The 56,339-nt window shown below is 46.7% G+C and carries 60 protein-coding genes (2 of these 60 only partly in view); 28 read left to right on the top strand and 32 right to left on the bottom strand.

Annotated features, from left to right (window positions below; translation table 11 throughout):
* The 8 genes from J0L70_RS07450 to bioF all read left to right on the top strand — a co-directional run.
* On the top strand, positions 1-120 hold the final stretch of the coding sequence (locus tag J0L70_RS07450; protein WP_287453839.1) for a PIN domain-containing protein. The gene continues 366 nt to the left of window position 1, outside the view; the window shows 120 of its 486 coding nt (coding positions 367-486); the start codon falls outside the window, past its left edge; its stop codon occupies positions 118-120.
* A gap of 111 nt (positions 121-231) precedes the next feature.
* On the top strand, positions 232-501 hold the full coding sequence (locus J0L70_RS07445; protein ID WP_287453838.1) for a UPF0175 family protein: 270 nt from the start codon (positions 232-234) through the stop codon (positions 499-501).
* Positions 502-510: 9 nt separating this feature from the next.
* Positions 511-1,020 carry a PIN domain-containing protein gene (locus tag J0L70_RS07440; protein ID WP_287453837.1) on the top strand — a complete coding sequence of 170 codons (510 nt, stop codon included), beginning with the start codon at positions 511-513 and terminating at the stop codon, positions 1,018-1,020.
* Positions 1,021-1,141: 121 nt separating this feature from the next.
* Positions 1,142-1,987 (top strand): alpha/beta hydrolase, encoded by an 846-nt coding sequence (locus tag J0L70_RS07435; protein ID WP_287453836.1) that lies wholly within the window; start codon positions 1,142-1,144, stop codon positions 1,985-1,987.
* Positions 1,984-2,553: a DUF4231 domain-containing protein gene (locus tag J0L70_RS07430; RefSeq protein ID WP_017289663.1), complete on the top strand. Its 570-nt coding sequence runs from the start codon at positions 1,984-1,986 to the stop codon at positions 2,551-2,553. The genes J0L70_RS07435 and J0L70_RS07430 overlap by 4 nt, the downstream gene beginning before the upstream one ends.
* Positions 2,554-2,576: 23 nt before the next feature.
* Positions 2,577-2,927 carry a DUF1823 family protein gene (locus J0L70_RS07425; RefSeq protein ID WP_353736622.1) on the top strand — a complete coding sequence of 117 codons (351 nt, stop codon included), beginning with the start codon at positions 2,577-2,579 and terminating at the stop codon, positions 2,925-2,927.
* Between the two features lie 11 nt (positions 2,928-2,938).
* Positions 2,939-3,154 carry a hypothetical protein gene (locus tag J0L70_RS07420; protein WP_268181528.1) on the top strand — a complete coding sequence of 72 codons (216 nt, stop codon included), beginning with the start codon at positions 2,939-2,941 and terminating at the stop codon, positions 3,152-3,154.
* Positions 3,144-4,307, top strand: a complete 1,164-nt coding sequence (bioF, locus tag J0L70_RS07415; RefSeq protein WP_287453834.1) for an 8-amino-7-oxononanoate synthase — start codon at positions 3,144-3,146, stop codon at positions 4,305-4,307. The genes J0L70_RS07420 and bioF overlap by 11 nt, the downstream gene beginning before the upstream one ends.
* 12 nt (positions 4,308-4,319) lie before the next feature.
* Here bioF and J0L70_RS07410 read toward each other — a convergent pair whose 3' ends face one another.
* The 6 genes from J0L70_RS07410 to J0L70_RS07385 form a co-directional block, all read right to left on the bottom strand.
* Complete coding sequence (locus J0L70_RS07410; RefSeq protein WP_287453833.1) at positions 4,320-6,530, bottom strand: patatin-like phospholipase family protein; 2,211 nt, start codon at positions 6,528-6,530, stop codon at positions 4,320-4,322.
* Between the two features lie 183 nt (positions 6,531-6,713).
* A complete protein-coding gene (locus J0L70_RS07405) occupies positions 6,714-7,517 on the bottom strand; it encodes a TPM domain-containing protein (protein WP_190652702.1) in 804 nt (267 codons plus the stop codon).
* 158 nt (positions 7,518-7,675) lie between these two features.
* Positions 7,676-8,239, bottom strand: coding sequence for a DUF948 domain-containing protein (locus tag J0L70_RS07400; RefSeq protein ID WP_017289656.1), 564 nt, complete (start codon positions 8,237-8,239; stop codon positions 7,676-7,678).
* 17 nt (positions 8,240-8,256) lie between these two features.
* Positions 8,257-8,607 carry a YtxH domain-containing protein gene (locus tag J0L70_RS07395; protein WP_017289655.1) on the bottom strand — a complete coding sequence of 117 codons (351 nt, stop codon included), beginning with the start codon at positions 8,605-8,607 and terminating at the stop codon, positions 8,257-8,259.
* An 82-nt stretch (positions 8,608-8,689) separates the two neighbouring features.
* Positions 8,690-9,052: a hypothetical protein gene (locus tag J0L70_RS07390; protein ID WP_190652700.1), complete on the bottom strand. Its 363-nt coding sequence runs from the start codon at positions 9,050-9,052 to the stop codon at positions 8,690-8,692.
* Between the two features lie 42 nt (positions 9,053-9,094).
* Positions 9,095-10,687, bottom strand: coding sequence for a serine/threonine-protein kinase (locus J0L70_RS07385; RefSeq protein WP_017289653.1), 1,593 nt, complete (start codon positions 10,685-10,687; stop codon positions 9,095-9,097).
* A 191-nt stretch (positions 10,688-10,878) separates the two neighbouring features.
* Here J0L70_RS07385 and pheT point away from each other — a divergent pair, with 191 nt between their 5' ends.
* Both pheT and J0L70_RS07375 read left to right on the top strand, forming a co-directional pair.
* A complete protein-coding gene (pheT, locus tag J0L70_RS07380) occupies positions 10,879-13,311 on the top strand; it encodes a phenylalanine--tRNA ligase subunit beta (RefSeq protein WP_287453830.1) in 2,433 nt (810 codons plus the stop codon).
* A gap of 10 nt (positions 13,312-13,321) precedes the next feature.
* Entirely contained in the window at positions 13,322-13,591 is a 270-nt protein-coding gene (locus tag J0L70_RS07375; RefSeq protein ID WP_190652698.1) for a YciI family protein, read from the top strand.
* Between the two features lie 53 nt (positions 13,592-13,644).
* On the opposite strand, the gene J0L70_RS07370 is transcribed toward J0L70_RS07375, so the two are convergent.
* Positions 13,645-13,818 (bottom strand): hypothetical protein, encoded by a 174-nt coding sequence (locus J0L70_RS07370; protein WP_268181538.1) that lies wholly within the window; start codon positions 13,816-13,818, stop codon positions 13,645-13,647.
* Positions 13,819-14,141: 323 nt separating this feature from the next.
* On the opposite strand from J0L70_RS07370, the gene J0L70_RS07365 reads away from it, so the two are divergent.
* From J0L70_RS07365 to J0L70_RS07355, 3 genes are all read left to right on the top strand, one after another.
* A complete protein-coding gene (locus J0L70_RS07365) occupies positions 14,142-16,103 on the top strand; it encodes a CHASE2 domain-containing protein (protein ID WP_287453827.1) in 1,962 nt (653 codons plus the stop codon).
* 87 nt (positions 16,104-16,190) lie between these two features.
* Positions 16,191-16,961, top strand: a complete 771-nt coding sequence (locus J0L70_RS07360) for a DUF928 domain-containing protein (RefSeq protein ID WP_287453825.1) — start codon at positions 16,191-16,193, stop codon at positions 16,959-16,961.
* Between the two features lie 88 nt (positions 16,962-17,049).
* The gene (locus tag J0L70_RS07355; protein WP_287453824.1) at positions 17,050-19,707 is read left to right on the top strand and encodes a CHAT domain-containing tetratricopeptide repeat protein; all 2,658 of its coding nucleotides are present in this window, start codon (positions 17,050-17,052) and stop codon (positions 19,705-19,707) included.
* A 148-nt stretch (positions 19,708-19,855) separates the two neighbouring features.
* Here the strand turns inward: J0L70_RS07355 and J0L70_RS07350 are convergent, their stop codons facing one another.
* From J0L70_RS07350 to J0L70_RS07310, 9 genes are all read right to left on the bottom strand, one after another.
* Positions 19,856-20,806, bottom strand: coding sequence for a F0F1 ATP synthase subunit gamma (locus J0L70_RS07350; protein ID WP_287453823.1), 951 nt, complete (start codon positions 20,804-20,806; stop codon positions 19,856-19,858).
* A 217-nt stretch (positions 20,807-21,023) separates the two neighbouring features.
* Positions 21,024-22,541 (bottom strand): F0F1 ATP synthase subunit alpha, encoded by a 1,518-nt coding sequence (atpA, locus tag J0L70_RS07345; RefSeq protein ID WP_287453821.1) that lies wholly within the window; start codon positions 22,539-22,541, stop codon positions 21,024-21,026.
* A 47-nt stretch (positions 22,542-22,588) separates the two neighbouring features.
* Positions 22,589-23,146 (bottom strand): ATP synthase F1 subunit delta, encoded by a 558-nt coding sequence (gene atpH / locus J0L70_RS07340; RefSeq protein ID WP_287453819.1) that lies wholly within the window; start codon positions 23,144-23,146, stop codon positions 22,589-22,591.
* Between the two features lie 3 nt (positions 23,147-23,149).
* A complete protein-coding gene (locus J0L70_RS07335) occupies positions 23,150-23,701 on the bottom strand; it encodes a F0F1 ATP synthase subunit B (RefSeq protein ID WP_268181556.1) in 552 nt (183 codons plus the stop codon).
* Between the two features lie 86 nt (positions 23,702-23,787).
* On the bottom strand, positions 23,788-24,210 hold the full coding sequence (locus J0L70_RS07330; protein ID WP_017289642.1) for a F0F1 ATP synthase subunit B': 423 nt from the start codon (positions 24,208-24,210) through the stop codon (positions 23,788-23,790).
* Between the two features lie 80 nt (positions 24,211-24,290).
* Positions 24,291-24,536 carry an ATP synthase F0 subunit C gene (gene atpE, locus J0L70_RS07325; RefSeq protein ID WP_017289641.1) on the bottom strand — a complete coding sequence of 82 codons (246 nt, stop codon included), beginning with the start codon at positions 24,534-24,536 and terminating at the stop codon, positions 24,291-24,293.
* Positions 24,537-24,589: 53 nt separating this feature from the next.
* Complete coding sequence (gene atpB / locus J0L70_RS07320) at positions 24,590-25,339, bottom strand: F0F1 ATP synthase subunit A (protein WP_017289640.1); 750 nt, start codon at positions 25,337-25,339, stop codon at positions 24,590-24,592.
* Between the two features lie 63 nt (positions 25,340-25,402).
* A complete protein-coding gene (locus J0L70_RS07315) occupies positions 25,403-25,813 on the bottom strand; it encodes an ATP synthase subunit I (protein WP_017289639.1) in 411 nt (136 codons plus the stop codon).
* Between the two features lie 311 nt (positions 25,814-26,124).
* Positions 26,125-27,306: a class I SAM-dependent methyltransferase gene (locus J0L70_RS07310; protein WP_190650500.1), complete on the bottom strand. Its 1,182-nt coding sequence runs from the start codon at positions 27,304-27,306 to the stop codon at positions 26,125-26,127.
* Positions 27,307-27,441: 135 nt separating this feature from the next.
* Between J0L70_RS07310 and J0L70_RS07305 the strand changes: the two genes are divergently transcribed.
* Positions 27,442-27,765, top strand: a complete 324-nt coding sequence (locus J0L70_RS07305) for a phasin family protein (protein WP_017289637.1) — start codon at positions 27,442-27,444, stop codon at positions 27,763-27,765.
* A gap of 43 nt (positions 27,766-27,808) precedes the next feature.
* Positions 27,809-28,342, top strand: coding sequence for an FKBP-type peptidyl-prolyl cis-trans isomerase (locus J0L70_RS07300; RefSeq protein ID WP_017289636.1), 534 nt, complete (start codon positions 27,809-27,811; stop codon positions 28,340-28,342).
* Between the two features lie 142 nt (positions 28,343-28,484).
* Here J0L70_RS07300 and J0L70_RS07295 read toward each other — a convergent pair whose 3' ends face one another.
* Positions 28,485-29,267 (bottom strand): RNA polymerase sigma factor SigF, encoded by a 783-nt coding sequence (locus J0L70_RS07295; RefSeq protein ID WP_026148812.1) that lies wholly within the window; start codon positions 29,265-29,267, stop codon positions 28,485-28,487.
* A gap of 314 nt (positions 29,268-29,581) precedes the next feature.
* Between J0L70_RS07295 and J0L70_RS07290 the strand changes: the two genes are divergently transcribed.
* Both J0L70_RS07290 and J0L70_RS07285 read left to right on the top strand, forming a co-directional pair.
* The gene (locus tag J0L70_RS07290) at positions 29,582-30,037 is read left to right on the top strand and encodes a hypothetical protein (RefSeq protein WP_017289634.1); all 456 of its coding nucleotides are present in this window, start codon (positions 29,582-29,584) and stop codon (positions 30,035-30,037) included.
* 100 nt (positions 30,038-30,137) lie between these two features.
* A complete protein-coding gene (locus J0L70_RS07285) occupies positions 30,138-31,877 on the top strand; it encodes a hypothetical protein (RefSeq protein WP_287453802.1) in 1,740 nt (579 codons plus the stop codon).
* A 176-nt stretch (positions 31,878-32,053) separates the two neighbouring features.
* Here the strand turns inward: J0L70_RS07285 and J0L70_RS07280 are convergent, their stop codons facing one another.
* The 6 genes from J0L70_RS07280 to J0L70_RS07255 all read right to left on the bottom strand — a co-directional run bounded on the left by J0L70_RS07280 (position 32,054) and on the right by J0L70_RS07255 (position 37,111).
* Entirely contained in the window at positions 32,054-32,266 is a 213-nt protein-coding gene (locus J0L70_RS07280) for a hypothetical protein (protein WP_287453801.1), read from the bottom strand.
* Between the two features lie 13 nt (positions 32,267-32,279).
* Positions 32,280-32,726 (bottom strand): nucleotidyltransferase domain-containing protein, encoded by a 447-nt coding sequence (locus J0L70_RS07275; protein ID WP_190650506.1) that lies wholly within the window; start codon positions 32,724-32,726, stop codon positions 32,280-32,282.
* Positions 32,680-32,880 carry a hypothetical protein gene (locus J0L70_RS07270; RefSeq protein ID WP_197693430.1) on the bottom strand — a complete coding sequence of 67 codons (201 nt, stop codon included), beginning with the start codon at positions 32,878-32,880 and terminating at the stop codon, positions 32,680-32,682. The genes J0L70_RS07275 and J0L70_RS07270 overlap by 47 nt, the downstream gene beginning before the upstream one ends.
* 113 nt (positions 32,881-32,993) lie before the next feature.
* Positions 32,994-34,898 carry a molecular chaperone DnaK gene (gene dnaK, locus J0L70_RS07265; RefSeq protein WP_190650508.1) on the bottom strand — a complete coding sequence of 635 codons (1,905 nt, stop codon included), beginning with the start codon at positions 34,896-34,898 and terminating at the stop codon, positions 32,994-32,996.
* 313 nt (positions 34,899-35,211) lie between these two features.
* Complete coding sequence (locus tag J0L70_RS07260) at positions 35,212-35,670, bottom strand: Hsp20/alpha crystallin family protein (RefSeq protein WP_287453800.1); 459 nt, start codon at positions 35,668-35,670, stop codon at positions 35,212-35,214.
* 160 nt (positions 35,671-35,830) lie between these two features.
* Complete coding sequence (locus J0L70_RS07255) at positions 35,831-37,111, bottom strand: D-alanyl-D-alanine carboxypeptidase (protein WP_287453799.1); 1,281 nt, start codon at positions 37,109-37,111, stop codon at positions 35,831-35,833.
* Between the two features lie 46 nt (positions 37,112-37,157).
* On the opposite strand from J0L70_RS07255, the gene J0L70_RS07250 reads away from it, so the two are divergent.
* A complete protein-coding gene (locus J0L70_RS07250) occupies positions 37,158-37,805 on the top strand; it encodes a cofactor assembly of complex C subunit B (RefSeq protein ID WP_287453798.1) in 648 nt (215 codons plus the stop codon).
* A gap of 7 nt (positions 37,806-37,812) precedes the next feature.
* On the opposite strand, the gene J0L70_RS07245 is transcribed toward J0L70_RS07250, so the two are convergent.
* Positions 37,813-38,934, bottom strand: coding sequence for a cysteine desulfurase family protein (locus tag J0L70_RS07245; protein ID WP_287453797.1), 1,122 nt, complete (start codon positions 38,932-38,934; stop codon positions 37,813-37,815).
* A gap of 18 nt (positions 38,935-38,952) precedes the next feature.
* Between J0L70_RS07245 and J0L70_RS07240 the strand changes: the two genes are divergently transcribed.
* Genes J0L70_RS07240 through J0L70_RS07230 form a run of 3 tightly spaced genes read left to right on the top strand, consistent with a single transcriptional unit; the run spans position 38,953 to position 40,271 of the window.
* A complete protein-coding gene (locus tag J0L70_RS07240; protein WP_287453796.1) occupies positions 38,953-39,264 on the top strand; it encodes a hypothetical protein in 312 nt (103 codons plus the stop codon).
* A gap of 6 nt (positions 39,265-39,270) precedes the next feature.
* Positions 39,271-39,681 (top strand): hypothetical protein, encoded by a 411-nt coding sequence (locus J0L70_RS07235; protein WP_287453795.1) that lies wholly within the window; start codon positions 39,271-39,273, stop codon positions 39,679-39,681.
* Positions 39,678-40,271 (top strand): Uma2 family endonuclease, encoded by a 594-nt coding sequence (locus J0L70_RS07230; RefSeq protein ID WP_287453794.1) that lies wholly within the window; start codon positions 39,678-39,680, stop codon positions 40,269-40,271. The genes J0L70_RS07235 and J0L70_RS07230 overlap by 4 nt, the downstream gene beginning before the upstream one ends.
* A 1-nt stretch (position 40,272) precedes the next feature.
* Here J0L70_RS07230 and J0L70_RS07225 read toward each other — a convergent pair whose 3' ends face one another.
* Positions 40,273-41,568: a TIR domain-containing protein gene (locus J0L70_RS07225; protein ID WP_287453793.1), complete on the bottom strand. Its 1,296-nt coding sequence runs from the start codon at positions 41,566-41,568 to the stop codon at positions 40,273-40,275.
* Positions 41,569-41,748: 180 nt separating this feature from the next.
* Here J0L70_RS07225 and folK point away from each other — a divergent pair, with 180 nt between their 5' ends.
* From folK to J0L70_RS07200, 5 genes are read left to right on the top strand one after another with little or no spacing between them, the layout of a single operon-like run.
* Complete coding sequence (folK, locus tag J0L70_RS07220; protein ID WP_287453792.1) at positions 41,749-42,219, top strand: 2-amino-4-hydroxy-6-hydroxymethyldihydropteridine diphosphokinase; 471 nt, start codon at positions 41,749-41,751, stop codon at positions 42,217-42,219.
* Between the two features lie 30 nt (positions 42,220-42,249).
* Positions 42,250-42,804 carry an NUDIX hydrolase gene (locus J0L70_RS07215; RefSeq protein ID WP_017289617.1) on the top strand — a complete coding sequence of 185 codons (555 nt, stop codon included), beginning with the start codon at positions 42,250-42,252 and terminating at the stop codon, positions 42,802-42,804.
* Positions 42,805-42,807: 3 nt separating this feature from the next.
* Positions 42,808-44,244 carry an FAD-binding domain-containing protein gene (locus J0L70_RS07210; protein ID WP_287453791.1) on the top strand — a complete coding sequence of 479 codons (1,437 nt, stop codon included), beginning with the start codon at positions 42,808-42,810 and terminating at the stop codon, positions 44,242-44,244.
* A gap of 47 nt (positions 44,245-44,291) precedes the next feature.
* Positions 44,292-44,624 (top strand): rhodanese-like domain-containing protein, encoded by a 333-nt coding sequence (locus tag J0L70_RS07205; protein WP_017289615.1) that lies wholly within the window; start codon positions 44,292-44,294, stop codon positions 44,622-44,624.
* Between the two features lie 18 nt (positions 44,625-44,642).
* A complete protein-coding gene (locus J0L70_RS07200) occupies positions 44,643-45,125 on the top strand; it encodes an anthrone oxygenase family protein (RefSeq protein ID WP_287453790.1) in 483 nt (160 codons plus the stop codon).
* Here J0L70_RS07200 and J0L70_RS07195 read toward each other — a convergent pair.
* Positions 45,122-45,877 carry a S8 family serine peptidase gene (locus J0L70_RS07195; RefSeq protein ID WP_287453788.1) on the bottom strand — a complete coding sequence of 252 codons (756 nt, stop codon included), beginning with the start codon at positions 45,875-45,877 and terminating at the stop codon, positions 45,122-45,124. The genes J0L70_RS07200 and J0L70_RS07195 overlap by 4 nt on opposite strands.
* Before the next feature lie 167 nt (positions 45,878-46,044).
* Here J0L70_RS07195 and J0L70_RS07190 point away from each other — a divergent pair, with 167 nt between their 5' ends.
* Both J0L70_RS07190 and J0L70_RS07185 read left to right on the top strand, forming a co-directional pair.
* Positions 46,045-47,655, top strand: coding sequence for a hypothetical protein (locus J0L70_RS07190; RefSeq protein ID WP_287453787.1), 1,611 nt, complete (start codon positions 46,045-46,047; stop codon positions 47,653-47,655).
* A gap of 69 nt (positions 47,656-47,724) precedes the next feature.
* On the top strand, positions 47,725-51,315 hold the full coding sequence (locus J0L70_RS07185) for a hypothetical protein (RefSeq protein ID WP_287453785.1): 3,591 nt from the start codon (positions 47,725-47,727) through the stop codon (positions 51,313-51,315).
* A 228-nt stretch (positions 51,316-51,543) separates the two neighbouring features.
* On the opposite strand, the gene gpmI is transcribed toward J0L70_RS07185, so the two are convergent.
* From gpmI to J0L70_RS07155, 6 genes are all read right to left on the bottom strand, one after another.
* Positions 51,544-53,160, bottom strand: a complete 1,617-nt coding sequence (gpmI, locus tag J0L70_RS07180) for a 2,3-bisphosphoglycerate-independent phosphoglycerate mutase (protein ID WP_316428113.1) — start codon at positions 53,158-53,160, stop codon at positions 51,544-51,546.
* Between the two features lie 232 nt (positions 53,161-53,392).
* Entirely contained in the window at positions 53,393-55,111 is a 1,719-nt protein-coding gene (locus tag J0L70_RS07175; RefSeq protein WP_017289609.1) for an ABC-F family ATP-binding cassette domain-containing protein, read from the bottom strand.
* A 64-nt stretch (positions 55,112-55,175) separates the two neighbouring features.
* On the bottom strand, positions 55,176-55,523 hold the full coding sequence (locus tag J0L70_RS07170) for a DUF952 domain-containing protein (protein ID WP_287453784.1): 348 nt from the start codon (positions 55,521-55,523) through the stop codon (positions 55,176-55,178).
* Positions 55,505-55,654 (bottom strand): QAALIT motif small membrane protein, encoded by a 150-nt coding sequence (locus J0L70_RS07165; protein ID WP_017289607.1) that lies wholly within the window; start codon positions 55,652-55,654, stop codon positions 55,505-55,507. The genes J0L70_RS07170 and J0L70_RS07165 overlap by 19 nt, the downstream gene beginning before the upstream one ends.
* A 130-nt stretch (positions 55,655-55,784) precedes the next feature.
* Positions 55,785-55,976, bottom strand: a complete 192-nt coding sequence (locus tag J0L70_RS07160; protein ID WP_017289606.1) for a hypothetical protein — start codon at positions 55,974-55,976, stop codon at positions 55,785-55,787.
* A gap of 185 nt (positions 55,977-56,161) precedes the next feature.
* Positions 56,162-56,339: the end of an ATP-binding protein gene (locus tag J0L70_RS07155; RefSeq protein ID WP_017289605.1), read on the bottom strand. Its footprint extends 266 nt past the window's final position; 178 of the gene's 444 nt are visible here — the last part of the coding sequence; the start codon falls outside the window, past its right edge; the stop codon is at positions 56,162-56,164.

The raw sequence follows: 56,339 nt of genomic DNA, 5'->3' as shown, positions 1-56,339 counted from the left end.
GCCAGAGAGCAAAGAATCATCAGTGAAGTCTCTCCCTTGCTAAACGGATTAATCGACCAGGGAACCTGGATAAGCCCTGCGTTTTATCAACAAGTGCTACAAATGGCAGGCGAAGAATAGCAAAGAGTAAAACCATCACGATCGCCCAAGGCATCCGCAAAGTCGCCGAAGAGATTCGGCAACACAGAACCGCAAGTTAAAATCAAACTATCCTCTTTCTCTACTCGATCCATGCAAATCACGATCGACATTCCCGACGAATACATCCAACAGCTCGAACCAAACTTAGAAGCTCTGCCTCAGCAAGTTCTCGAAACCCTTGTTGTAGAGGCTTACAAAGATCAACGCCTCACCCATGCAGAGGTCGGGCGCATCCTCAAACTCGATCGATTTCAAGTTGATGCCTTTCTCAAGCAAAATCAAGCCTATCTTCATTACACGATCGATGACTTCAATCAAGACTTACAAACACTTCAGAAAGTCCTTGGGGAACAAAGCTAGGACATATAAATGATTGTTGTCTCCGATACCTCACCAATTCTTTATCTGCTTCTCATCGATCAGTTAGACCTCCTGCCACGTCTCTATCAACGCATTATTATTCCTGATGTTGTTCAAGCTGAAATGCAAAATCCAGGTGCACCACTTGAACTACAAAACTGGATTTCTGCTCCTCCAAATTGGCTAGAAATCCATTCTGTTTCAAACAGCGCTAGCTCCGCTCCAACGAATGTTCGCACGCTCTTACAGCGACTCGATCCTGGGGAACAAGCAGCAATTCTTCTTGCTCAGACTTTAAACGCTGATTTGCTAATTGTGGACGATCTTGATGCCCGTCAAACTGCTCAAAATCTGGGCATCAACATTACTGGAATGTTAGGAATTCTGGGCGAAGCAGCAAAACGCAACTGGATTACCTTATCAGAAACTCTAGAACGGCTCTTACAAGAAACAAATTTTCGTGCCTCTCCAAAACTCATTCAAGTCCTGCTCGATCAGTTCTCTAATTCTCAAGGTTAGAACAATTACGATCGCTCTCAGTGACACGCTGGAACAAAACTTGAAATACGATCGAGATTCAACCAATCGCAAAAATAAACTCTAGAATCGTTGAGCGGTGAACTCTCAAGGCTAGATGTCAATGGAATTCCATCCAAAGCTACTGTGGAAGATTTTAGCGATCGCATTGCGAATTTATGCGATCGTCTGTTTCGTCTTGTTTCTGATTCAATCTCGATTCATCTTCTTTCCAACTCGCACCATTTACCAAACTCCTGCCGAGCTAGGCTTATCTGCCGAAGAAGTTTGGATTCCTGTGAAAAACTGGTTTGGAAAACCGGAGCGAATTCATGCTTGGTGGGTACAAGGCAGCAAACCGAATTTAGGAACCGTGCTGTACTTTCACGGCAACGGCGGCACATTAGGCGGCATTGACCAAATGGATCGCATTCATCAACTGGGATTCTCGGTACTTGTGATTAGCTATCGCGGCTACGGCAAAAGCGAAGGCGGATTTCCCTCAGAATCACAAGTGTATGCCGATGCAGAAGCCGCTTGGAATTATTTAACTCAGACGCGCAATATTCCACCCAAGCAAATCACAATTTATGGATACTCGATCGGCGGTGCAGTCGCCATTGATCTCGCCACAAAACATCCCGAAGCCAGAGCATTAGTCACCCAAAGCACATTCACTTCTATGCAGGATATGGCAGAAAGAAATCCTTATTTTCGCGTCTTTCCCTTAGAGATCATTTTGACTCAGCGATTTAACTCGATCGACAAAGTACGATCGCTGAAAATCCCTGCCTTTTTCATTCATGGCGATGCCGATGAGCTTGTTCCACCTGCGATGAGTCAAGCTTTGTATAACGCAACTCCGACAGAGAAACAATTATTATTTATTCCAGGTGCAAAACATAACGACGCTGAATTTACAATTGAACACTTAGAGACGATTCGCAAATTTGTTGATCAAATTCAATGAATAAACCCAAAGTTGACTACAACAACAAGCTTCAATCTGATTTTGAAGGGATGATTGAGCGGCTCGATCTAGAGCAATCTGGCAAAGACTATCTGAAGCTCCGCTGGCTCGAACAAGTGCTTTGGATGGAAGGCAAATCAAATAAGATGCGCGATCGACATCAAAGCGGCAGAAAATGGACGATTGTCTTGAGTGCAATTTTGCCGATCATCGTATTACTCAACTTCAATGAAGATAAGATATTTGAGCGAGGGATCAAAGTCGCTACCGTAGCGATTAGCTCAGCAATTGCGATCGGAACTGCCTTAGAAGAATTTCATCAGTACGGCAAGCGTTGGTATAGTTATCGCAGAGCTTCAGAACTGCTCAAAACCCAAGGTTGGCAATTCTTTCAGCTTAGCGGCGCATATCGAACTTACGAAAATCATCGCCAAGCTTTACCAATTTTCAGTGAACAAGTCGAATCGATTATTCAGCGCGATGTTGAAGTTTATGTGACCGAGGGAATGCAACAGATTGTGCAATCTGAAGAAACAACATCACCCGCACAATTACCCTCTGAATAGTCTTGCCGCAATCCGTGATACAGATGATGTCTAATCTCCCACCCCTAAATTCCGATACGATCTGGGCAATTCTCAAAGATGAAATCGATGATGAAACTGCCAATGGTTTAGTCTGTCATTACCTAGGCTATGACGATGCCACGGTTTCACCAGATTGGTTAGAAGCCTATCCTGAACCGCCGAATTTTATCGAAAGCCGTCCAGCAGTCGTGAAATTAACCCGATCGATTCCCTCTGAAAACAAGCAACTTCTGAAAGAACAACTGGGATTTGGCGGCTACAAAGTCGATGAACTGGTGCCCCGAAAAACTCGTCGTGCCACAATGGCGAACTGGTTGTTAAGCTACATGCAGCAGCATGACATTAGCCTTTAGAGGATGAAATCATGGGAATCGAACGTCGCCTATCTCGAACAATGTTTCTCCCAGCAGAAACTGTACAATTGCGTCAAATGTGTTTTACCCCAGGCAAAGTCTTTCAACCCGGTCGCTATCTGGCTGGAGAATTGCCCGATGTAGCATTTGAAATGGGTTTAGTCGATAAATTGCCGCCCGTTCGAGGCAAGAGTGCTGAAATCAAAGAACAACCGGATGAAGAATGATCCTTATGCTTGGCTTGAGCAGTCCTTAAAGTCGATCGAGCGTGCAGGTTGGCAGCGATCCACTAAAACAATCGATCGTCCCGGTGCAGTCATTCAAATAGGCGATCGTCAATTTCTCAATTTCGCCAGCAATGATTATTTAGGACTTGCGACCGACGATCGATTAATCAATGCCGCGATTCAAGCCATTCAGAACTATGGAACTGGCAGTACTGGATCGCGCTTGCTTACTGGGCATCGGGCTTTACATCGAGAGTTAGAAACTGCGATCGCGCAACTCAAACAAGCTGAAGATGCGATCGTATTTAGTTCAGGCTATTTAGCGAATTTAGGCGCAATCGCTGCTTTAGTCGGAAAGCGTGACTTAATTCTGTCTGATCAATACAATCATTCGAGCTTACGAAATGGTGCGATTGTTAGCGGTGCAACAACGCTCGACTATGCTCATTGTGATATTCAAGACTTACGAACTAAGCTAAAACAACAACGCCAACATTTTCAGCATTGTTTGATCATTACAGACACAGTGTTTAGTATGGATGGCGATCTCTGCCCGCTTCCAGAGATTCTTGACTTAGCAGATGAATTTGAGTGCATGGTGCTAGTAGACGAAGCTCATGCAACGGGTGTGATGGGTGCAACAGGTGCAGGATGTGTTGAACATTTAGGCTGTACAGGACGTGCGATTGTTCAGATGGGAACGCTCAGCAAGGCATTAGGAAGTCTAGGCGGTTACATTGCTGGCTCAGCGCAATTGATTGATTTCTTAAGAAACCGCGCACCCAGTTGGATCTATACAACTGGGCTGTCTCCGGCTGACACTGCGGCGGCATTAGCAGCGATTCAAATTGTGCAACAAGAACGCGATCGCCGAAATACCCTTTGGCAGAATGTTGCTTATCTCAAATCACAGCTTCCAAATTTCGCACTTCTCCCTTCAGAGTCTCCGATTCTCTGCTGGCAATTGCCGAATGTGCAAACTGCGCTAGAAGCTGCAAAATCTCTACAAGCAGAAGGAATCTTCGCCCCTGCAATCCGACCGCCGACTGTGCCGACGAGCCGGATTCGGATGACGATAATGGCAACTCACGAGAAAGCGCATCTCGATCGCTTAATTGCTGCTTTGAATCGAGTTCAGAAAGGCTTTGAGTAAGGTGTGTTTCAGCTAGCTCAAATCACTCTTGATCGATCTTGCAACACAGCTATTGTGATTTTTTACGTCAATATTGGCAGTATTACTACTCAAAATTTGCCTGAACTGTGTTGCATTACATTCGCTAGGTGCAGGAGTCTGATTGAAAATAAACTCTTTTGAAGCAGTAGAAAGTTGCCAACCGAGCGGAAGCCTGATCTGTTGGTCTAAGTTTACTTTTTCTAGCATTAGAGTTCTGAACCTTAGCTTAAACGGGTCAGTAATTCCATCATTCAAGGTATAGGTAGATAGTTCGATCGCGCTGGCACTCCGAGCTTCACGCGCACTGAATAGAGCGCGAATCGGCGACAAGATCTCATTCATTCCTGCCGACTTGAGCGGTTTTCCTGAATCAACTTGTGGTTGATCTACGATCGCTAAATAAATCAATTCAAAGCTTTTCCCATACCCTTTTACTTTCTGCAAAGCTCGACCAATATCAAGAGCAGTAGGAATCCCCGAATTATCAAAATACCCACCATCCGCAAGCCGCAACTTACTTCCATCACTCTTGCGTTGAAACCAACCCACCGGAGTTACAAAAGGAAACCTAGCACTCAATACAGCCGCCGTACTCAACCTTAAATCTAACTGACTCTCGTTTAGAGCAATCCTTTCTTGAGTCGGTAATACAATCTCAAAAGGACTTATCACCAAACGTTTTCCGTTCTCAACGATGGTTGAATTGAATACCAGCGCAGGAGCAATTCCTTGAGGTTGCCAATGTTTGTAAAAAGACTGCTTCAAAGGATTTTCACGATTATTACCAAGCTGATTCCAGCTATTTTCAAAGGCAAGTTCTAACCCAGTCGCTCTGTCCCAGTCATAGATTGGAAAGGGAATAAATCTCTGAATCAGATCTGGAAAAAAGCCCAGTGTCAGTAACGGAGAAAGTAACTCTTGCTCAAAAAGCTGGCTAGCTTTTTCACTAAGATTTTGCTCCTCTCCGGTCTTGAGTAAGCTCGCATACGCTGCTGATCCCAAACTCCCACCAGAAACGCTACTAATCGTAAAAAGATGCTGAGGAAAGCTTGGAATCGATTCAGTCAAGTGTGCAAAAGTAGTCGCTGCATGATACGCCGCAAAAATCCCGCCCCCTTGGGCTGATGCAATATACACTGGATAAGGTTTTCCTGAATATTGATCGCGATCGGGACGACTCGCTAGCCAGGTTTGAAAACTTGCTTCTAAAGATGGCAATGGAGAATTATCAGAGGTTGCAATTTGCCGAAACCGATGATTGTCATTCAGGTTCAGCAGACTTGAAATCGCAACTAATCCTAGTAAAATCGTGAGAGCTGGAACATTATTTCTAAATGCCCAATAATAGATAGTTGAAAACACAACAACGAGCGTAGTCAATGCGATCGCAATCACACTCACCGCTCCAACCGCATTAGGAATCACCGTAGATGGCAGAGCAACGACGAAAATAGCAGAAGCGGAAATCGATGCAATCCACCACAAAACGATCCTCGCTGCTAGATGGGAATGCCAAGAATACAGAATGAGGTTAAGCAGGACAGACAGACCAAAAACGATAATGACTCCCAAAGCCGCTCTCGAATCTGCTGCTGCTGCAATCAAAGGCAAAGAAAATGTACTAAAGATCGTGTACGCAACATTCGCAAGCCCAATTTCAACCTGTGGAGCAAACAGCCCTTCCCCTTGAGACTTAGATCCCAAAAAGCATCGATGAAATAAGTCTGTGCGTTTCCAAAGTAGGAAGAAAATAGTTATCCCAGTGCTTAAGCTTGAAATCATCCAAATCATTAAAAAAGATCGAGCTTGATCATTAATCGATTCGTTCCAAGCCTTGAGAATTCCGAGCACTAAGCTAAGAATTGGAATTATCCCTAAAATCCTCGGTGTCCAATTTGCTAAGCCATTCTGAAATCTACTCCCTTGCTCCAGAATTAGAAAACGGGAGACATACCAAATGAAGATTGTGAGCAATAAGACAGAACTGACCGTTACGGATGCCTCATAAAATTTGTTACTATCCGAAGCGATCGCGCGATAGACCTCTATAGTCTGATCAACTTTTGTAAAAATTAAGGACGCGACGATCGCGATCGTCACCGGAACTCTTAAGTAGATCCCGATCTCAAAGATCGGTTGAATCCACGTTTTGATCAATTCAGAAACCGTTTGCACCCATCCATTAGAATTCGATGCTGTCATGATTGAATCTCTTGAACTCGGCTGTGTCTAAGCGGACATGCTCAATTCTTGGAAACAATATCCCAAAAATTGCATTGACACACCACCTCGTCACGAATCGAGTCAAAATGATCAGCAAAATGGGGAGATGGGGAGCATTTGAAGTTCCCTCGTCTCCCCATCTCTCCATCTTCCTACTAGGGTTTAAGTTTCAGACGTAGACGATCGACCCAAAGTGGGTGCTAAAAATGCCACTAAAGCCCCGATCGCAAATCCTGCTACATTCCGAAACAGCGGCAACCAATCAGTCGTGCGGGTAATCACCGGACCAATTCCAAACGCCAAAAATAAGATCCCCCACAGCGGCGAGAAAATCAGCGCCCACTGCCAAGCGAAGACCTGTCCTTCTTTACGAGGTTGTGCTGCAAATCCAAACACTAACCCTCCAACCGTTGAAGTAATCAGGGTTAACAACCACTGTTCACGCGGCAACCCAGGGACAACCTTACATCCACCCTGGCGTAAACATCCTTTGACTGATTCCAACGCTTCTAAGATGGCTTGATCCCCGCCGTTATCTCGCACGAAAAATTGATTCCCGAATCGAGTTTGTAACTCGATCCAAAACGTCCGAGACAGCAACGGATAAAAATCATCACCCACACTAAAATTCAGCAGATTTCCGCCTCGTGTATCGGCAACTAACAAAACGCTTTTGTTATCCAATCCCCAAAAGCCTTTGACGGCGGTTCCAGGTGTACGATCGCTTTGTGTCAGAACCCGTAATTTCCAGCCCGTCTCAGCTTCAAACTTTGACAAGTCAGCAGACAGTGCTTCTTCCTGAGTCTTCGTAAACTCATTTGCCAAGTCAATCACGTTCGTCGGATGATCCGGCAATAAATCAGGATTGTCATATGCCTGTGCCGCTGGTGCGATCGTCCAGACAGAAATGACGACCATCAGTGCCATCAAACCTTGAAATAGACGGCGGACTCGAAGATTAGGCATAGCACGATCTCACGAATGGGTCACTAAAGAACATTAAAAGTAATCGTAAATGAGGCATTTAGAATAGACGCTCATTTTTGTTTACATTTGTTTAACTAATTCTAATATAGGAATGCTGTCAGCGATTCATCTCGCTGGAACAGGATCAATAATTTTGCTTATTCTGGGTCGTGGCGCACTGGCGATCGCGAAGGTTCAGACGGCTTGTTCGTCTGCGATTCGTCCTGATCTTCCCACTCATAATTTAGTTCCAGATCAGAAGTCACTTCCTCAAAATGATGATTTCCATTCTGTTCGTGGGGTAGCGATCGCGGATCTCCACTCGCCGCCATCCGATTCGCTCGCCGCGATTTATTCTGAGGTTGGTTCAGAGTCCGCCATGCCGCTTTCACGCCTGCAAAAACACTGCGCCCAGTTGTTTGGGCTTTCTGTGCTTGTTGCTTCACACCGGTCAGAGTCTCATCTACCTGCTTCACCACTTGACTGGCGCTCTGAACGCCTTGAGTCACATCATCGGTGAGATCAGTCACCTCATTTCCGGTAATCCGGAGCGCCTCTAACGTCGGTGGCAACTCCCGATTCAACGTCTCGAATAATTTTTCGGCACTGCGGGCTGCCCGTCCCATCTCGTTAAATGCAGGAATTGCCACAGTTAAGAGGGCGGTCAAACTGATCGCCACGAGTAAAATCGATAAGCCTAGCCAAAAAATAGGATCAGTCACACTTCATCTCATCTCGCTTAGCGCAAACGATCGCGAACTGGAGGTTTAGGATCGCTCCCCGATTCAGACTCTCGACTGAGAATTTGATGCTCACGCTGGGTTGCTTCCAATCCAGCGGCGATCGCTTCTTTTAATCGTCCCAGTGTGTCATCCCAGTTTCGCAGCGCAGACTCAGAAAAGCGATCTGCCTGAAGTTGGACACTGGTGGATAAATCTTCCGCAAGTTCAGGCAGAGCATCTGCCGACTTTTTGATCAACTGTCGAGTTTCTCGTCCTGGACGGGGTGCAATTAATAATCCTGCGATCGTCCCCATTGCTGCTCCGATGATCATGCCGCCTAAAAATGATCCCGATCGATTGTCAGACATATCTTGGCTCTACCCCTTGCGACTCACTAAACCAACTCTGTAACACCAGACCTTTCCTCATTCTGCCAGACTGAACCGCAATCTAGCGATTGATTCGTCCTTTAGCTGATTTTGTAGCAAATTTTTTCGCGCGTTGGTTTAGGAGAGGGGTGAGGAATAGCGATCGTCCCATTCCCATCCCCATTCCCAACAGGGCAAATGCCTGCTGTGCCTGCCGAACTTTCGGTTCAAGCTGGCGATACGTATGTCTTATTCTTTGTACGCCGAGCTGTTGACGCTCGATCGCGCTCGGTGCACCATACAAAACTTGATGCGTTTGCCGTTCTGCGACAACCAGTGCATCTGCGGCTCTAGAAAAAGCTTGCCGCAACTGCCACATTTGCCAGGTGAGATAAAACCCATACAAAGCCAGCGCAAGATTTAAGACAATAACCGCTATCAACATATCTCGACCGATTGTTTTTCTAATAATAGCGAGTCTTTGTCATTACAAAATGCCTCTTTTGCCATTTGGGCGGACGGTGAGCCAGTTAGTCTTTGCCATCGCTAACTGCTCTGCGGTGAGTTTTGCGCCTGTGAGGTTTGCGCCACACAAATTTGCATTCCGCAAATTCGCATTGAGTAAATACGCTTGCGTAAGATTTGCACCTCGTAAATCTGCCCCTTCTAAATCGGCATTACTCAAATAAGCTTGTGCCAAGTTAGTATCGCGCAAGTTGGCTCGCTGCAAACTCGCCTTGCCAAAATCAGCATTGAATAAATTTGCGCCTTGTAAATTAATCTGTTTCAAATTCGATTGATGAAACACAGCGCCTGACAAATTAATTTTCGGAATGGCGAGTAGCGACAGATCATGCGACGCAAAATCTCGTTTACCCTTACCGTACAGAGACACGAGAGTTGCAGAATCAAGTTTTGGAGCCGCCTGAGTCTTGTTGCCGGATGTGTTGCTATTGCTCCCGGTTCGTCCGCCTGAATCACGAGTCGTTGGGCGAGCTGCCATCACGCGATTCCGAGCCACTCCGGTCTGTAAATTCGTCGATTCCGATCGCTGATTGCGCGCCCGAATTGCCATGGCTGCCCGTGCTGCCGGAGAACTCGGTTGAGAATCAGGGTCACGTTTTGTCAGCGTTGATCGGGTTGAAACGCTATTCATACTATTTGCCAAACTGTCGAGATACGGCTCCAAATCCAACGCGCGTAAAATCTCATTGGCTGACTGAAACCGATGCCGCACGGAGACTTCCAGCATTTTCTTCAAAACGCCTGCAAAGTGCTCACTCAGATGCACCTGTTTTTGCCACAACAATTCACCTGTGGCAGGATCGTAATCGAGATCTTTTGGAGATTTTGCGGTCAATAAGTAAATGCAAGTCACACCCAATGCATAGAGATCGCTTGCATAAACCGGACGCATTGCCATTTGTTCGGGTGGCGCAAATCCGGGAGTCCCGATCGCATAAGCGGTGAGTGCAGTCTGATCCGATAAACTCGCGGCAGATACAGAGTTCACTTGGTTTTTGACGGCTCCAAAGTCAATCAGCACAAGTTTGCAGTCTTGCGATCGCCGAATCAAGTTTGCAGGTTTAAGATCTCGGTGAATCACTTGATGACTGTGAACATACTGCATAATCGGCAGAATCTCGCTGAGAAACTGCTTGACCCCTGCTTCGCTAAAAGCTCCTGAGCGTTTGATTTCCTGCTGAAGGGTGGAACCGCTGATATATTCCTGAACCAGATAAAATTCTTGATTTGCCTCGAAATAATCGAGTAAGCGGGGAATTTGGGGATGATTGCCGATGCGTCCCAAGGTTTGGGCTTCCCGTTCAAACAAGTCTCGCGCCATCTGCATCACATGAGGTGCAGTTGTGGTCGGACGGAGCTGTTTAATCACACAGTAAGGTTGACCCGGCAGAGATTCATCTTTTGCCAGAAACGTTGCACCAAATCCACCTTGTCCTAATGCGTGCAGAACGCGATAGCGATCGCGCAACAGCAAACTAGCGCCACAGGCTTGACAGCGCTCTGTATTGGCGAGGTTTTCTGGGCTTGGGCAGACTGGGTTCAAACAGTAGCTCATGAGGGCAGCAATCTGTAAGGGTGGATTCCAAAAAATGGCAAAGCTTTGGGGGGAAGCAAAGTGTGAGTTTGCAAGACGCAGCTTGTATTGAGAGGTTACCCAGAAGTGGGAGAGCAGGGAACAGGAACGCTGAGAGAGGCGCAACAGCGATAGAATAAGGTCTGTCTTGGCGTGATTTTTGAAGGCGACGGATGCGTATCTCTCTGAACTGGTTGCGGGAATTGGTAGATATTTCAATGACTCCAGAGGCGTTGGCGGAAAAGCTGACGATGGCGGGGTTTGAGGTGGAAGACATTGAGGATCGGCGCACTTGGGCAGATGGCGTGGTCGTCGGAAAAGTGCTGACGCGCGAACAACATCCCAATGCCGATCGCTTAAGTCTCTGTACAGTGGATATTGGGGCTGAAAGTCCGTCTCAGATTGTTTGCGGTGCGGCAAATGTGCGCGCTGATATTTTTGTTGCAGTGGCGACGTTAGGCACATACTTGCCGAATGTCGATTTGAAGATTAAGCCTGCAAAACTCAGAGGCGTGGAATCGAAGGGCATGATTTGCTCTTTGTCAGAGTTAGGCTTGACGAAAGAATCGGAAGGCATCCATATTTTTGATGAAACTGTGACAGGAGCGTTAACGCCTGGTATGGATGTGCGTCCCTTGTTGGGATTGGATGACGCGATTTTGGATCTGACTTCGACCGCGAATCGAGCAGACGCTTTGAGCATGGTGGGTATTGCGCGAGAAGTTGCGGCATTAACCGGTGCAACGTTGCGCTTGCCGGAACCGAGTGTGCCTGAGTCTCAGAAGACCAAATCGGTGTCGATTAAAATTTCAGATGCTCAAGCTTGTCCGGCGTATATTGGCACGCTGATCGAGAATGTGAAAATTGCGCCTTCGCCGTTGTGGTTGCAGCGTCGCTTACTCGCGTCGGGTGTGCGATCGATTAATAATATTGTCGATATCACCAACTACATCATGCTGGAATGGGGACAACCGCTCCATGCTTTTGATTTCGATAGTTTGGTGAAAGTGGCGGGAACCGATCAAATCGAGATGGGCGTGAGATTTGCGAGATCGGGCGAATCGGTTAAAACGCTCGATGGTCAAGATCGCACGCTGCAAGAGCAAGCTTTGTTAATCACCGTCAATGACAAGCCAACGATGTTGGCAGGCGTGTTTGGTGGTGAAGAAACAGAAGTGAGTGACAGCACTCAGCATATTTTTCTCGAAGCTGCAATTTTTGACTCTGCTGCAATTCGTAAATCTGGGCGATCGCAAGGGTTGAGAACAGAAGCCTCTGCTCGTTACGAACGGGGTGTGAATTGGGCAGGTTTGGAAACGGCGGCTCGTCGAGCAGTTCAACTGATCCTTGAACTTGCAGGTGGAACGATTACGGCTCAAGAAACGGTTGACACCCGACAAGGTTCGTTGACGAGATCGATCTCGCTACGACTTGAACGAGTTCGAGAAGTGCTCGGCATGGTTGAACTCGGTGACGATGTTGGGGAATTGCAAGCGAAGGATGTGGAACACACTCTGACAGCACTAGGCTGTGAGTTGAAATCAACGGGTTCAGAAACTTGGAATGTTACGGTTCCGCCTTATCGCTATCGAGATTTGGAACGTGAAATTGATCTGATTGAAGAAATTGCGCGGCTGTATGGCTATAACAATTTCTCAGATACATTGCCTGCGAAAACTGAGCCGGGATATTTGTCGATCGAGCAATTGATTTCTCGCAAAGTTCGCGAAGCCTTCCGAGGTATGGGGCTGACCGAATTGATTCATTATTCACTCGGCAAACCTGGAGAAGAACGGCAAATCGTTCTCGCGAATCCTTTATTTACCGAGTATTCTGCGCTGAGAACTGATCTAATCAATGGCTTAATTGAGGCATTCCAGTACAACCTTGAGCAAGGCAATGGAGCTTTGAATGGCTTTGAGATTGGGCATGTCTTTACTCAGGAAGAAGATCTGATTGAAGCTGAAGCGATCGCTGGTATCTTGGGTGGAGATCCGAGCCAAGGTAAGTGGGTTCGGGGCGGCAAAGATCAGCCGATGACCTGGTTTGAGGCGAAAGGCATTTTAGAAAGTGTCTTCGATCGAGTCGGGTTACCTGTAGAATTTCAGCCTGATCGACGCGATCCGCGCTTGCATCCGGGACGAACGGCTTCGCTGTGGGTTAGAGGCGATCGCTTAGGAACGTTTGGACAGTTACATCCTCAACTGCGTCAAGAGCGCGGCTTACCGGATGAAGTTTATGTTTTCCAATTGGATCTCGAAGTGATCATTCGCCATTTGGAAACAGATGAAGCGATGGTTCCGGTTTTCAAGCCGTTCTCTACTTATCCTGCTTCCGATCGCGATATTGCTTTCTATGCGTCGCGTGAGGTAGGCGTGAGCGATTTGGAACGCACGATCGTCAAAGCAGGCGGGAAGTTACTAGAATCGGTGGAACTGTTTGATGAATACAAGGGCGATCGCGTTCCAGAAGGTCAGCGCAGTTTAGCGTTCCGATTAGTCTATCGGGCTGACGATCGCACGTTGAAAGATGAAGATGTAGACCCGGTGCATCAAAAAGTGCGCGAAGCACTGGTTGAGAAGTTCCGGGTTGAGTTGAGAAGCTAGAGGTGAAATTGTGCCGAAATATGTTGTTTGGGGAAGCTACTGTGACGATGTTCTAGAGAAAAGAACGCCCTATCGTCAGGCTCATTTAGATGGGTTAGCAAAGCAAAAAGAAGATGGGATTTTAGTGACGATCGGACCGACGAAAGATGTAACGAAAGTGTTTGGCATCTATGAAGCGGAGAATGAAGCGATCGTTCGGAATCTGATCGAGTCTGATCCGTATTGGCAGAATCAGATCTGGACGGAGTATGACGTGAAGGAGTGGATTCAGGCGATTTAGTTGTGATGGGGAGATAGGGAGCAAGCATTCTTTTTGCTTGTCTCTCTATCTCCTCACTCCTCAATCTTAACCTTCACAGCGATCAGATCTTTGACTGTTTCACCTTGTTGCTGCGCCCAATATTGGCTCAGTAAATGAATCTGGCGGAGTTCAACAATGAGATTGAATCGCGATCGAGTCGGAACTGCACAATGTAAATCCAAATGATTCCAAGAATGGAGAACCATCGAAACGATTCAGGAACATCAGGATCATAAGTTGCTAACAGTGGCGGTAATGATATACCCAGTACAAACGGTAGTAAACACAGCGCACCTGACCAGCTTTTGCCGTTATAGTTCCGTAGCTCTTCTTGGATAACCTATTTGTAGTAACCGTAGTAGAGCGATCCGATCAAAGCCGACTGCCACAGTTTCCACAATCACTCCACACCTGTACCTAAGTAATATCAACAGTATTGCTTGTATTTAAAGTGACTTTATTTTCCGGAAGAATAAGCTTTGCTGGGGAAGAATTATCAGAATGGTGATCATCTTCTTCTGGCTCCCTTATGCCTCTACCACTTGCTAAAATCATCCGAAAATTTCATGTGCTTTGGATCACAATTCCTAGCGTAGCAGGATTAATCGTGCTTCTGCGGGTTGCTGGGGCATTACAATCTTTAGAATGGATGGCATTTGATCAATATGTTCGGCTGCGTCCCCAAGAAGCAACTGACGATCGCGTCATTATTGTAGGCGTAAACGAAAATGATATCCGGCAACTTAAACGTTATCCGTTTGATGATGCTACCTTTGCCAAACTGTTGACGAAAATTAAGCAGCAACAGCCGCGAGCGATCGGTTTAGATATCTATCGGGATCTGCCAGTAGAGCCAGGACATTCAGAGCTAGCTAAAGTATTCCAGACAACCCCTAACCTGATAGGCATTGAAAAACGAGGCGGAAGTACAGAAGTCGAGGTTGCACCTCCCCCCATTCTGAAACAGCGCAATCAAACTGCTTCAAACGATGTAGTCCTTGATGGCGATGGGAAACTGCGCCGAGGTCTACTGTATTGGACAAGTCCCAATGGAGAAGAATCTTTAGAAAGTTTGGGATTACGCCTTGCAATGCTCTATTTAGAAGCTCAAGGAATTACATCTCAACCAGCGAAAACCAATTCACAGTATCTCCAGCTTGGGCATGGGATCTTTCCTATTTTTGAGCCAAGCGATGGGAGCTATGTCTCGGCGGATGCAGGCGGCTATCAAATCTTGCTGAACTATCGAGGCGCTTCTGGCAAGTTCCGCACGGTCTCACTGATGGACGTGCTTCAAGACCGACTGCCTGCTGATCTCATGCGTGATTCGCAAGGACAGCCCTTCCGAGGCAAAATTGTTTTGATCGGAGTGACAGCTCGAAGTCTTAAAGATGTCTTTTACACTCCCTATAGCGGCGACTCGATCACGACTCCAGAGAGAATGGCGGGAGTTGAGGTACAGGCAAATTTAGCGAGTCAAATTATCAGTGCTGCGATCGACGGACGATCGGGCTTCCAAGTTTGGACAGATGCAATGGAGGCAGTTTGGATTCTGCTGTGGTCGGGTGTGGGAACAGGCTTAGGCTGGATGGTGCGATCGCCACGTTGGGCAGTGGCAGGCACAGTTGTTGCAGTCGGAGGGCTAGGACTAGGAAGCTTTGCAGCATTCGTGTTTTCCTGGTGGATTCCGGTTGTCCCACCCGCCTTAGCGCTACTCACGTCTGCAATGGTCGTCACGGTTCACATTGCTCATTCAGAGCGTCGCGATCGCCAAACTGTGATGAATCTCTTTGGGCGATATGTGACTCCAACGATTGCTGAGACGATTTGGCGCGATCGCGATCAACTGCTTTCCCAAGGTCGCCTGCGGGGACAAAAACTCACTGCAACGGTACTATTTACCGATATTAAAAACTTCAGCACGATTGCCGAACGGTTCGACCCTGAAACGCTGATGATCTGGCTCAATGAATACATGGAAGCGATGACGGAAGTGGTGTTGAAGCATGGGGCAGTGGTCGATAAATTTATTGGAGATGCGATTATGGCAGTCTTTGGTGTGCCGATCGCTCGTAAAACTAGTAAAGATATTGCTCACGATGCGTACAGTGCTGTGCAATGCGCGATCGAAATGTCCGCTGCACTAGCTGCACTGAATCAACGCTGGGCACAGCAAGGACATCCCACGATTCAAATGCGAGTAGGTATCTCGACAGGCACAGTCGTTACAGGCAGCTTAGGTGGTCAGCAGCGCATGGACTATACCGCGATCGGCGATAGTGTTAACGTAGCAGCGCGACTCGAAAGTTTTGATAAATCGATCGAGGGTGGACTCTGCCGAATTTTAATCAGTGAAGAGACCTTTACGCTGGTTGAAGGTCAATTTCCAGTGCAAGCCGTTGGGACAGTTCAACTAAAAGGGCGGGAGCAACCGACGAACGTTTATCAAGTTTTATGGGAACCCTCGAAGAGTGAGCGTGGAAGAGTTTAGCATCTGTTCGACAGGAGAGAATTGCTCCAAAATTTTCCCACCCTTACAACCGAGCTAGATCATCACCCTCTATTGATTCATAAGACGATGGCTTCTGATTTCTCTAAACTCAAACGAGCTAACCCGATATTCTTGCTTGGAATTGGAACACTTTCTTTCGCTGCCCTACAAAGTTTATTGCCGCTAGAGTTCCCCTTACCTAGTCCTCTCAATTCATTGCAGCCTGCCCCCGCAAATGCTCAATACAAGCCCCCTAAACGTTCGGGTTTCAGAAGTAGTGAAGGCACGGGAACGCGAGAAGACGCATTACGCCTTTGTGGTCAGCGCAAAACAGCTTCTTTTACTCCCCTCGCACCAACCAACCACATCGGGGAAACTATTTCATCCCGTCCAACCTTATTCTGGTATCTATCCAGCCGCCAAACTGTGGAACTTAAGCTCATGGAGTCAGGAGTCCAAAAGCCTGTGTTTATGACCACAGTACAAGTAGATAAGCCTGGGATTGTTCCATTTGAATTACCGAAAACTGCGCCTGAGCTAGTCCCTGAAAAAGTTTATCGCTGGTCGATCGCTATCGTTTGTGAAGATGGCACAAAGGATGCTTTGAAGATGACATTGATCCGACGAGTTGCACCGACTCCAGAGGTAAAACAGCAATTAGCGATCGCGAAATCCGATCAGAATCGCGGTCAAATCTACGCGGCCCAAGGTCTGTGGTACGACGCAGTCACAATGTTCTCGAAAGCGATTGCGGCAAATCCCAAAGATCGAACGGCTCCTGACAAACTCTTATCACTGCTCGATCAAGGAGGATTTGCAAAGATTACGGAACAGGAGCGCAAAAAAAGCAGCCGATAGAACATTGAACGATGCCAAGATTGCTGCAATTGCAGGGTGATTCGTCTTTAGTCATGCGATCGACATAAACCCATCCTGAGAGGTAACAATGTTACTCAAGAAAATTAGCTTCTCGATCTGTTTTACGCTTCTCTTCATCTGGCAACCTTTATCTTGTCAACAGTTCGCAGCAATCAGTGCAGAGCGCCAATCTGAAAAAATCGCTCAATCCAAACAAATTACACAGACGAGCGCGCAGCCTCTCACACTTTATCAACCCCTCCAGCGCTTGCAATGGGAAGGAGAAACGAGCAAAACTGGAATTGCTTACTTTCCCATTGAGGGATTGCCAGATATTTCTGTTTCTGAAGCTGATTTAGACATCGCTCGTCGATCGCAAGACCCGAAGCTAGTCGCAAAAACATTAGCTGCTTTGGGATTATCACATCATCTTCAGGGTGAATATGACAAAGCGATCGACTACTATCAGCAAGCCTTAAACATTGCCCGCAACCTAGATTCAACCTTAGAAACAACATTACTAGGTAATTTAGGACTCGCGCATGTACAGTCTGGGAATTACTATGCTGAGGCTGTAGATTATTTAGCCCAGTATTTAACTGCTACTCAAGATCGTAAAAAACTCCAAGCCTTCGGCAATCTAGCGAACGCCTATTTTGGAACAGACTTATATGTAAAAGCGATCGAGCTTCACCAAAAACGTCTTACCTTATCTCGAAAATTCAAGGATCAAGTCAGCGAAGCTAAAACATTCAGCGATCTGGGCATGGTCTATCAAGCACTCGGAGAACGTGCCAAAGCAATTCAGTATCAAGAACAAGCGCTAACCTTAGCGCAGAACATCAAAAATCAATCGATAGAATCACTGGCGTTGGGAAATTTAGGCGTGATTTACCAATCACAACGCAACTATGCCAAATCAACTGAATATCAGCAGAAACGCCTCACCCTTACCCGCCAGCTTCAAGACCTACGAGGAGAAGCAGAAGCCCTGGGAAATTTAGGCGGAATTGCTTATTTTCAGGGAAATTATCAAGAAGCGATCGCTCAATATGAGCAAGCCTGGAACATTGCTTGGAACAAACTGCGCGATGCCGATCTGATCTATCGAATTCGCGGCAATCAAGGGCTGATCTACGCACAAATGGGCAACTCTGATAAAGCATTAGAGTTCTACGGACAATATCTTCGTTACGCTGCTTCCCGGAGCAATCGACGAGAGGAAGGAATTGCCAGGATCAATGCTGCCGCAGTTCGGTTTCAATCTGGGAACTTAGACGCTGCCGCGAAAAATCTTCAAGCGGCGATCGAGACTTGGGAATCACTGCGATCGCGACTCGGCAACAATGATAGCTTCAAAGTCTCTATCTTTGAAACTCAAAATTCACCCTATAGCAATCTCCAAAGTGTTCTCGTCGCTCAAAATCAACCCGAAGCGGCTCTAGAAATTTCTGAACGAGGACGCGCCCGCGCCTTTGCCGAACTCCTTGATCGCCGTCTTTCTGGACTTTCTTCCCGAAAAGAAACGCCGCGATCTCCACTTGCCTCTTTGACGATCGCGCAAATCAAACAAATTGCTCAAAAGCGCCGCGCGACTCTAGTTGAATACTCGATCATTCCTGCACAGTTCAACGTGAATGGCAAACTAGAAACACGCGAGTCAGAGCTATTGATCTGGGTGATTCAACCGACCGGAACTGTCACTTTACGTCGCGTTGATCTCAAACCGCTTTGGCAGTGTCAGGATGCTCAGCCTTGTGCTCCTGAAGAACTCTCTGATATCGTTTCGCTAGGTCGAGCAACGCTAAATGAGGACAGTCAAGCTACTCAAGATGCTGCACATCCCTTACGACGGCTGCATGAACTCTTGATTCAACCGATCTCAGATCTGCTTCCCCAAGATCCGAATGCCCAAGTTGTCTTTGTGCCGCATCGATCGCTCCTACTCGTGCCGTTTACTGCCTTGCAAGATGCAAAAGGCAAATTCTTGATTGAGCAGCACACTATTTCGATCTCACCTTCGATTCAAGTTCTCGATCTAACGGATCAATTGAGAAAAAAACTAGAAACCATCAGTCAGAAACAAACAGAGAAACAACCAAGCGACGCTCTGATTATTGGCAATCCGGTCATGCCAAAAGTTGTAACTGAGGTAGGAGAACCCCCTGAACAACTACCGCCTTTACCCGGATCAGAGCAAGAAGCAAAAGCGATCTCTCAAATGCTCAAGTCTTCGGCATTAGTTGGCGAAGCTGCAACAAAATCGAACGTCTTGCAACGAATGAATCGCGCCCGTTTGATTCATCTTGCGACTCATGGCTTGATGGGTGATTTTGCTGGATTGGGAGTACCGGGTGCGATCGCGCTTGCGCCAGATACGATTGCCACCGGAAAACCTTCGTTAGAAGAAAACGGATTGCTAACTGCGAATGAAATTTTCGATCTCAAGCTGAATGCTGAACTCGTTGTTCTCAGTGCATGCAACACCGGACGAGGCAGAATCACTGGAGATGGAGTCGTTGGATTATCTCGTGCCTTGATTGCTGCCCAAGTCCCAAGTGTTGTCGTTTCGCTCTGGGCAGTCCCCGATGAAGCAACTGCATTACTCATGACGGAGTTTTATCGAAATTTGCAGCAACAACCGAATAAAGCTCAAGCCTTACGCCAAGCAATGTTGACGACCATGAAGCAATATCCTGCTCCCTTAAATTGGGCAGCATTCATGCTCATTGGCGAAACACATTAGCAATGTTGTAAGTTCAACTTTTTTGAGAGGACTGAAATATTACAAACCTGCCCCTGCGTAGCGAAGCGATCAAAGGGTGCTGTATGTTAGCACGAACATAAAAAGCGTCTAGGTTTTCCTAGACGCTCTCAAAGTATTCAAAACAGTTCTAGTTCAGTGCATCTGCACCCGCAACGACTTCAAGCAGTTCTTGAGTAATTGCTGCTTGACGTGCCTTGTTATAAGACAAGGTCAACGAACCAATCAAATTCTTCGCGTTATCACTCGCGTTATTCATCGCCGTCATCCGAGCAGCCAACTCACTAGCCGCCGCTTCTTGCAGCGCCCGCAGCAATTGGTTATTCAGATACAACGGCAGCAATGCGTCGAGAATTTGTACTGGATCTTGCTCGAAGATCATGTCTTGTGGGAAAGACTGAACTTCAGGAGCGGACACTCTCTCACGTTCGACTTGGAACTGACCGCCACGAGTCGTCAAGCGGAAGATCTCGTCATCTGCAACTTCCAATCCTTGCGGATCAAGCGGTAACAGCGTTTGAACAACCGGACGAGACGCAATCAAAGAAACGAATTTCGTGTAGATTAGCTCAACACGATCGACACTTTCCGACAAGAACTGAGATAAGACCACATCGGCGATCTGAGCTGCTTCTGCTGCGGTCGGAATCTGTTCGAGTCCAGCATAGCTTTCCACGATCGGATAATCCCGACGTTGGAAATATTGAGTTGCTTTACGACCGACAATGACCATTTTGTAGTCAATGCCTTCGGCTTTCAGTTCCTTCGCACGAATTTCAGCCCGACGGATAACGTTAGCGTTGTAGCCACCGCACAATCCGCGATCGCCCGAAATGACTAATAAACCAACAGTACCCACATCCCGCTTTCTCAACAGCGGTAAGTCAGCTTCTTCAAACTTCAATCGAGCTTGCAAGCCGTAAAGCACTTGCGCTAAGCGATCGGCAAAAGGGCGAGTCGCCGTGACTTGCTCTTGTGCTCGACGCACTTTCGCTGCTGCCACAAGCCGCATTGCTTCTGTAATTTTTTTCGTGTTCTTGACCGACTGAATGCGATCGCGAATAAATTTTAGGTTTGCCATGATTTGAAACGATTTTAGAGTTTAGCTTTTTGGTGCTGAATGATCTGAAAAAGCCTATCTGTACTAGCTCCCCCTCAATCTCCCTGAGAAGAACCAAATTCGCCATTTGTATTGTCCCCCTGAATTCAGGGGGACAACGACAGCCGGGTATTCCTTCAGGATTTACGAGATCGAGCCAACTCTCAGCTTCTCACCCCATCCGACATCCAAATCAGTCTTAGGCAGCAGCCATCAAGGTTTGCTTCGTCTCGCTAATCGCTTCTTTCAACAGCACTTCCGCTTCGTCGCTCAACACTTTCGAGGTCTGAACGATTTCAAGATACTTCGGCTTGCCAGTCTTCAGATAGTCACGCAAGTTGGTTACAAAAGTGGTGATCTTATCCACAGGGATGTCATCCAAGTAACCATTAATGCCGGAGTAGATCACAGCAACTTGCTCAGCAACCGAAAGCGGCGAATACTGAGGCTGCTTCAGAATCTCACGCAAACGCACACCGCGAGCGAGTTGGTTCTGAGTAGACTTATCCAAGTCAGATGCGAACTGTGCAAACGCTTCCAATTCAGCGAACTGGGCAAGCTCAAGTTTCACTTTCCCTGCAACTTTCTTCATCGCCTTGGTTTGTGCCGCAGAACCTACACGGGATACCGAAATACCCGCGTTCACTGCCGGGCGCAGACCTGAGTTAAACAAGTCAGACGACAAGAAGATTTGACCATCGGTAATCGAAATTACGTTGGTCGGAATGTATGCAGATACGTCACCCGCTTGGGTTTCGATGATCGGCAATGCTGTCATACTACCGCCACCCAACTCATCGCTGAGTTTTGCAGCACGCTCCAGCAAGCGAGAGTGAACGTAGAATACGTCTCCAGGATAAGCTTCACGACCCGGCGGACGACGCAGCAACAGCGACATTTGGCGATAAGCCTGAGCTTGCTTAGACAAGTCATCATAGATGACTAGGGTTGCTTGACCTTTGTACATGAAGTACTCAGCCAAAGCTGCACCCGTGTAAGGTGCGAAGTATTGAAGAGTTGCCGGATCGTTTGCGTTTGCTGCAACGACGATCGTGTATTCCATCGCGCCACGATCTTGCAGCACTTGGACAATGTTCGCCACCGTCGAAGCTTTTTGTCCGATCGCAACGTAAACGCAGATTACGCCTTCGCCTGCTTGGTTCAGAATCGTATCAACCGCAACGGAGGTCTTTCCAGTTTGACGGTCACCAATAATCAACTCACGCTGACCCCGACCGATGGGAATCATTGAGTCGATCGCAGTAATTCCGGTTTGCATCGGCTCACAAACCGACTTCCGGGCAATAATCCCTGGAGCCATCGATTCGATGAGGCGGGTTTCAGTCGTCGCAATATCGCCTTTACCATCGATTGGACGTGCCAAAGAATCGACCACGCGACCGATCATTGCTTCGCCTACGGGAATTTGAGCAATCCGACCGGTTGAAGTTACAGCACTTCCTTCTTGAATGCTGCGACCGTCGGACATCAATACCGCACCGACGTTATCTTCTTCTAGGTTCAACGCCATCCCGACTGAACCATCTTCAAACTGCACCAATTCGCCGGACATGCACTTTTCCAAGCCATAGATCCGAGCGATACCATCGCCGACTTGTAGAACAGTTCCAACATTCTGAACTTTTACGCCTTGATCGTAAGTTTCGATCTGCTGACGAATAATGTTGCTAATTTCGTCTGGTCTGATTGCTGCCATTGGAAACCTCTATTAAAGGATGAGAAATGAAGAAAAAAGGGGGAAGTCTAAGTCGCACTGGTTAGACGTAGCGTAATCCGACGCAGTTGACCGCGTAGACTTGCATCAATGACCTGCGAACCAACTTTGATGATCACGCCACCAATAAGTTCAGGATCAATTTTTGTTTCGATGTCAACCGAGTTCGCATTCGTCATCGCAATGACTTTGCTACGAATCGCATTTTTCTGATCGTCGCTCAGTTCAACCGTCGAAGTCACTTCTGCCAAAACGGCTTGCTTCAATTTCCGCAAGAGTTTCTGGTATTGCTGACAGATGCCTTCGAGGAACATGACTCGTCGTCGATCGACCAGTAACATCAAGAAATTCCGCGTAAACGGATGAATCGCATCACCAAAGACTTGATCCAGCACGGCTTTTTTCACATCAGCTTTCGCCAAAGGACTCGCTACCAAGGTTTTCAGATCTGCTGACGCATTCAGCGTGTCGAGAATGTTTGCCATATCTTCGCCGAAGCGATCGACTAAATCATTCGACTGTCCCAAAGACATCAAAGCCTGAGCGTAAGGTTCTAAAACCTCAGAGGTCAAAATATTTTCTGCCATTGATTAACCCTCGCTCAATAACGCAATACTGCGATCGACTAATCTCTGCTGCGAATCATCGTTCAACCGATTTGGCAAGTCGCCAGATGCGCGCTCCAGTGCCATTGCTGCCACTCGTTGACGCAATTCGTTCATGATGCGCTCTTGCTCTGAAGAAATATCCGCTGCAGCCGTTTCCCGCATCCGAACAATGTCGTGTTCAGCCTTTGCAAGAATTTCATCTGCCGATTTCTTCGCCGCAACTTCAGCATCGGATCGAATCTTTGCTGCTTCTTGTTGAGCTTGAGCCAATTTCTGTTGCTGCTCTGCCAATGCTGACGCAGCAGTCTTTTTCCGGCTTTCTGCTTCAGAGATTGCTTGCTCGATCGCGGCACGCCGTTCGCCCAGTGCTTTACTGAGAAAACCGCGTCCAAAATATACCACTATCGCAATAACGATGCTGAGGTTAATCAGGTTGGTTTCGAGGATATCGAAGTTTAATCCGAAACCGCCCCCCTCTGCTTCTGCCAAAATCGGATGAATCACTCCGCTGGCAAGTCGCAAATACATTTCCATGACACTTTTCCAAAACTGCGCGTTGTCTATCCCAAACCGGACGGGGAATTGTTCTCATCGGGAGCCTTGATCAACCAGCAGCCTCGTTAAATTCCAACTAATAATTTGTCTAGAATTTCACGACTTAAGGCTTCCACTTGCTGCTCTAGCGTTTGCATCGCAGCCGCTTTTTGCTGGTCTAACTCTTTCTGAGTTTGTTCCCGCTGTTGTTGTGCTTCTTGCTGTGCCGCTGCAATTTTCTGTGCCGCGATTTGGTTTGCGTCAGCTTGAGCTTTTGCGATCGCGCTTTGATAAGCCCGACGCGATTCAGCGAGTTCAGTTTCGTACTGTTTCGCTAATGCTTCTGCTTTTGCCAACCGCTCCTTCGCATCAGCTTCAGTGCCGCGAATAAAATCATTACGATCTTCAACAACCTTGGTCAAAGGCTTGAAGAACACAATGTTCAACACTGCAACCAACAGTAAAAATTGCACCGCCATCAACGGCAGCGTTGCATCAAAATCAAACATTGTAGGAAGTAAGAGCTAGAAGGACACACTCAAAACTCGGAACACAGAATCGATCTGAATTCCGAGTTTTGAACTCGAACTTATGCAAATGGGTTCGCGAACAAGAGAACCAACGCGATTACCAGACCGTAGATGGTCAGAGATTCCATAAACGCGAGGGTCAACAGCAACGTACCGCGAATTTTGCCTTCTGCTTCAGGCTGACGTGCAATTCCTGCAACAGCTTCTCCAGAAGCATTACCTTGACCAATACCAGGTCCAATTGCAGCAAGACCGATCGCGAGTGCAGCAGCGATTACAGAAGCAGCAGCAACGGTAGGATTCATAGTGATTTTCCTTCGATTGAATACGGTGAACAGATTCGGACAAGAAAATGCGGCTAATCGTGATGTTCGTCGCCGTGACCTTCAAGTGCTTCGTGAATGTAAGCACCTGCCAGAGTCGCAAACACCAAAGCCTGAATTGCACTGGTAAATAGACCCAGCAGCATCACAGGAAGTGGGACGAACAGCGGCACTAGAAGCACCAATACACCGACCACCAATTCATCCGCCAAGATGTTACCAAAAAGTCGGAAGCTGAGTGAAAGCGGCTTCGTGAAGTCTTCTAGAATCGCGATGGGCAGAAGAACCGGAGTAGGTTGAACGTACTTCGCAAAGTAGCCCAATCCTTTCTTACTGAAGCCTGCGTAAAAATATGCCAGCGACACCAAGAGTGCTAAAGCAACTGTGGTGTTGATGTCATTCGTGGGGGCAGCGAGTTCGCCTTCTGGTAGCTTAATCAGCTTCCAGGGAACGAGTGCGCCCGACCAGTTAGAGACAAAGATGAACAGAAACAGAGTGCCAATAAACGGAACCCAAGGACGGTACTCTTTCTCGCCTAGCTGGTTTTTTGCCAACTCACGCACAAACTCCAGCGCGTACTCCATCAGGTTCTGAATGCCTTTTGGAACGCGTTGAGCGTTACGGGTTGCGAGCAATGAAGCTCCAACCAATAGCCCGATGACGATCCAAGAGACAATAAATACCTGCCCATGAATCTTCAGATTGCCAATTTGCCAGTAGAGGTGATGACCCACTTCTAAGCTGGCGATCGGTAAAACGTTGGGAGCGTCGAGGAAATTAAGCATTTCAGTTCAGGCGGCTTTCCCCAGATTCAAGGAGCAATATTTTTTTCACGAATTTCTATTAAGTTAGGTCTGAGTTTGTTCAGGCTTAAACAGAATCCGCAAGGTATGGACGAGTAGGGTTCCTTTATACGTTAAAAAGCCTAGAAATACAGGCAGCACATGAAGATCTTTCACTTGAGTAACGAGAACCATTACCCCAATAAAAACAGCTAAATGTGTTTTGCTGATTTTTTGCTTTTCCGTACCGAGTCGCTCTACATTTCGCGCCAATAACTTTAAGTAAACCACACCTGTACACGCTCCAATTAAATAATTCAGAGCAGTGTTGAGCGAATAGAAATACCAGACAGGGAAGAATATTAGCCCAGTCAAGATCACGGTTACGATTAGCAACTCATTTTGGAGTCGATAAAAGTCATCCATGGACTGACTTGACTCTGGTTTTTCTGTACCAGTTTGGATCGTTTCTTCCATAGCAGGCGCGGCTCCAAAGTTAGATTCACATTGTCATGATAACGATCGAATATCATTGATGTCCGAGCGATCCCCAACAATCTGAACCAGAAGCAATCATATCATGTGGAGGTAATAATACTTAATGACTTTTGACACGGGGATTTTGTCAATTGCCGATCAAAGAATTTCTACTCTGAGGGTTGTCAAAAGCGCCTGAGTGATGCTGTGAGAACGGACATCAGCCGAGAAAATCGCATTCCGGTTGAAGGGATTCATGACCGCTTGCTTGAATCGGCAGCCATGAATTCCTTCACAAACGGCAACAAATCCTACGGAGTCAGTAAGATAAGCTGCTGTTCTTGCAGCGATCGCACTTTATCGATCGAAATCGAAACCGTCGAGAGAATCTCTTGCACCGATTGTGTCTGATTACCATCGCAAGCCTTCAAAAATTCAAACTCATCTTCAGCCAGATTGATGATTTGGTAATCGTAATTAAACAAACAGCGGCTCTCCCATCCGTCCATACAAGGACTTCGTTCAGGAATTGCCTGTAAAAGGGCTTCATCCGAACTCCAATCTGATTTTGGTAATTCCCCTCGACTCAAGAAGAATTCGTAATGAGTCACCGACTCTGGATCAAGGAGTTCAATTAAGCGATATCTTTCTTGATCGCTCAATTTATCCGCCCGTTCCAGCAAGTCCGGCTGATTGAACAGTCGCGATGCCTCCCACTGACGCGGATTTGAGAAGCCTAAAAAATTCAATCCAGACGCATCAATCAACTCAAACAGCGTGTGAATGTTGTAATCGACTTCACGCGGATGGACGTACATGTCGGCAAAACACTCATCGCGCGTATTCTCCATCGACCAGCGCTCTTGTTCTCGGCGCACCAGACGATTGTTTGGAGGCAAGGACGCAAAAATCTGCCGCCCGATCGCTACGCCTTCGCGATAGTCGGATCGATCCGATTGCAAAAGCTTAATCGCTTCTTGCATCAGTTGAATTTCATATCGTCCCAATTCTGAATACACAAAAATGTGCATTAATCCACCCGGCGCAAGTTTGGTTGCCAAGGATTGAATCCCTCGGTTTGGATCGGGTAAATGGTGCAATACGCCCACGCAATTAATTAAATCGAACTGACCGGAAAGTTGATTGGCATCGTAGAGACTGAGGTGATGAAACTCAACACGATCGGCTCCCGATCTCTGACAGCGCTCTCGCGCAACGGTTAACGCCCCTGCACTCAAATCAATTCCTGTCACCTGAGCGTGAGGATTCAAATGCACAAGATATTCTGTGCCAACGCCTGTTCCACATCCCGCATCTAAAATCCGGACATCTTGGCGTTTCGGTTTCTGTCCGGTACAAAAACTATACGCAGCCAGCCAATTCCAGCGCCAGTTGTAGCCGGGTGGTGGCTCATCTAATAAAGGCTCTGGTGGAAAAGGGTAGGTGTTATAAAGTGCGGCAACTGCTGCACTAATGGTTTGAGAATCTGACATAAAATTCGCGAAAATCACAGCAAGCGTGTATTTCTAGTGTCGCACTGGATGGACGCAGACGGGAAACCGTCCTGTTGCGGATTAACAAGGATTTGCCAGAATGAATGCAGTCACGATCGACGAACGACTAAAAATATGGATAACAACAATTGGATCACGCAACTGCTGATGCTCGGTGTGGGCACAACGTCTTTGGTCGCTGAAAAACTCAAAGAAGTTGGGGATCAGTGGGTGAAAGAGGGCAAACTCAATCCCGATCAGGCAAAAGGCTTCGTCGATGATCTGATGAATCAACTGAAAACCGAGCAGGGCGGATTTGAAGCCCAGTTTCAGCGGCAGCTTCGCAACATGCTGATGGATTTGGGTGTGCCTCGCCAGAACGAAATGGATGAATTGCGCGGCAGACTCGATCGCTTAGAGCGACAGGTGCGAGATTTAGAAAATAAGCTCTGGAAATGAGAATCAGTGTGAAAATTGAAAAGCACATTCAAGAAAACTGATCATGAGAGAGATTTTGATCAGCTTCGGCGTCATGGTGGCTTGTATTGCGGTGCTGGTCGTGGCACAGATTACGGGAGGTTCTCGTGATAGCGCGATCGCTGCTGAAATGCCTAAGACCGAAGCTGCTCCTGTAGTTCAAGTAGCACAAGCTGCTGATTTAAAACCGATGACAACTCCGAATCCTGCTGAATCGAAAGAACCGACCGAAACTGCGTCTGGTCTGAAATATGTTGATGTGGTTGAAGGAACAGGCGAGACTCCTGAAGTGGGTCAACTCGTGACGGTTCATTACACGGGAACGTTAAAAGACGGCACGAAGTTTGATAGTTCTCGCGATCGCGGTCAGCCTTTCAAATTCAAAATTGGCGTAGGGCAGGTGATCAAAGGCTGGGATGAAGGCGTTGGCTCAATGAAAGTGGGCGGTCGTCGCACTTTAGAAATTCCACCCGATTTGGGGTATGGAAGTCGAGGCATTGGCCCGATTCCACCAAATTCGACGCTATTTTTTGATGTGGAATTGCTCAAGGTTGGCTAGATTTTTTAATTGAGCGATCGTCTAAGCTCTCTGATTTATTGAAAATCAGAGAGCTTACTTTTATTGAAATCTTGCAAAACAAGAAACGCCGGATTGATTCAATCCGGCGACTCGATAGATGAAAAATTTGGCTGTCAATTACTTAGGGATCGCTCTGCATCACTTGAGGATGCAGCAATCCGACCATTTGTTGAATTCCGCGATGAATCCGGCGAGTCACCGTCATCGGGCTAACTCCAATCTGTTCTGCGACTTCTTTACGCGATAAATCATGTAAGAACACATATTCGATCGCTTGGCGGGTCTTATCTTCAAGCTGATTTAAGGCGCGTTGTAATTGCTGGCGGTCTTCTTCGAGCACTTGGAGGGCTTGATATCTGACATCGGGTAAGGTGTCGCCCAATGTCATCGGAGAATCTAACTGCTGACACACGGTTGCGTCTAAACTCAGCGGTAATCGGTTCTTTGCAGCCAGTTTGCTCTCGCGCCATTCGTTCACCGACACTTTTAATACATCTGCAATCTCTTCGTCACTGGGTTGCCGTCCGAAGGCTTCCATTAATTGTTCGCGGACTCGTTGCCCTTCTTTATTCAATTGCTGCCAGCGACGGGGAATTTTGACGGTTCCAGCGCGATCGCGTAAGAAGTGAAGCATTTCGCCTCGAATATACGGTACGGCGAACGAACTGAACGCGCATCCTTGATTGGGATTAAACCGTTCGATCGCTCGAATCAGCCCTAAATATCCAATCTGTTCGAGGTCTTCATAGGGTTCTGCACATTGATGACTCACCCGATGAGCGATTTTCCGCACTAAACCTGCATTCATCTGCACCAACTGGTTTCGCAGTCTTACCGAGGGGTTTTGGTGATACGAAACTAACAGTTCCATTCCACGGGAGCGTAAAGAAGATTGAGTTGCCATCATCTACCACAAGGTCAAAGTTCACATCAGCGTTGAGCTTATTTTCTGTATAGAAATGGTTTCAAGCCATCGTCGATATACGGTACTGATCGAGTTTCTTCTGGTATGAATTCGGCAGAAACACGCAAGATCTCAATCCTTTGTATAGAGGGCATTTCGACCAATTTAGGGCTGTGATCTGTGTCATATTTCGGATGTGATTGTACTCATCCAAAAGTGTGATTTATATCTCTTCTTTTAGATGAGGAAATACATTTTTAATAACTTTATTTTGAATGTCATAACTCGGCTGAAACATAGCAGGAATAACAATTATGGCAACCCAAAAAGACAAAAAATCACAAAAAGAAATGGATTCTTCTAAGTTAGAAAAAGAGCAAAATTCGGCTCAACAAACAAGCGGAGGATCAGATCTCGATAATGCTCCCGATGTCGAATCTTTGACAGAGATTCTACACGGAGATCCTACGGAGATCGAATCCAATGAAGCGATCGATTCGATCGATGAATGGGTGGATTTTCTCAAAGGTCACAAGGAGGACAATATCAAAGAGTTGTCTGCATCTTTGAAGGAACTGAAAAAACTCTTGAGGGGCAAAAAGTCTGATGGAAGTGAAATTGCGGAGGTGCTAGAGACGCTTGGCGAGCAAACGAATGCGATCGGAGATGAAGCGGCTCGCGGTGTGAAAGGGCCTCTGCACACCTTGGGCAAGGCGTTAATTACGTTCAGCCACAAGATCGAACGCACGGCTGCAAAAGATGAGGAATAGTCTGCTGATAAACGCTCTGAAGTCTGTCTAAAACTTGCGAGCAGCGAGATTGGACGAATGTAAGTTCAATCTCGCTGCCTCGTTTGTAAGATTTTCTAGCGTGGGTAATCTAGACGAGCGATCGTTAACGAGTATTTCACGCTATATGGATCATCGTAAGCTTCAGAATCAGCACTTTACTGCTCTCAAGGAGAAGTATCAAGTTGAGCACAACCAATCTGCTGAACCGGACATTTTTCTATATTTCATTCTTAGGAAAGCTGAGTTAGGGATTCAGATTACAGAGATAGAGTTTCAATGGCTCATTGAGAATCGCTTCACTAAAACCGCTGGCATCATTGATTTGCAGCAATACAAAACCGAAGAGCTACAAAGACTAGAAGCTGAACTTTTGCGGCTCCGAGTTCGCTATTGTATTCCAGAAGATGCAGAGCTTACGATCGCAAATCCCATCAGTTCACTGCTTTGGAAAGTAGAATCCGGAGGTGTCATTTCAGCTTCGGAGTTAGAACTTCTCAATCATGATGCTCTTGTAGATACAAAGAAAGTGATTCAGGAAGTTTTGCAGTTTTCGCAACTCAAAGTGACCTACAAAGCGGCAAAACATCTTGATCGTCTCCCAGAGGAGCCTCTCTTCTCAATTCTGAAAAAACTGGATGTTCGTGAACAGTTAACTGATGCTGAAGCAGATTGGCTTTTAGCTCATGATTTCTATGAAACATTAGACATTTATTGGCAGCAGGAAAACGAGAGAAAAGCTGAACGCGAGTTTTCAGTGCTTAAGGCAAAATACCAAGTTGAGGCGCATCCGGATACTTCTATTTCTAGTCCGCTCTATACCATTCTCAAGAAGTTGGACGCAGAAGAGGCGCTAGTCAATCGGGAATGCAAATGGCTAAGCAAGCAAAATCTGAACACGCTCGTCACTCTTGCACAGCATCATAAAGATAAAATTCTTTTTGCATCACTGAAATCGAAGTATCAAGCAACTCAGTGCGAGAGTTCAGAGCCTACTAATCCTTTGTTCCTGATTTTGAAACGTCTTGAGGCACTCAATTCAGAAACCTCTATGCGGAACTGGGATTCCCAAGTTATTGCAGGAGACATTCAATGGCTATCAGATCAAGGATTGGCTGGAACAGCACAGATACTGATACAGACGCATTTCAGGATGTTAAAAACAAAATATCGAATTTTCGGAGCATTAGCGATCGAGCCATTCTACGAAATCATGCTCAGATTGGAGCGAGGAGAACGACTTGACCCAAAACAAGTTGTGCAACTTATTGAAGAAGGTCGTCTTTCTCGAACTGGCAACATTGCGATCGCTCACTATCGATTAGAAGCTATTTTCTATGAGAAAGAATACCGACGTACTGGAAATCGATGGAATCTAGCAAGTGCAAGTAGTAATTGGCGCAAAGCAGGTAAACCTGAAAAAGCGTTACAGGTGACAGAGACTCTGAATTGGGACAAAGTAAAAGAACTAGACTTGAAAGCAGCTTTGCTCGTTACAAGAGGAGCAGCTTTCCGCGATTTGGAACAGCTAGATGAGGCAGAACAGTGTGCAACAAAAGCTATGGAATACCAACCGGAGAGTCATCAGCCTTTCACCTTAATGGGCGCTTTGTCCTACGATCGAGGTAACTATACTCAGGGCGATGATTGGTTTGAAATGGCAGTAGAGCGTGGAGCGACTGATACAGACAATGAAATTGAAAAAATTGTCAGGATGACGAAACAGAAGGAAAAACGCCGAGAAGTTGTCGAGTATCTTCTCAATAAAGATCCAGACCGCTACAAATGGGCGAAGGTCTATCTTAAACCAGAGTCACTTTAGGAGCGACGAGCACGAAGCTACGTTATACATTCAGAGATTTGACAGGCTTAGATGTTGCTAACTGAACATATTTTTTAGATGCTTAAAAAAGCTGGTAGTCTCCTATGAGTGGAGCTACCAGCTTCATTTCTCAATCAACTAGAGAACTTACTTCGACTCGGTGAAGTCAGCATCGATTACATCATCGCCACCAGGGGTCGAACCACCGCCAGCACTTGCACCTGGATCAGCGCCAGGAGCTTCGCCGCCTGCTTGCTGATAGAGGTTTTGGCTAATGCCGTATAAGGACTGTTGCAGGTCGGTCTGGAGAGACTTGATTCTATCGAAGTCTTCAGCCGCGATGCCCTAGTAAGAATTTTCTGAAGGCTTGCCTGATTCGTAGAAATCATAAATGTTCTTCAATCAGTCTCCACTTTCAAGCTTTTCCAAATCAGCTAAATCCTGTAACCGTCCTGATGCTTTCTTATTCCGCTTCAGATTCTCCAAGTCGATAAAATTGACCATGACTCCATCAACTTCGATTTCAGACCTTGTACGAAAACAAGTCGCAAAATCCACACCATCTGGCGTTGTAATCATATCAATCCGATTGGGTGGATATCCGAGTTGAATCACTTGATCCGAAGTTAGAAAATCTTCAACGGTTAAATTCAGGGAACCAAAACCGAACTGTTGCAATGCCTGCATGATATTAGTTGCATTCTCCTGGGTCATCTCAATCCAGACATCCAAATCCTTTGTGTAGCGAGGATGCCCGTAAATTGCAACTGCATAGCCGCCGACAACTAGATATCGAACCTGATTATCGTTTAATGATTGTATAAACTCTCTGAAGTCTTGGTTCAGCATCACCGTATTTCCAGAGATGGTACTCTCGACGAATCTCTTCTAATGCATTGATTCTCGCCTGAAAAGATTGAGTTTGCCAATAAGCAATATCTTGGTTTGGCGCTCTCATGCTTGTCTTTACAACTGGCATTGATCGACGAGGAGAATCTTGCATAAGCTTATGTCAATGTTATCTGCATTATACAAGAGGTCTAGCTCAAGCTATAAAAAAGCCGGTAGCTCCAGCAAAGGGAACTACCAGCCTCATTTCTCAATCAACTAGAGAACTTACTTCGACTCGGTGAAGTCAGCATCAATGACATCATCGCCACCAGAGGTCGAACCACCGCCACCTGCGCTTGCACCTGGATCAGCGCCAGGAGCTTCGCCGCCTGCTTGCTGATAGAGGTTTTGGCTAATGCCGTACAAGGACTGTTGCAGGTCGGTCTGGAGAGACTTAATTCTGTCGAAGTCTTCAGCCGCGATCGCATCTCTGAGATCCTTGACCAATCCTTCAACTTTAGTCTTATCATCGGCAGGGACTTTATCGCCTAGCTCGCTGATTTGCTTCTCAGCTTGGTATGCCAAGGAATCTGCTTGGTTCTTGAGATCAATCCGCTCACGACGTTCTTTATCGGTCGAAGCATTTTGCTCAGCATCGCGTACCATCCGTTCAACATCATCTTTCGGTAAGGTTGAAGCTCCGGTAATGCTGATCGATTGTTCTTTACCTGTGCCCTTGTCTTTCGCAGAGACAGTCAAGATACCGTTCGCATCAATGTCGAAGGTGACTTCGATTTGAGGAACGCCACGGGGAGCAGGAGGAATTCCATCCAGACGGAAGGTTCCAAGGCTCTTGTTGTCGTTCGACATTTCGCGCTCACCTTGCAGCACATGGATTTCTACATTGCTTTGTCCATCGACTGCAGTTGAGAATACTTCCGATTTCTTGGTCGGAATCGTGGTGTTGCGAGGAATGATCTTGGTCATCACACCGCCCAAGGTTTCAACACCCAAGGACAACGGCGATACGTCGAGCAAGAGAATGTCTTTAACTTCACCTGCCAAGACACCTGCTTGAATTGCTGCACCAATTGCAACCACTTCATCTGGGTTCACAGTTTGGTTCGGATCTTTGCCCAAGACGCGTTTTACAACTTCCTGGACTGCGGGAATCCGGGTCGAACCTCCGACGAGAACGACTTCATCGATCTTGCTCTTGTCAAGCTTCGAGTCGCGGAGTGCAGTTTCAACCGGGATGCGGCAGCGATCGATGAGATCCGCACACAATTCCTCAAACTTCGCACGAGTCAACGTGGTATCGAGGTGCTTCGGTCCATCTTGAGTTGCAGTGATAAACGGGAGGTTAATATCCGCTTGAGTCACGCTCGACAGTTCGATTTTTGCTTTCTCAGCCGCTTCAGTCAAACGCTGAAGTGCTTGCTTATCTTTGCGGAGGTCAATGCCTTCTGCACGGGCAAAACCATCAGCTAAGAAATCTACGATCTTTTTATCGAAGTCGTCTCCACCTAAGTGAGTGTCTCCAGAAGTTGCGAGTACTTCAAATACACCGTCGCCCACTTCGAGGATCGATACGTCAAACGTACCACCACCTAAGTCAAACACGAGGATTGTTTCGTTGCTCTTCTTGTCAAGACCGTATGCGAGAGATGCAGCAGTCGGCTCGTTAATAATTCGGAGCACTTCTAGACCTGCAATTTTCCCTGCGTCTTTGGTTGCCTGTCGCTGAGAGTCGTTAAAGTAAGCGGGAACTGTGATCACCGCTTGGGTCACATCTTCGCCGAGGTACTTACTTGCGTCTTCTTTCAGCTTCCGGAGGACTTGAGCAGAGATTTCTTCCGGTGCAAATTGCTTGCCTTGGGCGGTGCAATCGAGTTTAACGTTTCCGCCAACGTTCAGGACTTTGTAAGCAACTTCTGTTGCTTCATGGGTCACTTCGTCAAATCTGCGACCGATAAACCGTTTGACCGAGTAGAACGTATTCTCTGGGTTCATGACGGCTTGGCGCTTGGCAATTTGACCAACTAAGCGATCGCCATTTTTTGCGTAACCGACGACTGAGGGGGTCGTGCGAAATCCTTCCGCGTTTGCGATTACAGTGGGTTTACCACCTTCCATCACAGCGACACACGAGTTTGTCGTTCCTAAGTCAATTCCAACAACTTTTGCCATATGGGTGCTTCGGCTCCATCACTTAATCAATGCGGTTCGGGGTAGGGGACTGGCGCAAGTGCCAGAATTTATATCGGGGCGGCGGGACTCAAACGGGTAATTTTCAGTTCAGTGCCACCAAAGCATTCCATCCCCTACCTAATATACTGTTCGGGTTCTGGCGTTCCATGAAGGGGTATTTACCGTACCTACCGAACCATTTCGGGGACGGTTGAGGGGTGGGAGAGTGGGGAGTGGGGGAGTGGGGGGAGTCGAAATTGTGCTTCTTGTCCCCTAGTTCTCTAATCTTCCTAGTGCTCTTCCACGGTTACATTTAGGAATTCCACACGTCTGCGGTTTCTTCAGCTTGCGCTTCTGATTCGACGAGGTTGAGTTTGATGATCGTGGGTTTCACCGCTTGTAGACGAGGTAGGGTGAGGGTCAAGATACCGTCTTTCAATTCAGCCTTGGCTTGATCGTTTTGCACAGCAGCAGGGAGCGAAATCACGCGGCGGAATTTGCCATAGCGGAATTCAGAACGGAGTCCTTTGGCTTCTGTCGCTTCTAATTTGTGCTCGCCTGAGATCGAAACGGTATCTTGTCCGATTTGGACATCAACGTCTTTGGCAGCGATGCCTGGGAGTTGAGCGCGAAGAATGAATTCGGCTTCTGTCGCGGTGAATTCGATCGCAGGTGACCAAGTTGTTTCGCGAGTCGGCATCAGTTCGCTGAAGAGTTGATTAAACTGACGACGTGCCATTTCCATTTCTTGCAAACGAGTAGAAGTCATCATGGCGGTTACCTTGTTTAGAGAGAGTAGCGTTCTGTGTTTCGATGTTTCTAATTTAGGAGGAATCAAGGTTAGGCGCATTGGGGCAAACCGGAAGCCAAAGGTTGGGGTTGCCGCCACGGATAAAATTCACAGGTACGGTGAACCGTCGAAGCGGTTGGGTTTACCCTCGCTGAACGACCTCAATGCGTTGTGTTGATGGCGTTTTCTTTAACCACGGACTCGGCTGAACCACAGTTGCATCGATGTTTGCACCCCATACTTTCTGCAAAGCTTGCAAGAGTAAATCTTGTTGATATCGCAGTTCCAGAATGTCAGTGCCGCGATTGATCACCGCGAAATAGATCAAACCGCGATCGCGAGTTGGTAACACTCCTGCTAGAGCGCTCACTTCTCTGAGAGTTCCGGTTTTAATGACGGCGTGTTCTGGCACTGAGCGATCTTCTAGGGTTCCGTTACGATCAACACCGGAAGCCGGGAAGAAATCAGCGATCGACAAGTTTAATGGATACAGAGTACGATCAAGGGCTGCAAACATGGCACAAGCTGCATGAGGAGAGATGCGATTTTCAACTCCGAGTCCAGACCCATTTGCTAGCAAGAGTTCATTGGGTGAAACGTTTGCGGCTGAAGATGCTTTTTCAATCACAGTCTTCACGCCTCCTAAGTTATCTGCTAGCATCTGCGCCATCTCATTTTGGCTATGAACATTGAGATGTTTGAGCACATGCACTAAAGGTAGCGATCGATGTTTTAACAATGTCGTCTGCTGGCTAGCTGATCCAGTCCTGACTTTTCCTTTGATTTCAATGGTTGGACGTTTTCCTGAAACTTCCCCAAATTCATCACGAATGTCAGAATCCCACGTTTTTGAGTTGAGTGCTTGTTTGAGCAGTTCACCGGACTGCAGAGTGCTCTCTCGAAAGTTGAGCATAAAGCTACCTGTGATCACTAAATCTCCTGTCACACGAGTAATTCCAAGCTGATTTAAGGCATTGCCAAGCGCGATCGCATCTTCCCAGACAAACAGAGGATCACCACCACCTTGAATGACTAAATCCCCCTGTAACACTCCGTTTTCAATAGCTCCAGTTGTACCGATCAGCGTCTCAAATTGGTGATCGACTCCCCAAGTCTGTAAGGCTGCCAGCGAAGTTGCAACTTTGGTCAGAGAAGCTGCTGGCACAGGAGTTGTACCTTGATTGCTAAGCAGCAGATTCGCGCCAGATTGCAGCCAAATTCCTTGCTCATTCGCCTTTAATCCTTGGCTGTTGAGGAATTTCAGATAATCTTTGACCACTTTTTCTGCATCTGGATCGCTCGCCTGCCAGAATGGAGTCTGAACCGTGACGCGATCGAGCATTTCGCTCGGATCAAATGAGGTGGGTAATCCCGCCATTTTCAGCCACCCTGACAGTAATCCTGCACTCAACAGATCCAGCAAATCACATCCTCCTGTACGGTTAAAGAATATTGCTCAACTAAGTCCTATGGCAAAGTCTGATCCGAATCGAATTTTACGCCTTTTACCGATCGCAGTTGGCGTTTTGGGTGGAAGTTTGTTGTTTACCAATCGAATTCTCACCCCTGCTCTCACTGATTCTCAAGCGCGATCGGATGCCTTGGGTGTGATTTTGAGCGCGATTCTGATTTTGACGGGCTTAATCTGGCAGCAAATCCAGCCTCGTACACCTGATAGTGTCGAATTAATCGGTGAAGAAGGGTTTGATCTCGATCCAGACTTACCGGAAGCTGTAAAGACTGAGTTAGCATGGGCTTCTCATATTCTGCTGACGAATACGGTAACGCGATCGCTGATTGTTTTCTATCGTGGCAAAGTGCTGCTGCGTCGTGGCATTCTTAGCCCTGTGAAAGAGGTAAAACCGGGCGCAATCTTAGCGCGAGTTCTCGAGAAGCAAAAACCGATTTATCTCGTCGCACTCAATGTTTATCCTGGCAAGATTGAGTTTGACTATCTGCCCGAAAATACGCAGGGTGTGATTTGTCAGCCCATCGGTAAAGAAGGCGTTTTGATTTTAGGAGCGAATGCACCTCGAAGCTTTACCAAGCAGGATGAAAATTGGGTGAGTGCGATCGCGGAAAAACTCGATTACAGCCTGAGTCAATTATCAACTTGAAAGCGTGCTAGCTTCGTAACGCTTTGACCGTTTGCAAAACACATTGTGCCGCTTGATCAATGTCTGCCTCTGTGTTGAATCTGCCAATGCCAAATCGGATCGAAGCAAAAGCTAATTCATCAGGAACACCGATCGCGGTTAAAACATGAGAAGGTGCAATTTTTGCAGAGGTACAAGCAGAGCCGGATGAAACCGCGATCGTCGATTGCACACCGAGGAGAAGGGCTTGCCCATCGACATTCTCAATGCTGATATTTAGGTTTCCGGGGAGGCGTTGAGTGGGGTGTCCGTTGAGATGGATGCCTTCAATGTTCAACTGCTGCCATAAGCGATCGCGCAGGACTCGAATTTTTCCTTCTGGTTCAGCAAGCTCGATCGCTTTGCCAAGTCCAACAATTTGAGGTGTGTAAAGTGTTCCCGATCTCATTCCTCGCTCATGTCCGCCTCCATGTAACTGGGCAGAGAGTTGAACTCGTGGATTTTTCCGCCGAACATACAAAGCTCCAATGCCTTTGGGCGCATAGAGCTTGTGCCCTGTAATCGACATGAGATCAATGTTTTTCACAGTCAGGGGAATTTTACCAATGGCTTGTGCTGCATCGGTGTGAAATAGGACATTGCGACTGTGACAAAGTTCGCCAATCTGATCAATCGGTTGAATGACTCCGATCTCATTATTTGCAGCCATGATTGAGACGAGAATTGTATCTTCTCGTATGGCTTTTTCGAGTTCTTCTAGATTGATCAAGCCAAAGCGATCGACTCCTAAGTAAGTCACTTCAAATCCAAGCGATTCTAAATACCGGCAAGGATCTAATACTGCATTGTGCTCAGTTTGAACCGTGATGATATGTCGTCCTTGGCTAAAGTAAGCTTCTGCAACACCTTTAATCGCTAAATTATTTGCCTCAGTTGCACCGCTAGTAAAAATAATTTCTTCTGGAGTTGCGCCTATCTTATCGGCGATGATTTCTCGTGCTTGTTTGACAGCGGCTTCTGCTTCCCATCCGTACGCATGAGTCACACTCGCAGGATTGCCGTAATGCTCAGTGAAGTAGGGAAGCATTGCGGCTAAAACGCGGTCGTCTACTCGTGTGGTTGAATGATTATCGAGATAAATGGGACGCATGAGCGAATGAGGGGGTAAATGGTAAATCCGCTTGATCCGTATGAACAACTTTTATTTGCAACTTACACAGAAGCGGAGGCTTTAGAGATTGAAGCACTCCTAGCAGATTGGGATCAGGCGACTTATGAGACTCTTGCTCATAGTATCGTTGACCACGCTGAACGACATGGATATTCTGGCAATTATTTGCGCTATCTCCGCAAGGCTAAGAATTTCAACAAGAAGAGCGCGAAACAGAAGACTTTAGCGGATGGCGCAATAAGATGGAACAAAGGATTTGAATTTTTGATTGAGCGGTCAGGGAAAATCATCTCATATGGAGAGAATTAACGAATTATGAGTGAGCAACTTCTATCTCGTTCGTCTGACCTTGAACTCGTTCACATTCGCAAACGGATTGAACAACTCAACATAGATTACCAAGCGCTCAAATCCGAGCGGCATCAACTCGCAGAATGGGAAGAAGATCAAACCTTCAGTATCCTGGGCGAAATTGAAATGTTCACAACTCAAATTCAAGGCTATGCTCATCAGATTTTGAGCCAAAAAATACGATCGTCGATCGAGGAAACGATTCAACATCTCAAAGCAATCAAACTGTTTGAGATTGATTATTTTTCAGATTGGTATTTCGCTGAAAACAATGACTACGCGCAACTCAAACGCTATGTAGAAGCGCAAGATTATCTAAGATTACTGTTGCTAGAATATCTCAACCAAACTCAATTACATCCAGTCGTGCAATGAATGTGCCAACGCTAAAACGGTTCACGATCGAGGAATATCACCGCTTAATCAAGTTGGGATTTTTCCAGGAAGACGATCGTATTGAATTGATTTGGGGGCAGTTAATTCACAAGATACAGAAAAGCACTGCGCACTCAGCGTGTAATACTCGTCTGACTCGGCAATTGATAGATCTGTTAGAAGATCAAGCAACGATACAAAATCAATCTCCAATCACTTTAGCGAACAATAGTGAACCAGAACCTGATCTTGCAATTGTTCAGAATCGCCCGGATGATTATCTTTCAGGACATCCTAGACCGGAAGATATTTTACTCGTAATTGAAATTTCAGATTTGTCTCTCACCTACGATCAAGAGACGAAATTAGAAATGTATGCGGAGGACAATATTCAAAATTATTGGATTTTCAATCTTCTCGATCGCGTCTTAGAAATGTATAGCGAACCGTATCGTAAGTCAGACTCAGAATTTGGTTATCGATTGAAGCGGATTGCTTTACCGAACGAGAGGGTAAAGTTGCCTCAGTTTTCGGAATTGGATTTAGATTTGTCGAGCTTATTCCCCCTACAGCAGAACTTTGATCGCTAAGTTAAAGATGAATGATGCGAGACATTAAGGCTCCGAGGGCTAAACCGATTGCAGAACTAAAACTCAGAATCAAAATTGCGTGAATTTTACGAAATGACGAATTGAGAAGCTCGATTAAAGCCCAAGACCAAGCTCCACACACGGGAGAAACCCAAGCGGAAGCTACAGATATTAAATCGGAGGGATTTATCTTTCCACCATTTCTTATCGTGAAAATGATTGTGGAAGTACAAATCGCAATTCCAACTACAGTCCAAACGCGAGCCATTACTACTGCAACTGCTTCACCGCCTCTCGAAGCCACAAAAATAGTCCAAGTCCAAACCACAATGGCTGCAAAAGCTCCCATAACCCAACTGAGAGACTGCACCTGATTAGAAGATATTGCCAATGCAAATTTAAATAGACTACAGCACAAAACAACAAGACATAACAATTTCCAAGGTAGCCCTGTAGGTCGAGAAGTTTGTACTACAGTCTGGAGGTTCCGATTCTGAAGCGATTCTGGTCTAGCCTGGTGTTTTTCCTCTCGCATCTGTTCCAATCTTCGCTGCTCTTCCTGCTGTTTTAACCGCTCTCTTTCTGCTTGCCGTTGGCGCTCTTGTTCTTCCCAAATCTGTTGTATTCTCCGTTGGTCTTGCTGTTGTCGTTCCTGTTCTATTTGTTCCAATTTTTGTTGGTGTTCTTGTCTCAATTGCTCAACTGTTCGGCGAATTCCCCGCGCCACGCTGAGAAACGCATCATCACGGTTCCCCCACTTGGTTATAGGCAGAGCATCTTCAGGTAAAGCTTGTAATTTCCCAAATGGCGTATCCTCCCAATCGCTAGGGCGCAGAATCACCGGAATGACGTAGGCTTCTTTACGGTCGTGCCGCTCCAAAGCTGGCATCAATTCTTTGTAATAACAATAATCAGAGGCGATAAAATCATCGCTGATTAATAGCAATATGATTCGTGATGCGTTCAATTGCTTCTTGATTTCTTTTTCCCATTCTGAACCTGCGACAATCTGTCCATCATGCCAATCCTCAATCCAGCCTCGACTTTTCAGGCTTTTCAGGCGTGTAATCAATTCGGCACACAACTCTTGATCTCGTCGTGCATACGAGACGAAAATCTTGATCGGTTCCAAAGTGCGATCGAGCACAGGCAGAAATGGACACTTTACAGTTCTAGGATAAATCTTAATCTGATGGAGTCTAAAATTGCACGATCGCTCACCATGCTTTGAACCTCGCGCATCAAGATCAGAGCAGCGCGATCGCTCTTCCAACATTCGCCCGCCATTCTCAAACATTCACGCTCGAATCTCAGAGCATCTCATGTGAACCTTTAGAACATCTCGCGTGAATCAATTTGCATCGCGCTCGATCGTTCAAACATCTCTCATGATGATCAAACTCTCGTCGTTCAAGTCGGTTCAATGTGCGTCGATTCCGTTGACTATAATTGATAGCCCAACCACAAACCTCATCTGATGAAATACGCGATCGCACTTGGCAGTAACTTAGGAGATTCTCAAGCCATTCTAGAATCTGCGCTCAGTCGGTTAGAAACTGTGATTGCGCGATCGTCTTGGTATCAAACCAAAGCCGTCACCTTACCCAATAGCCCACCTCAGCCTGACTATCTCAACGGCTGCGCCATTCTCGAAACTTCATTAGAACCCCTTGACCTCTTGGCGAAACTTCAGCAAATTGAAGCGGAGTTTGGACGAATTCGACACCAAAAATGGGATGCGCGCACGCTTGACTTGGACATTTTGCTGTTTGATGATGTAGTATTCCAAACCAAGACGCTCTGCATTCCACATCCTCGGATGAGCGATCGCGCTTTTGTGCTGGTGCCATTAGCCGAGATCGCCCCCGATTGGAGACATCCGCAATTGAATCGTTCGATCGCTGAACTGGTTCAACTCGTCGATGCCTCTGGTGTCAGAAAGCTCTGAGCTTCGATTCACCTTCACCCTGTTAGAGTCATGTCTCTGGGATCAGAACCTCCTCAACTCCTCAAGCAACGCCTTTTGTACAAAGGGCGGAAGTTTAACTTTGAAGTCAATCATCTGCGGCTGCCAAATCGGGCAGAGGGCGATTGGGAATGTATTCGGCATCCCGGCGGTGCTTTAGTGATTCCAGTTACGCCAGATGGAAAGTTGGTGCTGGTAAAACAATATCGATTTGCCGTGCAGCGTCGATTGTATGAGTTTCCAGCGGGGACAGTCGAGAAAGGAGAAGATCCGCTCGAAACTGTGCAGCGTGAGATTCAGGAAGAGACAGGATATACCTCAGAGAATTGGAAGAAGTTGGGAGAGTTTTTCTTAGCGCCGGGCTATTCGGATGAGGTGATTTATGCGTTTCTCGCAACAGATGTGACGATCGTGGATCAACCTCCTCCTCAAGATGACGATGAGGATATTGAAACTGTGTTAATGTCTGCGCAAGAGGTAGAAGCGGCAATCCATGCTGGAGATCTTGCAGATTCTAAGTCGATTTCTAGCTTCTTTTTAGCCCGATCTTTGTTGTCCGATTCCTAAGTTATGTCTGATTTGATTTTGTTTTGGCATCGTCGGGATCTGCGGATTTCTGACAATCTTGGTTTGGCTGCGGCGCGGGCGCGATCGCGCAAAATCGTCGGGGTGTTTTGTCTAGATCCCTTGATTCTCGATCGAGATGATGTGGCTCCTGCACGAGTGAAGTATTTGATCGGAAGTTTGAAATCTTTGCAGGAAAGATATGCAAAGGCAGGCAGTGAATTGCTGATCATTCAAGCCGATCCGAAAGAGGGAATTCCGAAATTAGCACGATCGCTGAATGCTGCAGCTGTGTTTTTCAATCAAGATGTCGAGCCGTATGGACGCGATCGCGATCAATCTGTAGTTGCTGCTCTGAATCATCTGGGTATTGAAGTACAGACATTCTGGGATCAATTGCTGCATTCACCTGAAGAAATCAAATCAGGATCAGGCACACCTTATACGGTGTACTCTCCATTTTGGAAAAATTGGAGCCTTCAAAAGAAAAAAACACCCGCACCGGATCTCGCAGGTGTAGAAGGCTTGACCGATTCAGAGCGAGAGCAAGCAGAAGGCACGATCGAGCTGCCAACCGAAAAAGAACTTGGGTACGTTTGGGAGCAGCCCCTCATGCTTAATCCGGGTGAAAAAGCAGCCCAGGAAAGACTCGAAGAATTTTGCTCTAGCGCCATCTACTCGTATCAAGAACAACGGAATTTTCCGGCTCAGTCTGGAACGTCTTTACTCAGTGCTGCATTGAAATTTGGCGTGATTGGAGTTCGGAAGGTTTGGGCAGCGACCGTTGAGATAGCCGAGAATCGCGGAGAAAGTGATGATATTCGAGTTTGGCGGCAGGAGATTGCTTGGCGCGAATTTTATCAACATGCGATGTATCATTTCCCTGAATTAGCAGACGGCGCTTACCGCAAAGTTCTCAAAGATTTCCCTTGGGAGAATAACGAGAAGTATTTTCAGGCTTGGTGCGAAGGCAAAACAGGCTATCCGATTATCGATGCGGCGATGCGGCAGATGAATGCAACCGCTTGGATGCATAATCGTTGTCGAATGATTGTTGCAAGCTTTTTGACGAAAGATTTGCTGGTCGATTATCGGCTCGGTGAAAAGTACTTTATGCAGCGATTGTATGATGGCGATTTGTCAGCAAACAATGGCGGCTGGCAGTGGAGTACTTCGAGCGGAATGGATCCAAAGCCGTTGAGAATTTTTAATCCAGCGAGTCAGGCGAAGAAGTTTGATGCGGAGGCGGAATATATTCGCGAATGGTTGCCAGAATTGCGAAGTGTAGAGACGCAAGATTTGATTTCGGGCAAGATTTCGGCAGCAGAGCGCGATCGAGCCGGATATCCAAAGCCGATCATTGATCACGCGGTGCAGCAACGAGTTTTTAAGGAACGGTATGCAGCGCAGAAGGCGACAACCGGAGAGAGTGGGGGTGATTGATCAGAAGCGATCGCGTAAACTAGCTCTAACCCTGATTTTTGATCGCTATGTCCTTTTCTCAAATCACTGTTGAAGACTTGGCTCAATGCCTCGACAATCCAAATATCCAATTTGTCGATGTGCGCGAACCCTGGGAAGTTGAAATGGCTTCTCTAAAACCGTTTCAAAATCTTCCACTCAGCCAATTTTCGGAATGGGCTGAGCAAATCTATAGCCAGCTTGATCCTGAAACGGAAACATTAGTGCTTTGTCATCATGGCGTGAGATCAGCGCAGATGTGCCACTGGCTCACCCAGCAAGGCTTTACCAATGTAAAAAATATCTCAGGTGGAATTGATGCTTACTCGATCGTAGTCGATCGCTCAGTTCCCCGATACTAAAACTGCTGTCATAGGCGCATGATGACATTGATCAATTCGTCGCTGGCTTCATTTAAGCTTTTTGCTGCCCTTGGCTGTGGATTGGTTGGGGGTGTTTTCTTTGCGTTTTCAACCTTTGTGATGCCTGCTCTGGAGAGCCTGCAACCTGCTCAAGGTATTGCAGCCATGCAATCCATCAACATCAAAGCGATTAATCCGTTCTTTATGTTTGCGATCTTCGGTACAGCAGCAGTTTGTCTACTGCTCGCGATCGCTGCATTGCTGAACTGGAATCAATCGCGCACGGCATTTCTTCTAGCAGGCGGATTACTTTATCTCATTGGCGCAGTTGGAGTAACAATCGTATTCAATGTTCCGCTAAATGATGCATTAGCAGTTGTCAAACCAGAGAGTACTGAAGGTGCGAATCTCTGGGCAAGATATTTGACGAATTGGACATTCTGGAACCATATTCGGACAATTGCAGCACTCATTGCATCAGCATTGTTTGCAGCAAGCTAAATGATTTCCCACTCTAATCCATCCTCATCGCGCACGATTTGACAAGACTGTTCTAACTGATCAATCCATTCATTGATCGTTGTTTGAGACTGAGCTAATTTTGCCAGACGACCCGCAACAGTTGCGGCGGCTCCGCTCGTGTCTCCGGGCGCACCTGGTTCTACAAAAAATGTGGTATGGCAACCTGTTCCAGTACTAGGATGTAGCCGTTGTGAATGATGGGAGAGTTGCAATCCGGCTGTCGTTTTTGCGATCGCGCCAACACTGATCACTTCTCGTAAAATTGCTGGAAATGCCATACCTTGCCGATGATGATGTGCATACCCATTTCCGGCTGCTGCAACCGTTGCAACTTGTGAATTTCGGAGCTGAGCAATCAAAGGACGCAAAGGATGCTCAGCATAGTACTCATCGGATTCAGAACAGGTTATATCTGCGATCGCAGCACACACGACTCGGATATTCAGTCGATCGTGATGTTCGAGAATCCATTCAAATGCGATCGACATAGCTTCTAGATTGCGAAGAATCCCTTGCCGATTCACGATTTTAATCGGAACAATCCGTATTTCTGGCACGATTTGTAGAATCGTTTGAGCGATCGCGGTTCCGTGCGTTCCATAGTCGATGGTTTCATTGCGATCTCCTTCATCACTCAAATTTAATCCGGGCAGCAAGTGAGCAGCATTCACTCGCTCAGGATCAACACCTGTATCGATCACAGCCACACTGATGAAATTCGATGATTGCATAAGCACCTCTCTGAAACCGCTCTCATCCTATTAAAAACCACCATTCAGCACTCTATTTTCAACTCCATAACTTTCCATAACTTTCCATTATCGACTGACCTAAGCAGTTCCCATATCGTAAAAGGGTCTTCAACAAGACACCACAAACCTATCCGAGGAACCGCAACATGTTTCTAAAAAACAGAGCTATTCTACGCGCAAATGAAGTTCGGAGCGTAGCAAAACGGGGTGATAGTAAAAATGCCCTCACTGATTTTGATATGGCATTAGCCTTGACGCAACAAGCAATCAACACTCAGCTTCAATACGCTTGGAAAGCATGGGTACGCCGCAAAAACGTTGAAAGTGAAATTGTTCTTCCTAAATTTAAACTGAATAAAAATGGTCAACAAGTTCCTGCAACTTACGGCATTCGTGCAAAACTTGCACCGATTACGATTGATTTTAATGTTCCGAACGGCAAACTGGGTCAAGTCAACGTTACTCTGCATTTACAATCAGGAGTTGTTAGTTACTATGATGAAGACGCAGAAGATAAAGCAACTTATCCGATCGAAAATTGGAGCATTGGAGTTGTAGTCGATCTCGATAAGAAACCTGTCGATCTCAAAACCTTAGCAGCGATTGATCCGGATGCTAAAAATCTTGCAAGTGAAATGATCTCAAAGTCGGGTCTACCCGAATCCGTTTTCTCGATCGAATATTTATTCCTGAAGTTTACAACTGTTGATCTCCTACTTTCTGGCGGACAACAGATTCAGATCCCTGCGGAAGTTCCACAAGCTGCAAAAACGAAAGCACTTGAATCTCTGAATCTATTGCTGCAAGGCGAGATGGGCGAATTTATGCTCGGAACCGTGGTGCGACGAAACCGTGAACAAGCAACGCCAACGTTTGCGATGACCGACTTTATCTTCCATGTCGATCCGAATGAGATCGCTCCGGAAGCAAGTACTTTGAGCTATTTAGGGATGTTCTCGGATCGCGCTTTGCCAAGCGATCGTAATGGAGCACGCATTAATCTCAAAGATGATTGGATTCGCCCTGATCAAATCAATGGTCAAACCTCGACGATTTCCGGCGTGATGGCGATTCGCAAAGAGAAGTTTTTTGATGAATATTTAATTCCTCTGTTTACTCAACAGTTTGGCTTTTCTCCAATGGTCAACGGGAATACTCGGACTTACTCCAAGTCGGATTCTAGAAGCGATCGACGCAAAGACATCGTCCAACGGATTCTCGATTCCAGTGATAGTTATGCCGTGAGTATTACGCTAGTTCCAGGCACAAACACCTTGAACATCTCTGGTAGTATTTCTAGTTCTCGGACTTATCGTGAACGCACCCTGCCAACTCTCGTCAATAAAGATGGATTGCCGAGTTTATCAGTCAATGGCTCAGGTACTCGAACTTTCAATGCTGCCATTACACTCACAGCTCAGGGAATTGGAACTGAGTTTAGTCTTCACCCTGATCTCAATGAGCCTCAATTTTCACCCATTCAGATTTCAGGTGATACGGACGGTTTTGCAGAAGTGACGAAAGCTTTTCAAAAGCTTTTCGGGATCAAAGATATGGAAACAGAACTGGGGAATGCTGCACAAGATCGAGTCAATCAAATCAGCCAAGTTCTCCAGGGCGTGCTGTCTCGAATTGATATTGATCTCTCGAAGCATCAATTCATTCCTCCGGGCGGCGGTGTATTTACGTTTCAGAATCTCCACTTCTCCGATCAAACGGGCGATCTGCTCATGGATGTAATCTATCAAGCTCCTTAGTTCTACTTGCAATGTGGGATCTGTTTGATCTCAGATCCCTGATCCACTTCATTTTTTCAACATAAAATCATGAACACTCCAAACGTTACTAGCTTTTCCACTCTCGACCAGCAAGGACAATCCACCCGCTTCACAGTTTCAACCGATATCATCGATTACATGGCATCTGCTCGCACCTTTGGACGAGAAGATCTCGCTGATCCACAACAACAAGGACGCTTCCAACGCCGAGTCGTTGCGATTCCTGATCGACGTTCTACTGTCCTTACGCCAATGGTGCTAACGATCGGCAATCGCAACCAACTCTCGCTCGTTCGCCAAGATAGCTCAGGCTGGAAACGATTTGATCTCAATCGTGCTTTCGGAAATTCTCAAGTTCATGCTTTGGGTGCTGCCTGGACAGATGACGATCGCATTACGATCTCCGTTGCAGTCAGCGATCCCGTTCAACCTGCGCTCAGTCGCGTCTTTGTTGCCTATGATCTCAGTAGCCAACATACCGATTGGGATAACATTCCTTGGGTTGATTGTGGAACTCGCGCCATGATGCGACTCGCTGCAATTCGAGTCTTGGATGATGGAGATAGCTGGACGATTGTACTGGCAGGTAATCAAGGTGCAAATGAAGCCGTTTACTTATTAAGACCAGGTCAGAAGTTTAATCAAGCTTTTGTCTTCAATCCAGCTGTGACTTTGCAAGAAATCTTTGATTTTGAAGTTGGAGTACATCCTGTCTTTGGAGGTGGATTGCATGTCCTCGGAACTAGTGGAGGGAAGCGCGTGCTTTCTTTCCGTCCATTCCCGACCTATGACAAGACAGGGCGGATTGTATCGACTCCTCCCGTCGTTGTTTTACCTTGTCCAGCAGGAGCAACGGTGCTCGAATCAACTGTCACTCGCGACGGTGCTAGCGATCTCTACATTGCCGGACAAGGCACGCAGTTCATCTCAGCCGATGAGCAGGATCAAGCCGCGAAAGCAAAAGTTGAAGCAATTGTGCCCGCAGAATTAGCACCAAATGTTGAAGATTTAGTCATCGGAGATAATGCAGACGGAACGATCGCAGTTTGGACATTACTACAAAATGGTGACTTGAACATTGTAAAGCGATCGACGAATGGCTGGAGTGCGCCGTTACGCCTGCGCACGGATGTACAAGAGATTGCACCGATCCAAGGAGATGACTATGCAACAACTTCTCTATTGATTGTTTACACGAATAGTCGGGCTAGCTATCTTTGGCAAGATGCAGGAACGGGCGTTTGGCAAGAAACTCCGATTCTCGTTGTAGATGCGGGTGAGCTAACTCGGATTCCCTGCTATGGCACTTCACTTCGAGTGCTTGATGCAGTAGGAACACCCCAACCGAATCGCAAAGTAACTGTTTCAGCATCCGTACTGTGTAGCGTAGTGATGAACAATGAAACCGTCTTTCTCAGTCCTAATGTGTCAATCGAGACGGAAACGGATGCCAATGGCGCTGTGAGCATATTTGATGCAGTGCGATCGCTGACTCCTGCAATTTATCGTTTCTCAGTCGAATCGATTGATAAAGCGATCGAAGTTAATCCTGCTGCAAGTGTGCATCAACGATTCAAAACGATGACTGCGGATGATCTGCGATCGGCAACCTTTACAACTCCAGAAGGCACGTTTTCACTGTTATCCGAAAGCTTCCGTACTGGAGCGAATCGGACTCAAGTCGATGCGATCTCGGCTGCATTAAATCAAGTCGCAAAACTCACTGATTCAACCACCACCGTTGCTCCAGGAGTGCGGCTCGTCGAACCCAATGCAGCTTACAGTTCTGAATTACGATCGGACACCGTACCACAAGGGTATCAGTGGGGGATCATCGCTACAGCTAAAGGCTTAAAGGCAGCGTTGCAGAGTGATGTCGATCGGCTTGTCAAATCCAAGAGTGCAGGCGAATTCTTTACGAACTTAGGAGATACGATCGCAGATTTCTTTGAGGGAGTGGGCGACCTCATTTACAAAGGTGCAGTGTTTGTGATCCAAAAAGCTGGAGAAGCTTATGAGTTTATTTGCCAACTGGGAGACAAAATTAAGCGATTTGCTATCAAAACCTTAGAAGAAGTCGGGTCTTTCTTCAAATGGCTTTGGGAACAAGTAAAAATTAAAGCTGAGTGGGTTTGGGAACACCTGAAGCTTCTCTTTGACTGGAATGATATTCTGTACGTGCGCGATGCGATGGTCGAGGCAACAGATGATGCGCTCCGCTATTTTCAAGCTTCGATTTCTACACTCAAAACTCATGTCGATAAAGGGTTTGACGTAGCATTGAATCAAATCGAAGATTGGCGGACAGAAGCAGGAGTACCACCGAAAAAGCTAGCGCCTATCGCTCCTGGTGCAAGTATTTTGGATGACTTGCAATCGATCACAGCTCCGATTCAAACATTGATTGATCGAGCGACTGGCAACAGTGTAGTTGCTTGGATCAATGAGCGTATCAAAGATATTGGCTCGCAAATTATCAGTATCGAAAGTCCAAATCCTATAACTGAAGCAACCGAAGCTGCGGAATCTTTTATCAAAGGACTATTTTCAGATACAGCGGACAATCTATTCGCGTGCTGGCAGCAGATTGAAGCTGACTTGTCTGCACTGTTTAACCATCAGATCCCAACAGGCAAAGACTTGAATTTTCAATTGATTCGGAATGTCTTAATTGCAGTCGGTGCAGAAGCATTGTCTGGCTTGTTACGGACATTGCGAGATCTGCTAATGCGATCGCTCGAATTGATGAAAGATATCATCGGAGTCCTTCGAGATACTTTATTTCTCAAAGTGCGCTTTCCCTTCATTGAGAAGTTGGTCAATCTGGTGCTTCCGGGTGTGAAAGTCGATACTTCATTCCGGTTAATTGATGCCTTGATGTTACTATTCGCGATCCCCGGCACACTCAGCTACAAGGTGTTTTTCCAAGAAGCTCCCCTTAAGAAAGGAGAGAAGTTGATTCTGCCGTTTAACACTCCCATGACCGTACAGTCTGGTGTTGCAGACATCAAGCGATATGCTTGGATTGGCACACTCGTCGGTGCATTTGCGAAATCCGCCATCTCGCTTTATCAAAGTGCCTCCGCAGCTTCGGAAGAGGAACCTGCTTTTCCACCCGAAGTCGCACTTGGACTCGCTTCTGCTTTTGGTGGAATTGGGCTTGCAGCAGAAATCATGGGTCGTCGGGACGTGTCTAGCTTGCCAGCAGCGTTGCGAACAGCAGTCGAAGCATTACAGTGGTCAATGATTGCGATTTCAGGTTGGATTGCAATGAAAGGAGCCTCAGCGGCAATTCTAGCAAAAGTCAAAGGGGCAAGGGACGTAGGCACAGTCAAAAAGGCAAATGCTGGATTAGAAACTGTCCTCTATCCAAGTCATTTCCTCTTGCAAACGGTCGCGTACAGTATTGTGATCGATGATGCACGTCGATCGAGCAATCATGATGTTCGCGAGCGGCAGTTACCAGATTCGTTCATCTGGGTCGCGGGCTTGTTTGATCAAGGTGGCTCAACTCTATTTGCAAGTGCAGAACTAGCAAAAGCTCAAGTGAAGTTAGCTTTGCTCGCCGCTGGCACAACCTCAAAACTCTTAGCCTTCTTAACGTCAATTGGAGGAGTTGCAGCAGAAATATCAGTTTGATTGAGATCATCAGATTTGAGAGGAGATAGAAGCCTTACCAGCTTCTATCTTTTTCTTTTAAAGTCAGTCCTCTGAGTCTGGATTCTCCCCACTCCCCACTCCCCACTTTCTCTATCAGATTGATTGTGCTGCACAACAAATCGACCCACACTCTTTTCCCTTGCACAAAAAATCCCCCAGGCAAATTTTCACCTAGGGGACAGTTCAAACATGACTCTCGAAAATTACCTAGCGCGCAATCTTAACAGGTGTGCGATTTGCTCTCACATCAAATTCCGCCTTCTCGATCAGCGATCGACCTGTCATCTCTTCCGGGATCGGTAACTTCAAGATATCCAAAATTGTCGGCGCAATATCCGCCAACCTTCCGTCATCTCGCAAAGAAACTTCAGTTCCATGCCCCGGAATCTTTAAGCCCTCTCCTTCCACCAAAATGAAAGGAACCGGATTCGTCGTATGCGCTGTCCAAGGATTGTGGTTTTCATCCCACATTACCTCTGCATTGCCGTGATCGGCTGTGATTAGGGCTGTTCCACCTGCTCGATTAATCGATTCCAGCAATTGCCCCAAACATCGATCGACGGTTTCTAGCGCTTCTACCGTCGCATCCATTTGTCCCGTATGCCCCACCATATCCGGGTTGGCATAGTTAATCACAATCATGGAATAGATGCGCTTTTCCACAGCCGCGATCGCGCCTGCTGTGACTTTTTCCGCCGACATCGCAGGCTTTTTGTCGTAAGTCAGTACCATTGGACTCGGAACTAACTCGCGATCTTCTCCTGGGAAAGGCTCCTCTAGCCCCCCGTTGAAAAAGTAAGTCACGTGAGCATATTTCTCAGTTTCAGCCGTGCGCAGTTGCCGCAATCCGTGACGAGAGATCACCTCGCCTAAGATGTTGTTGAAGTTTTGCGCTTCAAATGCGACCTTGACCGAAAGCGAGGGATCGTATTGGGTAAACGTCACAAATGCCAGCGGAGAGATTAGGGTTCTCTCAAATCCGTTAAACGCAGGATCAACAAACACCTGCGTCAATTGCCGGGCGCGATCCGGACGGAAGTTAAAGAAAATAATGCCGTCGCCAGGTTCAATCGCTCCCGCAACCAGTCGAGTCGGCTCAACAAACTCATCGGTCACGCCTGCTTCGTAAGACTGTTTCAGCACGTCGATCGCACTTTGTCCCGTTCCCTCTCCGGGTTGGGTCATCGTCCGATAAGCCTTTTCAACGCGATCCCAACGGCGATCGCGATCCATCGCATAATAGCGACCGCTAATGGTGACAATCTTGCCAATCCCGACGCGGTCGATTTCAGCTTGCAAGTGCTGGATTTCTTGAATTGCAGCCTTTGGAGGCGTATCGCGACCGTCCGTGATCGCATGAATATAAACTTCTTCCAGTCCTTGTGACTTCGCTAAGTTGAGCAATCCAACCAAGTGAGAAATGTGAGAATGAACGCCACCCGTCGAACATAACCCAACTAGATGCAACTTCGTCTTCCGATGCTGCACAGTTTGACAAACTTCGACTAACTTTGGATTCTGTGACAGCGTTCCAGTCTCGACTGCATCAGAAATCCGCACCAATTCTTGAGGGACGACGCGCCCTGCCCCGATGTTCAGGTGTCCGACTTCTGAATTGCCCATTTGCCCATCGGGTAATCCGACATCTCGACCAGAAGTCCGAATTAACGTGTGCGGATACGCTGCCCACAGACTATCCATCACCGGAGTCTTCGCCTGCGCGATCGCGTTGCCATCGCGACTATCGCGGTAGCCCCAGCCATCCAGAATAATAAGCACCACAGGAGAAACAGGCGCTTGCCCCATATTTTTCTGCCCTTTCACTGAAATATTCTCCGCAAATCATAGCATTGCTCAGTAATCCTTCGCGTTTTCCCTGCATATAAAAATCAACTTCGCTCTTTTGTTAACAATTTCTTAACAAGTTGATTTACTTCTTAAATCTTGCTAGGAAAACTACTCAGAAGAATCAACGATTTGCGATCAAGTCAAAGATTGATCACAAATCGTTTTCTCGAATTCTAATGCTTTGAATCTTAGCGGTTTTTTCTGGAAATTACGCGCTTCTTTGAGCTTTTTTCGTTTTTTCTTTTTCTTTCTGCTTCGCGCGTTTTTCGGCAGCTTTCGCTTCTTTTTCAGCCTCGATCGCGGTTAATCTGGCTTTCTCTTTCTCCTCAGCGATTTTATCCAGGTAGTAGTGGTAATCTCCCCGGTACAAGCGGAGTTCGCCGTCTCGAATCTCGACGATTTTGTTGGCAGTTCGAGAGATAAAGTAGCGATCGTGCGACACGATGACGACACTGCCATCGTAATTTTGAATCGCTTCTTCTAACATTTCTTTGGCAGGAATATCTAAATGATTCGTTGGCTCATCCAGAATCAGCAAATTAGCGGGTTGAAGCAGCATTTTTGCTAATGCCAACCGCGCTTTTTCTCCTCCGCTGAGTGATTCTACCTTCTTGAAAACGGTATCACCACTAAACAGAAATCGCCCTAAATGTGTGCGAACTTCCTCATTTTTCCAATCTGGGACTTCATCGTGAATTGTATCGGCGACGGTTTTATTCAAATCCAGTGCTTCCGCCTGATTTTGCTCAAAATAACTGGGAATCACGTTGTGATCCCCTAACTTAATGGTGCCTTCGACTGCCTGTTCACTTCCGGTCATGAGGTGCAGCAGGGTTGATTTTCCAGCTCCGTTGGGTCCGAGAATGGCAATATGATCCCCACGTTCAATCAGCAACTCTGCGCCTAAGAACAGAATTTTGTCGCCATACATATGCGTGAGATCTTCAATGATCACCACTTCACGTCCGCTTCGGGGTGCGGGCGGGAATCGAAAATGCAGCGTTCTCACATCAGAATCGGGCGCTTCGATCCGCTCAATTTTATCGAGTTGTTTTTCGCGGCTCTTTGCCTGCGTGCTTCGAGTCGCACTGGCACGGAAGCGATCGACAAATGCCTGTTGTTTCTCCAATTCTTTTTGCTGCCGCTCAAATGCGCTCATTTGTGCGTCTCGCTGTTCCTGCTTCTGTTGCAAGTAAGCGGAGTAATTGCCGAGATACGTGGTCGATACACCGCGCTCAGTTTCCACAATTTGGGTGCAGAGTCGATCAAGAAATTCTCGGTCGTGAGACACAATCACCATTGGAGTAGAAAGGTCTTTGAGATAGTTTTCTAACCATTCGATCGTTTCTAAATCCAAATGGTTCGTCGGCTCGTCAAGGAGTAAGAGATCAGGCGATTGAAGGAGAATCTTGCCCAAACTCATCCGCATCTGCCAGCCGCCACTGAAAGCGCTGACCAAACGATCTCCATCATCAGAATCAAATCCCATTTCGGGCAAAATTTTCTCAATCCGAGTTTCTAGCCCATACCCATCCATCGCCTCGAATTGCCGCTGCAGCCGATCCATTTTGTTCAGCAACTTGTCTAACTCTTCTGGCGTTGCGGATTCCATCGCCACATGCACTTTAGATAGCGCTTCATGCACCTCGTTTGCCTCTTTGAAGGCACGCCAAAATTCTTCCCGGACAGTGCGCGTGGGATCGACTTCAAATTCTTGCGTCAAGTAGGCTATATGCAGACTCGCAGGACGAATCACTTCACCATCGGTGGGTTCAATTTCGCCTGCAATGATTTTGAGCTGCGTCGATTTGCCTGCGCCATTCACACCGACTAGCCCAATGCGATCGCCCGGTTTGACTTCCCAGTTAATGTCTTTTAGGACTTCGCCAGTGGGATAGATCTTACTAACGTGTTCGAGGCGCAACATAAAAAACTCCAGGGTTAGGCAAGTTTTAAAATCTTAACAAAACCTAACCACTTCGGATTTTTAGTTACAGATTATTTGGAAGCAAAAATGTCCCATCTGCATGGGGTGGAAAGTCGAGAATTTTGACGATCGCATCTGCATTCAATTCGCCATAGATATGCGGAAAAGTTCCAACGCCTTCAACTGCTTCATATCGAATCTCTGAATTCACCTTTTGAGGATCAATGCAGAGTAAAACGAGATCACGCTGTCCTGCGTAAAACTGATTGGCAACCCAAATCACCTGCTCCTGAGTTGAACAGTGAATAAACCCTTCCGTATCCAAAGAATCAGCGCGATAAACTCCGGTTCGCTGTGCAATTTCGGCGCGATCGCGAGTCGTAATGTGCAAAATCAATTGATCGATCCCCATTCTCGCATCGGAAATGAGAAGAGAGCATGAAAGAGTGGGCTAGATGTTTCTTTAGGTTTAGGCATACCAATCCCAGCGAGCAGTGCTAAGAGTACTGTGATGGCGATCGCCTGGAGAAGCTTCTCTAACATCTCAAACCTCACTCAATCAATTTTCAGGCAAGGATGATCGGGTAGGCATCCTTGATAAGATCTTACTTAAGATTGATGCAAATGCCTACATCCTTTAGGATCCTATCAACTTAGCCTCTAAACTTAGCGTCTAGTTGAGTGTTGTCTGTGCCTGAAGTTTTTTTTCCTTGATCCCGCAGAATGCTCCTGCTACAGGTCTCGGTGCTTGAAGATGGGGCAACGTTGGAGGAGATGCGATCGCACTCGCAATCGGTTGGGTCAACAATGTAATCAGACACGAACAACCTGCCAACAAAAATAGCTCTAACCGTTTCGTTTTCATTGCACTTAAATAATCCGCGATCGGGCAATCTGCTCTGCCAAGATAGCAAAAAAATACCGCAATGACTCGTCTACATTGCAGAAGTCGAAACGTACAGACAATTCTAGGAATGCTAAAGAACCCAGATCAAAAGGCCTAAAGAGTTATTTCTGACAGAATTCAATTGACGTAAAAGAACATTAGTACTAAACTACTAAAGGCAAGCGAGCAGAATTCCGAATTTGCTTACAGAGTCGCAATTCCGTTCCTTCTTCGTTCCATTCAACTTGGTCAAAAACCTGATATAAGATATACAATCCCCGCCCTGATTCACCTTCGTAGCAAGGGAGTTGACCTTCAACTTCTTCTTCACAACAGCAGACC

It is taken from the genome of Leptolyngbya sp. UWPOB_LEPTO1, assembly GCF_017302695.1.
Classification (GTDB): domain Bacteria; phylum Cyanobacteriota; class Cyanobacteriia; order Leptolyngbyales; family Leptolyngbyaceae; genus Leptolyngbya; species Leptolyngbya boryana.
The sequence above is the reverse complement of the archived record's forward strand: the minus strand, read 5'-3'. Positions and strand labels throughout refer to the sequence as shown.

Bases quoted from the DNA above. Each gene is read 5' to 3' on its own strand.
- folK (WP_287453792.1), top strand. From the start codon at position 41,749: ATGAAATACGCGATCGCACTTGGCAGTAACTTAGGAGATTCTCAAGCC.
- J0L70_RS07190 (WP_287453787.1), top strand. From the start codon at position 46,045: ATGTTTCTAAAAAACAGAGCTATTCTACGCGCAAATGAAGTTCGGAGC.
- J0L70_RS07250 (WP_287453798.1), top strand. From the start codon at position 37,158: ATGGCAAAGTCTGATCCGAATCGAATTTTACGCCTTTTACCGATCGCA.
- J0L70_RS07370 (WP_268181538.1), bottom strand. From the start codon at position 13,818: ATGGTTCTCCATTCTTGGAATCATTTGGATTTACATTGTGCAGTTCCG.
- atpH (WP_287453819.1), bottom strand. From the start codon at position 23,146: ATGGCAGAAAATATTTTGACCTCTGAGGTTTTAGAACCTTACGCTCAG.
- J0L70_RS07420 (WP_268181528.1), top strand. From the start codon at position 2,939: ATGGGAATCGAACGTCGCCTATCTCGAACAATGTTTCTCCCAGCAGAA.
- J0L70_RS07205 (WP_017289615.1), top strand. From the start codon at position 44,292: ATGTCCTTTTCTCAAATCACTGTTGAAGACTTGGCTCAATGCCTCGAC.
- J0L70_RS07310 (WP_190650500.1), bottom strand. From the start codon at position 27,306: ATGTCAGATTCTCAAACCATTAGTGCAGCAGTTGCCGCACTTTATAAC.
- J0L70_RS07300 (WP_017289636.1), top strand. From the start codon at position 27,809: ATGAGAGAGATTTTGATCAGCTTCGGCGTCATGGTGGCTTGTATTGCG.
- J0L70_RS07230 (WP_287453794.1), top strand. From the start codon at position 39,678: ATGAATGTGCCAACGCTAAAACGGTTCACGATCGAGGAATATCACCGC.
- J0L70_RS07440 (WP_287453837.1), top strand. From the start codon at position 511: ATGATTGTTGTCTCCGATACCTCACCAATTCTTTATCTGCTTCTCATC.
- J0L70_RS07195 (WP_287453788.1), bottom strand. From the start codon at position 45,877: ATGCAATCATCGAATTTCATCAGTGTGGCTGTGATCGATACAGGTGTT.
- J0L70_RS07395 (WP_017289655.1), bottom strand. From the start codon at position 8,607: ATGTCTGACAATCGATCGGGATCATTTTTAGGCGGCATGATCATCGGA.
- J0L70_RS07185 (WP_287453785.1), top strand. From the start codon at position 47,725: ATGAACACTCCAAACGTTACTAGCTTTTCCACTCTCGACCAGCAAGGA.
- J0L70_RS07210 (WP_287453791.1), top strand. From the start codon at position 42,808: ATGTCTGATTTGATTTTGTTTTGGCATCGTCGGGATCTGCGGATTTCT.
- J0L70_RS07225 (WP_287453793.1), bottom strand. From the start codon at position 41,568: ATGTTTGAGAATGGCGGGCGAATGTTGGAAGAGCGATCGCGCTGCTCT.
- J0L70_RS07355 (WP_287453824.1), top strand. From the start codon at position 17,050: ATGTTACTCAAGAAAATTAGCTTCTCGATCTGTTTTACGCTTCTCTTC.
- J0L70_RS07295 (WP_026148812.1), bottom strand. From the start codon at position 29,267: ATGGCAACTCAATCTTCTTTACGCTCCCGTGGAATGGAACTGTTAGTT.
- J0L70_RS07275 (WP_190650506.1), bottom strand. From the start codon at position 32,726: ATGCTGAACCAAGACTTCAGAGAGTTTATACAATCATTAAACGATAAT.
- dnaK (WP_190650508.1), bottom strand. From the start codon at position 34,898: ATGGCAAAAGTTGTTGGAATTGACTTAGGAACGACAAACTCGTGTGTC.
- atpA (WP_287453821.1), bottom strand. From the start codon at position 22,541: ATGGCAGCAATCAGACCAGACGAAATTAGCAACATTATTCGTCAGCAG.
- J0L70_RS07445 (WP_287453838.1), top strand. From the start codon at position 232: ATGCAAATCACGATCGACATTCCCGACGAATACATCCAACAGCTCGAA.
- J0L70_RS07435 (WP_287453836.1), top strand. From the start codon at position 1,142: ATGGAATTCCATCCAAAGCTACTGTGGAAGATTTTAGCGATCGCATTG.
- J0L70_RS07290 (WP_017289634.1), top strand. From the start codon at position 29,582: ATGGCAACCCAAAAAGACAAAAAATCACAAAAAGAAATGGATTCTTCT.
- J0L70_RS07405 (WP_190652702.1), bottom strand. From the start codon at position 7,517: ATGCCTAATCTTCGAGTCCGCCGTCTATTTCAAGGTTTGATGGCACTG.
- J0L70_RS07270 (WP_197693430.1), bottom strand. From the start codon at position 32,880: ATGCAAGATTCTCCTCGTCGATCAATGCCAGTTGTAAAGACAAGCATG.
- J0L70_RS07245 (WP_287453797.1), bottom strand. From the start codon at position 38,934: ATGCGTCCCATTTATCTCGATAATCATTCAACCACACGAGTAGACGAC.
- J0L70_RS07240 (WP_287453796.1), top strand. From the start codon at position 38,953: ATGGTAAATCCGCTTGATCCGTATGAACAACTTTTATTTGCAACTTAC.
- J0L70_RS07330 (WP_017289642.1), bottom strand. From the start codon at position 24,210: ATGTTTGATTTTGATGCAACGCTGCCGTTGATGGCGGTGCAATTTTTA.
- J0L70_RS07215 (WP_017289617.1), top strand. From the start codon at position 42,250: ATGTCTCTGGGATCAGAACCTCCTCAACTCCTCAAGCAACGCCTTTTG.
- J0L70_RS07430 (WP_017289663.1), top strand. From the start codon at position 1,984: ATGAATAAACCCAAAGTTGACTACAACAACAAGCTTCAATCTGATTTT.
- J0L70_RS07365 (WP_287453827.1), top strand. From the start codon at position 14,142: ATGCCTCTACCACTTGCTAAAATCATCCGAAAATTTCATGTGCTTTGG.
- bioF (WP_287453834.1), top strand. From the start codon at position 3,144: ATGAAGAATGATCCTTATGCTTGGCTTGAGCAGTCCTTAAAGTCGATC.
- J0L70_RS07165 (WP_017289607.1), bottom strand. From the start codon at position 55,654: ATGTTAGAGAAGCTTCTCCAGGCGATCGCCATCACAGTACTCTTAGCA.
- J0L70_RS07360 (WP_287453825.1), top strand. From the start codon at position 16,191: ATGGCTTCTGATTTCTCTAAACTCAAACGAGCTAACCCGATATTCTTG.
- J0L70_RS07305 (WP_017289637.1), top strand. From the start codon at position 27,442: ATGGATAACAACAATTGGATCACGCAACTGCTGATGCTCGGTGTGGGC.
- J0L70_RS07390 (WP_190652700.1), bottom strand. From the start codon at position 9,052: ATGTTGATAGCGGTTATTGTCTTAAATCTTGCGCTGGCTTTGTATGGG.
- J0L70_RS07160 (WP_017289606.1), bottom strand. From the start codon at position 55,976: ATGAAAACGAAACGGTTAGAGCTATTTTTGTTGGCAGGTTGTTCGTGT.
- J0L70_RS07175 (WP_017289609.1), bottom strand. From the start codon at position 55,111: ATGTTGCGCCTCGAACACGTTAGTAAGATCTATCCCACTGGCGAAGTC.
- J0L70_RS07335 (WP_268181556.1), bottom strand. From the start codon at position 23,701: ATGGAAATGTATTTGCGACTTGCCAGCGGAGTGATTCATCCGATTTTG.
- J0L70_RS07350 (WP_287453823.1), bottom strand. From the start codon at position 20,806: ATGGCAAACCTAAAATTTATTCGCGATCGCATTCAGTCGGTCAAGAAC.
- J0L70_RS07315 (WP_017289639.1), bottom strand. From the start codon at position 25,813: ATGGAAGAAACGATCCAAACTGGTACAGAAAAACCAGAGTCAAGTCAG.
- J0L70_RS07200 (WP_287453790.1), top strand. From the start codon at position 44,643: ATGATGACATTGATCAATTCGTCGCTGGCTTCATTTAAGCTTTTTGCT.
- J0L70_RS07385 (WP_017289653.1), bottom strand. From the start codon at position 10,687: ATGAGCTACTGTTTGAACCCAGTCTGCCCAAGCCCAGAAAACCTCGCC.
- J0L70_RS07425 (WP_353736622.1), top strand. From the start codon at position 2,577: ATGATGTCTAATCTCCCACCCCTAAATTCCGATACGATCTGGGCAATT.
- J0L70_RS07235 (WP_287453795.1), top strand. From the start codon at position 39,271: ATGAGTGAGCAACTTCTATCTCGTTCGTCTGACCTTGAACTCGTTCAC.
- J0L70_RS07170 (WP_287453784.1), bottom strand. From the start codon at position 55,523: ATGGGGATCGATCAATTGATTTTGCACATTACGACTCGCGATCGCGCC.
- J0L70_RS07260 (WP_287453800.1), bottom strand. From the start codon at position 35,670: ATGATGACTTCTACTCGTTTGCAAGAAATGGAAATGGCACGTCGTCAG.
- atpE (WP_017289641.1), bottom strand. From the start codon at position 24,536: ATGAATCCTACCGTTGCTGCTGCTTCTGTAATCGCTGCTGCACTCGCG.
- J0L70_RS07410 (WP_287453833.1), bottom strand. From the start codon at position 6,530: ATGACAGCATCGAATTCTAATGGATGGGTGCAAACGGTTTCTGAATTG.
- atpB (WP_017289640.1), bottom strand. From the start codon at position 25,339: ATGCTTAATTTCCTCGACGCTCCCAACGTTTTACCGATCGCCAGCTTA.
- pheT (WP_287453830.1), top strand. From the start codon at position 10,879: ATGCGTATCTCTCTGAACTGGTTGCGGGAATTGGTAGATATTTCAATG.
- J0L70_RS07280 (WP_287453801.1), bottom strand. From the start codon at position 32,266: ATGATTTCTACGAATCAGGCAAGCCTTCAGAAAATTCTTACTAGGGCA.